56 protein-coding genes and 1 tRNA gene (1 of these 57 cut by a window edge) are annotated in these 55,327 nt (G+C 61.8%); 18 read left to right on the top strand and 39 right to left on the bottom strand.

What is annotated here, in order from left to right; genetic code table 11:
• Positions 1 to 181 carry the 3' end of a nickel-binding protein gene (locus tag OS035_RS19635; protein ID WP_097625408.1) on the top strand. Its footprint begins 647 nt before the window's first position, so 181 of the gene's 828 nt are visible here — the last part of the coding sequence; its start codon lies beyond the left edge, outside the window; the stop codon is at positions 179 to 181.
• Between the two features lie 153 nt (positions 182 to 334).
• On the opposite strand, the gene OS035_RS19630 is transcribed toward OS035_RS19635, so the two are convergent.
• Entirely contained in the window at positions 335 to 628 is a 294-nt protein-coding gene (locus tag OS035_RS19630) for a DUF982 domain-containing protein (RefSeq protein ID WP_097612589.1), read from the bottom strand.
• Between the two features lie 309 nt (positions 629 to 937).
• Between OS035_RS19630 and OS035_RS19625 the strand changes: the two genes are divergently transcribed.
• Positions 938 to 1,120 carry a hypothetical protein gene (locus OS035_RS19625; protein ID WP_097625407.1) on the top strand — a complete coding sequence of 61 codons (183 nt, stop codon included), beginning with the start codon at positions 938 to 940 and terminating at the stop codon, positions 1,118 to 1,120.
• A gap of 706 nt (positions 1,121 to 1,826) precedes the next feature.
• Here OS035_RS19625 and OS035_RS19620 read toward each other — a convergent pair.
• Both OS035_RS19620 and OS035_RS19615 read right to left on the bottom strand, forming a co-directional pair.
• Complete coding sequence (locus OS035_RS19620; protein WP_097625406.1) at positions 1,827 to 3,320, bottom strand: FAD-dependent monooxygenase; 1,494 nt, start codon at positions 3,318 to 3,320, stop codon at positions 1,827 to 1,829.
• A 116-nt stretch (positions 3,321 to 3,436) separates the two neighbouring features.
• Positions 3,437 to 4,294, bottom strand: a complete 858-nt coding sequence (locus OS035_RS19615) for a LysR family transcriptional regulator (RefSeq protein WP_183777792.1) — start codon at positions 4,292 to 4,294, stop codon at positions 3,437 to 3,439.
• A 107-nt stretch (positions 4,295 to 4,401) separates the two neighbouring features.
• On the opposite strand from OS035_RS19615, the gene OS035_RS19610 reads away from it, so the two are divergent.
• A complete protein-coding gene (locus OS035_RS19610) occupies positions 4,402 to 4,860 on the top strand; it encodes a DUF3237 domain-containing protein (RefSeq protein WP_097625405.1) in 459 nt (152 codons plus the stop codon).
• Between the two features lie 304 nt (positions 4,861 to 5,164).
• Here the strand turns inward: OS035_RS19610 and OS035_RS19605 are convergent, their stop codons facing one another.
• Together OS035_RS19605 and OS035_RS19600 are read right to left on the bottom strand one after the other, a co-directional pair.
• Positions 5,165 to 5,335 (bottom strand): hypothetical protein, encoded by a 171-nt coding sequence (locus OS035_RS19605; RefSeq protein ID WP_165503887.1) that lies wholly within the window; start codon positions 5,333 to 5,335, stop codon positions 5,165 to 5,167.
• A 178-nt stretch (positions 5,336 to 5,513) separates the two neighbouring features.
• A complete protein-coding gene (locus OS035_RS19600) occupies positions 5,514 to 5,717 on the bottom strand; it encodes a CsbD family protein (RefSeq protein ID WP_097625404.1) in 204 nt (67 codons plus the stop codon).
• 151 nt (positions 5,718 to 5,868) lie between these two features.
• Between OS035_RS19600 and OS035_RS19595 the strand changes: the two genes are divergently transcribed.
• Positions 5,869 to 6,096 (top strand): hypothetical protein, encoded by a 228-nt coding sequence (locus OS035_RS19595; RefSeq protein WP_131710885.1) that lies wholly within the window; start codon positions 5,869 to 5,871, stop codon positions 6,094 to 6,096.
• Between the two features lie 141 nt (positions 6,097 to 6,237).
• Here OS035_RS19595 and OS035_RS19590 read toward each other — a convergent pair.
• Positions 6,238 to 6,313: transfer RNA gene (locus OS035_RS19590), tRNA-Lys, on the bottom strand.
• 278 nt (positions 6,314 to 6,591) lie between these two features.
• On the opposite strand from OS035_RS19590, the gene OS035_RS19585 reads away from it, so the two are divergent.
• From OS035_RS19585 to OS035_RS19570, 4 genes are all read left to right on the top strand, one after another.
• Positions 6,592 to 7,473, top strand: coding sequence for an AraC family transcriptional regulator (locus OS035_RS19585; protein WP_097625402.1), 882 nt, complete (start codon positions 6,592 to 6,594; stop codon positions 7,471 to 7,473).
• A 158-nt stretch (positions 7,474 to 7,631) separates the two neighbouring features.
• Complete coding sequence (locus OS035_RS19580; protein WP_097625401.1) at positions 7,632 to 8,381, top strand: cytochrome c biogenesis CcdA family protein; 750 nt, start codon at positions 7,632 to 7,634, stop codon at positions 8,379 to 8,381.
• 190 nt (positions 8,382 to 8,571) lie between these two features.
• Entirely contained in the window at positions 8,572 to 9,507 is a 936-nt protein-coding gene (locus tag OS035_RS19575) for an MBL fold metallo-hydrolase (protein WP_165503886.1), read from the top strand.
• A 187-nt stretch (positions 9,508 to 9,694) separates the two neighbouring features.
• A complete protein-coding gene (locus OS035_RS19570; protein ID WP_331813987.1) occupies positions 9,695 to 10,657 on the top strand; it encodes an AEC family transporter in 963 nt (320 codons plus the stop codon).
• Here the strand turns inward: OS035_RS19570 and OS035_RS19565 are convergent.
• From OS035_RS19565 to cysG, 5 genes are read right to left on the bottom strand one after another with little or no spacing between them, the layout of a single operon-like run.
• Positions 10,625 to 11,836: a UbiH/UbiF family hydroxylase gene (locus tag OS035_RS19565; protein ID WP_097625399.1), complete on the bottom strand. Its 1,212-nt coding sequence runs from the start codon at positions 11,834 to 11,836 to the stop codon at positions 10,625 to 10,627. The genes OS035_RS19570 and OS035_RS19565 overlap by 33 nt on opposite strands.
• Positions 11,837 to 11,874: 38 nt before the next feature.
• Positions 11,875 to 12,387: a DUF934 domain-containing protein gene (locus OS035_RS19560; protein WP_097625468.1), complete on the bottom strand. Its 513-nt coding sequence runs from the start codon at positions 12,385 to 12,387 to the stop codon at positions 11,875 to 11,877.
• Positions 12,388 to 12,397: 10 nt separating this feature from the next.
• Positions 12,398 to 14,068: a nitrite/sulfite reductase gene (locus tag OS035_RS19555; RefSeq protein ID WP_183777713.1), complete on the bottom strand. Its 1,671-nt coding sequence runs from the start codon at positions 14,066 to 14,068 to the stop codon at positions 12,398 to 12,400.
• An 8-nt stretch (positions 14,069 to 14,076) separates the two neighbouring features.
• On the bottom strand, positions 14,077 to 14,391 hold the full coding sequence (locus OS035_RS19550) for a DUF2849 domain-containing protein (RefSeq protein WP_064838392.1): 315 nt from the start codon (positions 14,389 to 14,391) through the stop codon (positions 14,077 to 14,079).
• Positions 14,392 to 14,393: 2 nt separating this feature from the next.
• The gene (gene cysG / locus OS035_RS19545; protein WP_097625467.1) at positions 14,394 to 15,830 is read right to left on the bottom strand and encodes a siroheme synthase CysG; all 1,437 of its coding nucleotides are present in this window, start codon (positions 15,828 to 15,830) and stop codon (positions 14,394 to 14,396) included.
• A 267-nt stretch (positions 15,831 to 16,097) separates the two neighbouring features.
• Between cysG and OS035_RS19540 the strand changes: the two genes are divergently transcribed.
• Both OS035_RS19540 and mazG read left to right on the top strand, forming a co-directional pair.
• Entirely contained in the window at positions 16,098 to 16,685 is a 588-nt protein-coding gene (locus OS035_RS19540; RefSeq protein ID WP_097625397.1) for a deaminase, read from the top strand.
• Positions 16,686 to 16,706: 21 nt separating this feature from the next.
• Positions 16,707 to 17,552, top strand: coding sequence for a nucleoside triphosphate pyrophosphohydrolase (mazG, locus tag OS035_RS19535; RefSeq protein WP_097625396.1), 846 nt, complete (start codon positions 16,707 to 16,709; stop codon positions 17,550 to 17,552).
• Positions 17,553 to 17,746: 194 nt separating this feature from the next.
• Here the strand turns inward: mazG and hflX are convergent, their stop codons facing one another.
• The 8 genes from hflX to glyA form a co-directional block, all read right to left on the bottom strand.
• Positions 17,747 to 19,072 (bottom strand): GTPase HflX, encoded by a 1,326-nt coding sequence (gene hflX / locus OS035_RS19530; protein ID WP_097625395.1) that lies wholly within the window; start codon positions 19,070 to 19,072, stop codon positions 17,747 to 17,749.
• 77 nt (positions 19,073 to 19,149) lie between these two features.
• Positions 19,150 to 19,392: an RNA chaperone Hfq gene (gene hfq / locus OS035_RS19525; protein WP_003539403.1), complete on the bottom strand. Its 243-nt coding sequence runs from the start codon at positions 19,390 to 19,392 to the stop codon at positions 19,150 to 19,152.
• 111 nt (positions 19,393 to 19,503) lie between these two features.
• Positions 19,504 to 20,367, bottom strand: a complete 864-nt coding sequence (locus tag OS035_RS19520; protein WP_097625394.1) for a D-amino-acid transaminase — start codon at positions 20,365 to 20,367, stop codon at positions 19,504 to 19,506.
• 65 nt (positions 20,368 to 20,432) lie between these two features.
• Positions 20,433 to 21,797 (bottom strand): nitrogen assimilation response regulator NtrX, encoded by a 1,365-nt coding sequence (gene ntrX / locus OS035_RS19515; RefSeq protein ID WP_097625393.1) that lies wholly within the window; start codon positions 21,795 to 21,797, stop codon positions 20,433 to 20,435.
• A complete protein-coding gene (locus OS035_RS19510) occupies positions 21,787 to 24,054 on the bottom strand; it encodes a sensor histidine kinase NtrY-like (RefSeq protein WP_097625392.1) in 2,268 nt (755 codons plus the stop codon). Before OS035_RS19510 ends, ntrX begins: the two co-directional genes overlap by 11 nt.
• 258 nt (positions 24,055 to 24,312) lie before the next feature.
• Entirely contained in the window at positions 24,313 to 25,209 is an 897-nt protein-coding gene (purU, locus tag OS035_RS19505; RefSeq protein ID WP_097625391.1) for a formyltetrahydrofolate deformylase, read from the bottom strand.
• A 22-nt stretch (positions 25,210 to 25,231) separates the two neighbouring features.
• Positions 25,232 to 26,128 carry a bifunctional methylenetetrahydrofolate dehydrogenase/methenyltetrahydrofolate cyclohydrolase FolD gene (gene folD / locus OS035_RS19500; protein ID WP_097625390.1) on the bottom strand — a complete coding sequence of 299 codons (897 nt, stop codon included), beginning with the start codon at positions 26,126 to 26,128 and terminating at the stop codon, positions 25,232 to 25,234.
• Positions 26,129 to 26,216: 88 nt separating this feature from the next.
• Positions 26,217 to 27,494 carry a serine hydroxymethyltransferase gene (glyA, locus tag OS035_RS19495; protein WP_331813986.1) on the bottom strand — a complete coding sequence of 426 codons (1,278 nt, stop codon included), beginning with the start codon at positions 27,492 to 27,494 and terminating at the stop codon, positions 26,217 to 26,219.
• A gap of 126 nt (positions 27,495 to 27,620) precedes the next feature.
• Between glyA and OS035_RS19490 the strand changes: the two genes are divergently transcribed.
• The 6 genes from OS035_RS19490 (at position 27,621) to OS035_RS19465 (ending at position 34,393) form a co-directional block, all read left to right on the top strand.
• The gene (locus OS035_RS19490; protein WP_097625388.1) at positions 27,621 to 28,517 is read left to right on the top strand and encodes a LysR substrate-binding domain-containing protein; all 897 of its coding nucleotides are present in this window, start codon (positions 27,621 to 27,623) and stop codon (positions 28,515 to 28,517) included.
• Positions 28,518 to 28,821: 304 nt separating this feature from the next.
• Complete coding sequence (locus tag OS035_RS19485) at positions 28,822 to 29,856, top strand: transporter substrate-binding domain-containing protein (protein ID WP_097625387.1); 1,035 nt, start codon at positions 28,822 to 28,824, stop codon at positions 29,854 to 29,856.
• Between the two features lie 57 nt (positions 29,857 to 29,913).
• Entirely contained in the window at positions 29,914 to 31,128 is a 1,215-nt protein-coding gene (locus OS035_RS19480; protein ID WP_097625386.1) for an ABC transporter permease subunit, read from the top strand.
• On the top strand, positions 31,125 to 32,252 hold the full coding sequence (locus OS035_RS19475) for an amino acid ABC transporter permease (RefSeq protein ID WP_183777715.1): 1,128 nt from the start codon (positions 31,125 to 31,127) through the stop codon (positions 32,250 to 32,252). Before OS035_RS19480 ends, OS035_RS19475 begins: the two co-directional genes overlap by 4 nt.
• Positions 32,253 to 32,277: 25 nt before the next feature.
• Positions 32,278 to 33,036 (top strand): amino acid ABC transporter ATP-binding protein, encoded by a 759-nt coding sequence (locus OS035_RS19470; protein WP_097625384.1) that lies wholly within the window; start codon positions 32,278 to 32,280, stop codon positions 33,034 to 33,036.
• 34 nt (positions 33,037 to 33,070) lie between these two features.
• Entirely contained in the window at positions 33,071 to 34,393 is a 1,323-nt protein-coding gene (locus OS035_RS19465) for a D-serine ammonia-lyase (protein ID WP_097625383.1), read from the top strand.
• 125 nt (positions 34,394 to 34,518) lie between these two features.
• Here the strand turns inward: OS035_RS19465 and OS035_RS19460 are convergent, their stop codons facing one another.
• The 4 genes from OS035_RS19460 to dusB form a co-directional block, all read right to left on the bottom strand.
• Positions 34,519 to 35,508 carry a potassium channel beta subunit family protein gene (locus OS035_RS19460; protein ID WP_097625382.1) on the bottom strand — a complete coding sequence of 330 codons (990 nt, stop codon included), beginning with the start codon at positions 35,506 to 35,508 and terminating at the stop codon, positions 34,519 to 34,521.
• 538 nt (positions 35,509 to 36,046) lie between these two features.
• On the bottom strand, positions 36,047 to 37,498 hold the full coding sequence (ntrC, locus tag OS035_RS19455) for a nitrogen regulation protein NR(I) (protein WP_097625381.1): 1,452 nt from the start codon (positions 37,496 to 37,498) through the stop codon (positions 36,047 to 36,049).
• Positions 37,495 to 38,649: a two-component system sensor histidine kinase NtrB gene (locus OS035_RS19450; protein ID WP_097625380.1), complete on the bottom strand. Its 1,155-nt coding sequence runs from the start codon at positions 38,647 to 38,649 to the stop codon at positions 37,495 to 37,497. The genes ntrC and OS035_RS19450 overlap by 4 nt, the downstream gene beginning before the upstream one ends.
• Positions 38,646 to 39,662, bottom strand: coding sequence for a tRNA dihydrouridine synthase DusB (dusB, locus tag OS035_RS19445; RefSeq protein WP_179867104.1), 1,017 nt, complete (start codon positions 39,660 to 39,662; stop codon positions 38,646 to 38,648). The genes OS035_RS19450 and dusB overlap by 4 nt, the downstream gene beginning before the upstream one ends.
• A 145-nt stretch (positions 39,663 to 39,807) precedes the next feature.
• Here dusB and OS035_RS19440 point away from each other — a divergent pair, with 145 nt between their 5' ends.
• Positions 39,808 to 41,028 carry a bifunctional 2-C-methyl-D-erythritol 4-phosphate cytidylyltransferase/2-C-methyl-D-erythritol 2,4-cyclodiphosphate synthase gene (locus tag OS035_RS19440; protein ID WP_097625378.1) on the top strand — a complete coding sequence of 407 codons (1,221 nt, stop codon included), beginning with the start codon at positions 39,808 to 39,810 and terminating at the stop codon, positions 41,026 to 41,028.
• Positions 41,025 to 41,555 (top strand): CinA family protein, encoded by a 531-nt coding sequence (locus tag OS035_RS19435; RefSeq protein WP_097625377.1) that lies wholly within the window; start codon positions 41,025 to 41,027, stop codon positions 41,553 to 41,555. Before OS035_RS19440 ends, OS035_RS19435 begins: the two co-directional genes overlap by 4 nt.
• Here OS035_RS19435 and OS035_RS19430 read toward each other — a convergent pair.
• From OS035_RS19430 to OS035_RS19355, 16 genes are all read right to left on the bottom strand, one after another.
• Complete coding sequence (locus OS035_RS19430) at positions 41,540 to 41,992, bottom strand: type II toxin-antitoxin system RatA family toxin (protein WP_003586640.1); 453 nt, start codon at positions 41,990 to 41,992, stop codon at positions 41,540 to 41,542. The two genes, OS035_RS19435 and OS035_RS19430, sit on opposite strands and share 16 nt — an antisense overlap.
• A gap of 9 nt (positions 41,993 to 42,001) precedes the next feature.
• The gene (locus tag OS035_RS19425; RefSeq protein ID WP_097625376.1) at positions 42,002 to 42,595 is read right to left on the bottom strand and encodes an AAA family ATPase; all 594 of its coding nucleotides are present in this window, start codon (positions 42,593 to 42,595) and stop codon (positions 42,002 to 42,004) included.
• Between the two features lie 221 nt (positions 42,596 to 42,816).
• Positions 42,817 to 43,788, bottom strand: coding sequence for a lipoyl synthase (gene lipA / locus OS035_RS19420; RefSeq protein ID WP_054183185.1), 972 nt, complete (start codon positions 43,786 to 43,788; stop codon positions 42,817 to 42,819).
• 151 nt (positions 43,789 to 43,939) lie between these two features.
• Positions 43,940 to 44,188: a GlsB/YeaQ/YmgE family stress response membrane protein gene (locus OS035_RS19415; protein ID WP_097625375.1), complete on the bottom strand. Its 249-nt coding sequence runs from the start codon at positions 44,186 to 44,188 to the stop codon at positions 43,940 to 43,942.
• Positions 44,189 to 44,202: 14 nt separating this feature from the next.
• Positions 44,203 to 44,457, bottom strand: coding sequence for a GlsB/YeaQ/YmgE family stress response membrane protein (locus OS035_RS19410; protein WP_003539329.1), 255 nt, complete (start codon positions 44,455 to 44,457; stop codon positions 44,203 to 44,205).
• Between the two features lie 120 nt (positions 44,458 to 44,577).
• Complete coding sequence (gene lpdA / locus OS035_RS19405) at positions 44,578 to 46,023, bottom strand: dihydrolipoyl dehydrogenase (protein WP_331813985.1); 1,446 nt, start codon at positions 46,021 to 46,023, stop codon at positions 44,578 to 44,580.
• Positions 46,024 to 46,042: 19 nt separating this feature from the next.
• Positions 46,043 to 46,624, bottom strand: a complete 582-nt coding sequence (locus OS035_RS19400) for a GNAT family N-acetyltransferase (RefSeq protein WP_183777718.1) — start codon at positions 46,622 to 46,624, stop codon at positions 46,043 to 46,045.
• A 2-nt stretch (positions 46,625 to 46,626) separates the two neighbouring features.
• Positions 46,627 to 47,268, bottom strand: a complete 642-nt coding sequence (locus tag OS035_RS19395) for an SGNH/GDSL hydrolase family protein (protein ID WP_131710883.1) — start codon at positions 47,266 to 47,268, stop codon at positions 46,627 to 46,629.
• A 19-nt stretch (positions 47,269 to 47,287) separates the two neighbouring features.
• Positions 47,288 to 48,637 carry a pyruvate dehydrogenase complex dihydrolipoamide acetyltransferase gene (locus OS035_RS19390; RefSeq protein ID WP_183777719.1) on the bottom strand — a complete coding sequence of 450 codons (1,350 nt, stop codon included), beginning with the start codon at positions 48,635 to 48,637 and terminating at the stop codon, positions 47,288 to 47,290.
• A gap of 1 nt (position 48,638) precedes the next feature.
• Positions 48,639 to 48,941, bottom strand: coding sequence for a hypothetical protein (locus OS035_RS19385; protein ID WP_064838362.1), 303 nt, complete (start codon positions 48,939 to 48,941; stop codon positions 48,639 to 48,641).
• Between the two features lie 10 nt (positions 48,942 to 48,951).
• Positions 48,952 to 50,343 carry a pyruvate dehydrogenase complex E1 component subunit beta gene (locus OS035_RS19380; RefSeq protein ID WP_183777720.1) on the bottom strand — a complete coding sequence of 464 codons (1,392 nt, stop codon included), beginning with the start codon at positions 50,341 to 50,343 and terminating at the stop codon, positions 48,952 to 48,954.
• A gap of 16 nt (positions 50,344 to 50,359) precedes the next feature.
• On the bottom strand, positions 50,360 to 51,406 hold the full coding sequence (gene pdhA, locus OS035_RS19375) for a pyruvate dehydrogenase (acetyl-transferring) E1 component subunit alpha (RefSeq protein ID WP_097625368.1): 1,047 nt from the start codon (positions 51,404 to 51,406) through the stop codon (positions 50,360 to 50,362).
• A 145-nt stretch (positions 51,407 to 51,551) separates the two neighbouring features.
• Entirely contained in the window at positions 51,552 to 51,872 is a 321-nt protein-coding gene (locus OS035_RS19370) for an FtsB family cell division protein (protein WP_049735204.1), read from the bottom strand.
• A gap of 135 nt (positions 51,873 to 52,007) precedes the next feature.
• Complete coding sequence (gene eno / locus OS035_RS19365; protein WP_064838359.1) at positions 52,008 to 53,282, bottom strand: phosphopyruvate hydratase; 1,275 nt, start codon at positions 53,280 to 53,282, stop codon at positions 52,008 to 52,010.
• Between the two features lie 141 nt (positions 53,283 to 53,423).
• Positions 53,424 to 54,269, bottom strand: a complete 846-nt coding sequence (gene kdsA, locus OS035_RS19360; protein WP_097625366.1) for a 3-deoxy-8-phosphooctulonate synthase — start codon at positions 54,267 to 54,269, stop codon at positions 53,424 to 53,426.
• Entirely contained in the window at positions 54,269 to 55,162 is an 894-nt protein-coding gene (locus OS035_RS19355) for a VOC family protein (protein WP_183777723.1), read from the bottom strand. The genes kdsA and OS035_RS19355 overlap by 1 nt, the downstream gene beginning before the upstream one ends.
• Between the last annotated feature and the right edge of the window lie 165 nt (positions 55,163 to 55,327).

The following is a 55,327-nucleotide window of genomic DNA, read 5'->3' as shown; positions in this document are numbered from 1 at the left end:
ACAGCTCGCCGCACGCCTCTGTGCGGCCGCATCAAGTGACCAGATTCTCGTCTCAGAGAATATTTTTAGGGAATACGGCGCCGCCGATCTCTTCGGTCACGCCTCGCGCCGGCGGCTCAAGGGCTTTTCGAAGCCTGTGATGGTGTTCCGCTGCGACTGGGCGAATGACAGCCTTGCTTGAAATTCCGTCGAGCCTGCGACCACCGGAGGACATCTGTCTCTCGTAGTGAGTGTCATGACGCTTTCTGGCGAAGAATAGGCGGCCGCCGAGCAGCCTGAACGCAAGACGCGCCGCACATGACGTGACGGCGCGCCCCCTGCCTACTCACTATCATCAGGCATTCCCGATATTTCGATCCCCCATTAGTTGCTCGAATTTGGGGGCGCCCTCGACTTTGGCGAGCACACCCGACATCTTCAGAAAACGCCGGAAATTCTCGCGCGCAGCGCTCAGCGGGAAACGGCCGCTGGCCGTGTCCCTGCACGCCTTCAACAGCGTGTCATATGCCAGACCTCGTTTGTCCTGCGGCCATTCATCCAGAAAATCGAAGATTTCATCGAGACATGTGATCTCCGCGATGAAATGCTGACGATGAAGCAAAACCGGATCAAACCGAGTTTCCGCCATAGTATCCTCCCATTTATATTACTTTTTTATGGGATAATATTACTGAAAAACCTTGATTTATTCAAGACAAAATCACCTGCCTTTAGCCAAAAGCATCCGCAACTACTTCCATAACGGCAGAATAGCCCGATCAGCTTATCTTGAGTGAATTGGTCAGCGATCTAGGTTCAAAAGCACCAAGATCTAGATTGATTGATCCATCGCACACGTGTTCAGCCAAATATGATCAATCGCGCCGTAAGTTTGGTATAGGCTCGTGAGCGGCATGGCAGAATGCGACCAAGATCAACTCCGCAAGGGAGAGCCCAGATGAACCGATTTCTGACTTTCGTAGCCGTCGGCGCACTGCTTTGTGTGTCCGTGATCACATCTTCCTGCACCTCGCCCGGCAAGCACGATCGTGAAGATTTCCAGTATCAACGGGACACGTCGATCAACCCGGCTTGCGCAGGTGGTTTCAGACCCGGCAACGCCCGCTCGTGCAGTTATTGAAGGTCTGGGCCGCAGACCTTCGTTCAGCGCCTCGCTGCGATTGCCGGACCGCCGAAGCAAGCTGCTGCCGGGCCCCGCCTTGCGGGAGAGCAGCCGTGGCATCACTGCGTCGAGGAGAAGCGCGAGACGGCAGTAGGAATGGTTAGGGAACCGCAAGCCCCGCCGGGCAGTTAAGCCAGCGGGTCACGGTTGGCTCAATTCAAACAGGAGAGCGTTCCCAATGAACAATTTGATCTGGCTTGTCGGCGCTGTCGTCATCGTGCTCGCAATTTTGAGCTTCTTTGGCTTTCGCTGATTTAAGACCTTACCGATGTAAATTGTGGCGACGGGCCTTCTCTCCATTCAGATGGAGATGGGACCCGCTGGCGCCAACGGATCGATAAGCTTCGGAGCGACTTGTCTCTGTTGGCTTGACGTGACTGGGCCTATTTGCGCGCCTTGTCCGCCAAGGTCGATCTAAGATCCGCTGCCCTTTCATCGACAATCCACCGAATGTCTGTCGGATAGGCTACATCACCCCCGCCGGCGCGCTTCCCAGAGCCGACTATCTCGCCCATTCCTTCAGCCAGGCGCGCCCCTGGGAGGCTTTCGGCATCAGCCGCCGGACATGGGAGCGCCGCGGCAAACCCGTGCCGGGGACCGAGGCGATATCGGATTGCGGTTCGATGCCGCTGGCCGCTTAGACTAGGCCGCAGTCTTTTCGGCATTAGCCAGGTGGTCCGAACCAGGTCGTCATCGCCTCGTGGAGACCATCCGGCTTGCCCTCGCCCACCCACGCCACATAGCCGTCGGGCCGGATCAGCACTGCGGCTGGGGCAGAGACCGCGCCCAATGCCGGCAGCTCCCATGCGCCATCATAGCTGGCCTCAACCAACTGGACGCGGGCCGACCACGGCGTGATGTCAAGGCTGCTGGGTGTGCCGAAATTCAGAAGCGCTGCCCGCGCATTTCGGAGCAGCGCATTGACGCGCAACGGGCCATCGGGCGTGATGAGGTCGAGGTCGGGCATGCGGCGGCCGAGCAGCGGGTGGCCCTCGCCGAGATCGTAATGGATGGCCAGTCCGGACATTTCGGCGGCGATCTTTTTGCGCGGCTCGTCCATGGCGAGGAGTTCCAGGACGATGTCCCGCAAGGCTTCGCTGCGGTCATCGGTCCGTTGCAAGGCGACCTGCGCCATCGTCGTGCGCAGCACGCGGGCAGCCACCGGATGGCGCTCGGCGTGATAGCTGTCGAGCAAGCTTTCCGGCGATATTCCCTTCACCACCTGCGCCAGCTTCCAGCCGAGATTGACGGCATCCTGCACGCCGGTGTTGAGGCCCTGCCCGCCCACTGGAGAATGCACATGCGCGGCATCGCCGGCCAGGAAGATGCGGCCCTTGCGATAAGCCTCCGCCTGCCGCGACATGTCGGTGAACCTGGAAATCCACCTCAGGCTATGGATTCCATAATCCGTGCCGCATGTTTCGATCAGGGCTTGCCTGAAATCGCTGAGCGTCGGCTCGGCCGTGCCGCCGGCACTCTTTTCCGTCACCATGACATTGACCGGGCCTTCGCTGGCAAAGACGACCTTGCCGTCGCGAATTTCATATTCCTCGCGGCCGAAGGCGTGCAGGCCGAGCACTGTGCGATGGACGCCGAGCGGCGGCTCCACCTCCATCTCGGCCTCAGCGAGAATATTGCTGGTGGTCGCATCCCATCCCGGAAATTCAATGCCGGCGATCTTGCGAACCAGGCTGCGGCCGCCATCGCAGCCGACGAGGTAGCCTGCCCTGAGCTTGAAATCATCGGAAAGTTCGACGGTGACGCCGGTGTCGTCCTGTACGAATCCGGTCAACTCGCAGCCACGATAGATCGTCACCGGCAGTTCGCCGACCCATCCGGCCAGAATGCGCTCGATATGCTTCTGCCGCAGCGCCAGCCCGTAATTGTGCCGGGTCGGAAAATCGCTGATATCGAGCCGCGTGACCGCAAACCCGGTAACCTGGGCGATCTGCCCTTCCGCGAGGAACCGGTCGACCACGCCGCGCTGATCGAGAACCTCAAGCGTGCGCGCGCTGAGACCGCCGGCACGCGAACCGACGATTTCCTGGTTCGGCCGGCGTTCGACGATCGCGACGTCGACACCTACCAGGGCCAATTCGCCCGCCAGCATCAGCCCCGTCGGCCCTCCTCCGGCAATCACGACAGCATGTTCTCTCATCCGCAAACTCCTCGGTTTGGATGTCCAGGCGCGATATAGGAGTTCAGGTGCTACCGGGAAGCCAAACTGATCGGGCTGGCCTGTTGTCGGTTTTGCCTGTCGCAGGTTGTTCCCTATCAGGCTGGCTCGTGAGCCCGCTCACAAAGCCATGCGCAGAGTTGCCTGGGCGCGAGACGGGAGTCGTCGGCGCGCATCAACGCGAAATGCCAGGCCGGCCCGGTCAACACATATTGAAAGGGTGCGATCAGCAGTCCCTTTTCCAAAAGCGGTCGAAACAAGGACGGCGACAACAGCGCCACGCCGACACCTGCCACCGCCGCACTGGCATCCAGTTCGTGCGTGGGATAGTCGACCATCACGAACCGCAGAGCCGGCGGCGTCTCGCATTGAGCGCCCCTGAACCAGGCATCCAAATCCGGGTGCGGCAAAAGCTCGAAATCGGCCAGCTCATTCGGCCTATTCAGGGTTCTTGTTCCAAGCAGAGAGGGCGCCAGCATCGGAGTTGCCTCAACCGGCGCGAGCCGATACTCGTCAAGCCCTTCCCATCCGCCACGCCCTGTCCGTATGGCGACGTCAAATGCGCTGGGATCGCGAATATCGGCGGAGACATCGACCTCGATCGGTGATGTTCCTCCTGAGTGATATCGTGACAGCCGGGGTGCGAGCCAACGCGAGGCGAATGTCGGAGGCGCTGTCAGCCGGAGCGGCGGCATGGCCGCCTGGAACTCATCAAGCGCGCCGGCAATGCCATCCAATGCCGTCCGAATTCGGCCCGCCAGAACAGTGGCAGCAGCCGTCGGGACAACGCGGCGCCCGGCGCGCTGGAACAGCGACTGGCCAAGGTCGGCCTCCAACGTACGGATACGCAGGCTGACTGCCGCTGGGGTAAGGCATAAACGCTCTGCCGCGCGGGCAAAGCTGCCGACAGAAACGCACGCTTCCAGAATTCGCAAGGACTCCAACGGCGGCCGCATAATCTCTTCGCTTTTCATGAGTTTTTCTTGTGATGCTCACAAGCAAAGCGCGTTTTGGCGACAGAGCGCTTGCGGCTAGGGTTGAAGTCAACGATAGGCGATCTGACATGACCCTGCAATCTCGGCCCTTATTCAGACTTTTCATGACACTTCAGCCGGCCCTGGAGCTCGGCCAGACGCCGGCCGGAGGCCGCCGCATATTTTCCGTTTCCGGTGGATATTTTGAGGGCGAGCGCCTGAAGGGCGAGGTGTCGCCGCTGATTGGCTCCGATCTGCTGCTTGCGCGCGCAGACGGCACGTTTCAGCAGGATGTCAGGCTCCTGCTCGTCGCCGATGACGGCGATCTGATCTTGATGACCTATCGCGGCATCAGGCGCTCCACCGCGGCCGTTGATGAGCGTCTGGCACGCGGCGAAGCGGTCGACGCCTCCGAATATTATCTGCGGACAACTCCCTGGTTCGAGACGGCCGCGCCACGGCACGCGTGGCTCAACCAAATCGTCGCGGTTGCGCAGGGCGGACGGTGTCCGGGCGGCGTTGAGTATGACGTATTTGAAATTCTCTAGATGTGCTCCTAGGCCATCGGCGATGGGTAAACATCAAGCCGCAACGGCTTCTTTCAGCGGAGGCTGATTCCGTGTCGCAGGTAATTCTCCCTATAAATAAAGACCCTACTGGTTGGAACGACTTGCGACAGGGGTTTCTGCCCTGCTTTCCAAAGCCATGTTGCTTGCCGCTTGCTGCCTTCTTGCCGTGGAACCCGGACTTTTCAACACGACCAGACCGGGTTGGAAGCCCGTGTGGCAGGCACTCTCCCGGCCACCGTTTGTTCTCGAGGGGCGATCAATCAAATAGTTGGTGTGATGTGCCTCAATGCGGAGCCGCGGTTTTTTGCGGAATCGTCTCAGCCGCTGGTCGCTCGGACGGATCGGCGGGATGGCCATAAATCGTGTAGGCGGCGCCCGCCAGAACGCCCAAGACGAGAAGGGCGAGTACGTACAACATCATTCCGCGGATGGCTGTTTTCGGTGTCTTGTCCATTGGGATCTCCAGGATTGCTCAGTGCTCAAATTCACTGCGCGCGCTTCTGGTTCCGAGAATGGAGGTCTGTCGATGATCGCTTTTCTCACATGCCAGGTTGCGCTTCATCGAAGGCGCGACCGGCGCGCACAAGCCGCCGGCGAATGCCGGCGGCTTGAGATAGGCGATGTCTCTCTGATTACCAGGGCTGGCGGCCGTACCAGTCGTCTATGTCTCTCTTCGCACGGTCTTTTTCGTAACCGTAGCGCTCCTGGATCTTGCCTTCGAGCTGATCGCGCTTGCCAGCGATAACGTCAAGGTCATCGTCAGTGAGCTTACCCCACTGCTCCTTTACCTTGCCCTTCATCTGCTTCCAGTTACCTTCAACACGGTTCCAATCCATGGGTATTTCCTCCTATCGTTGGAATAGAAGAACGGGGATGGAGGTTAAGTGTTCCGATCCATAAATGGACAACCCGAAAGATGCAGTCACCCGGGAACAATCAGATCCAGATCCAGTTTAACGTGCACCCTTGTCCGTAGCGGAGGCGACGATGTGGGCAATCCTGATCGGTGCGGCTCTCATAATTGGAGGACTTCTTTTTCTCTTTCGGTCGACGCTCAGCCGAAGGCCGAGTGACTCGCGCCAGATGCCGCAAGGCGGCAGCACACTGGAACCGCGGCACCAGGGCCTCAGGTTCCTGGGCGTATCGCAAAATTGGCCGGCCCTGGCTGTGATTGCGGTTGGCGTGCTTCTATTGGCTTTTGGCGGATATTCATGACCACCGGCTATGTGTGTCCCACCCCGCACGGTTGAACCAGGCGACCAGCAGCGCCATGAATCGGTCGACCAATTAGACCGACCGTGCGACTTTGCGGTCGTCGCAAAAGCCGCACGCAACACCAGTATCTAATTGATTTTATGGTGAGAGCGTCGGGGTTCGAACCCGAGACCTACTGATTAAAAGTCAGTTGCTCTACCGGCTGAGCTACGCTCTCCCTCTCCGCGGGTGAAGCACCCCGGCTGGAAGTGGGCGGAACATAGGCAGGCGACCCATTGCGGTCAACCGAAAAATTCAGCTTTTTCCGGCAGTCGGCACATTTCTTGCGGACGCAAGGCACATCCTTGCGGACGCAAGGCACATGACGAGAAAATCGGCGGTGAGCTTGTCATCGAATCCTTGGCGATGCTCTGCGACCCGTGAGAAAACCGCAAGATCGGTCGAGCGCATCAGGCCGGCCTGCGCTTAGTTGATGCTGCCACGGAGAACAGACGGATGAAGGCGGCGCTTCAAAACTACCATGCCCGGATGCAGCGGGTGCTTGACTACATAGACCGCCACCTGGACGACGATCTGGACCTGGAAACGGTGAGCGGCGTTGCGGCATTCTCGAAGTTTCACCTCCACCGGCAGTTCACGGCGACCTTCGGTCTGTCTGTGCATCGCTATGTCCAGCTTGCCCGGATGAAGCGCGCTTCGCACCGGCTGGCCTACAGGGATGCGCAAAGCGTCACCGAGATAGCGATGGATGCCGGTTACGACGCACCGGATGCCTTCGCCCGCGCCTTTCGGCAACGGTTCGGGCAATCGCCTTCGTCGTTCCGGAAGTCTCCCGAATGGGAGCCGTGGCTTGCGGCCTTCGGGCCTCTCAATAACGCTAGGAGCAAGCGCATGCAGAAGAATTTTACCACTGACGACGTGACGATTCGATATGTGCCGCCGACGCCGGTGGCGATCATCGAGCATCGGGGCGACCCGACGACGCTCGGCGCCACCATCCAACGGTTCATCGTCTGGCGCACGGCCGCAGGCCTGCACCCCAGGACAAATCCGACCTTCAACGTCTGGCGTTCCGAGCGGCGTCCCGCCTCGCCTGCAGATTATAGCGTGGACCTTTGTGTCGGGACCGATCAGCCGATCGCGGCGAACGGCGATGAGATCAAGGCCGGCGAGATCCCCGGCGGACGCTGCGCCGTGCTGCGCGTCGTCGGCAACACCGATAATCTGGAGCCCGCCGCGCTCTATCTCTATCGCGACTGGCTTCCGCTGAGCGGCGAAGAAACTCGCGATTTCCCGATCTATTGCCAGCGGCTGAGCTTCTTTCCGGAGGTGCCGGAGCATGAGGCGGTTGCGGAATTGTTTCTGCCGCTGAAATAGCGCTCTCTGGTGGCGGCCTGTCGCTTCTGATCGCAAGATACGGACAGGCCGCTATCCCCCCATTTGCGGCTCAGGGCTCGCCAAACGCAAAAAGGTGATTGGCAATCCACGGCCTGCAAAGCTAGGAACATCATGCAGATTGCAGCCGGAGAGAATGCGTGTCGATTGCCGATATTTCCCTGTGGAGCGCGCTGATTGCCGGGGCGCTTTCCTTTCTGTCGCCCTGCGTGCTTCCCCTCGTCCCACCCTATCTCTGCTATATGGCCGGCATTTCAGTCGAGCAGTTCCGCGGCGGCGGTGCGGTTGCCGTCTCGCCGGACGTCCGACGCGGCGTGTTGTTTTCCGCTCTGCTCTTCACGCTCGGTTTTGCCACCGTCTTCGTGGCGCTTGGCGCCGGCGCCTCCAGCATTGGCATGGCGCTTCGCCAGCATCTCGACCTGTTGTCGAAGCTCGGCGGTCTGATCATCATCGTCATGGGGCTGAATTTCCTCGGCCTTTTCCGAATCGGCATCCTGGCCCGCGAGGCGCGCTTTCAGGGTGGCGGCAAGCCGGCGACGTTGACGGGGGCCTATATCATGGGCCTTGCCTTCGCCTTCGGCTGGACACCCTGCATCGGCCCGGTGCTCGGCGCGATCCTCGGCGTCGCCGCCTCGCGCGAGACGGTCGGCTCCGGGGCCGGGCTGCTCGCCGTCTATTCGCTCGGCCTTGCCATCCCCTTCTGGATCGCCGCCGGCTTTTCCGGTGCCTTCATGCGCTTCCTGTCGCGCTTCCGCCGCCATCTCGGCACGGTGGAAAAGGTGATGGGCGTCTTCCTCGTGCTGACCGGCCTCGCCTTCCTGTTCGGGTGGGTCAGCGATGTGGCGATCTGGTTTCAGCAGACCTTCCCGATCCTGATGCAGATCGGCTGAAGCGCGCCCGGTCGGTCGATCCGCGCCGGTTGTCCGACGCCGGTACCCTGCATGACAGGACCTATGCCGTGGTATAGGCCGCCCTCTCCCTCGACCCATCCGCCCTTACCTTCGACCCAATCGATCGAAAACACGCCTCGATGTAGCGTCGTCGATGCCGTGTTTAAGCGGCGGTCAGAAGGAGACAAACATGAGCCTCGCGACAAATATGAGCCTGGAAGACACCTCACATCCCGGTGGACCAGGGCCCGGTGAACTGGTTCCCTCGCGCTACGCAGTGCAGATCGGCGAGATCGAGGTGCTGGTGATCAGCGATGGAGTGCTGCCGCTCCCCACCACGATGTTGGCGCACAATGCCGAGCCTGCGGTGCGTGAAGCCTGGCTGAACCACATGTTCCTGCCGCAAGACTCGCTGGATTGGCCACTAAACGTGGTGGTGGCGCGCAGCGGCGGGCAGACCATACTTCTCGATGCCGGGCTCGGCCTCGACCCGGACCTGCACTTGCCGCGGGCCGGGCAGTTGATCAAGCGACTGGAGGATGCCGGCGTCGATCTTGCATCCGTGACCGATGTGGTGTTGACCCACTTGCACATGGACCACATCGGCGGGCTTCTCGTGGACGGGGTGAAGGAGCGGCTGCGCCCCGACCTCAGGATCCACCTGGCGGCGGCCGAGGTGAAGTTCTGGGAAGCGCCCGATTTCTCCCGGACCCGCATGCCGCCGGGCTTCCCGGATGCGCTTCGGGCGACCGCCAAACGGTTCGTGAACGAGTACCGCAGCCACCTGCGGCTATTCGATGACGAGTGCGAAGTGGCGCCAGGCGTCGTCGCCCGCCGCACCGGCGGCCACACCCCCGGGCACAGCGTGGTTCGCCTGGCCTCCGGCGGCGACCGGCTGACCTTCGCCGGCGACGCGGTGTTCGCCGTCGGCTTCGACCAGCCTGACTGGCATAACGGCTTCGAGCATGACCCCGAGGAAGCGGCGCGCGTCCGGGTCGCTCTCCTGCGGGAACTGGCGGCGACCGGCGAACTACTGGTGGCCACCCACCTGCCCTTCCCCTCCGTCTGCCATGTGGCGGTTGAGGGCGAAACCTTCCGCTGGGTGCCGGTCTTCTGGGATTACTGACCGCTCTCTGGTCAGGTCTGCAACAAAAGGCGCCCCGCCTGTAGAGCGTTTCCGTCTTTCCCTCGAATGACGAAAACGCTCTATCGATTTGTTTTGCACAACTCCCGAGACCAAACCGCTACACAGTTTCGCTGGAATTGCTTAAGTCAGATCCTGACCCGCCGATCCCCGCGCACTGGAAGACCTCTTGGCCGATATCCTCAGCCTGCTCCTGCCGTTCTTCGGCCTGATCCTCATCGGCTATGCCGCCGCCAAGGCGACGAAGCCGCCGGCCGAAGCGCTGGGATGGCTGAACACCTTCATCATCTATGCCGCCCTGCCCGCCTTGTTTTTCAAGCTCGTCTCGCGCACGCCGATCGAAGAGCTGACGCGCATCGATTTCATCGTCACCGATATCGCCGCGACCTATGCGGTGTTCACGCTGCTGTTCGTCATCGGCCGCCTCGTGCGCCGCAATTCGCTTGCCGACTGCACCATCCAGTCCTTTGCCGGCGCCTATGGCAACATCGGTTATATGGGGCCTGGTCTGGCGCTGCTGGCGCTCGGTGAAGGTGCCGCCGTGCCGGTGGCGCTGATCATCTGTTTCGAGAACGCGCTGCATTTCATCGTGGCGCCGGCGCTGATGGCGGCGGCCGGCGACGACAGGCGTTCCGCCGGACGGCTTGTCGCCGATATCGCCCGCAAGGTGGCGCTGCATCCCTTCATCCTGTCGACGGCGGCAGGTTTTGCGGTCGCCGCCCTGCATCTCGACCAGCCGCTGGCGTTTCAGCGCCTGGTGGATTACCTCGCCCAGGCGGCCGCGCCCTGCGCTCTGTTTGCCATGGGCGTGACGCTGGCGCTGCGGCCGCTGAAGCGCATCCCGGCCGAAATCTCATATATCGTGCCGGCTAAGCTGATCCTACATCCGATCGTGGTGTTCCTGGCGCTGACTGCCGTCGGCGGTTTCGAGCCGGTGTGGATCCAGGCCGCGGTGCTGCTCGCCTCGCTGCCGACGGCGACCAATGTCTTCGTCATCGGCCAGCAATATGGCGTGTGGCAGGAGCGCGCCTCGGCGACGATCCTGATCACGACGGTGCTTTCAGTGGCGACGGTTTCGCTGTGGCTGATCGCGATCCGCTCAGGCCTTCTTCCGCTTCAGCTTTTCCCGTAGCGCATCGGGAATATCGCGGAAGCCCCGGCCGGGCTCGATGCCTTCGCGCATCACGATGCTGCGCAGCGGCGGAATGGCCGAGAGGATATGCAGGCCGGCGGCCCGTAGCATCTGCACCGGCAGGAAATCCGAGAGCAGCGAGCGGTTGAGAAGATCGACGCTTGCCGTGCGCGTCATGATGTCGGCACGGCGCTTGTGGTCGAAACTTTCGCCGGCATCGGCTGGCACCGGCAATTCCGCCCTGTCGCAAAGGATGTCGGTCAGCGCCATGATATCGCGCAGGCTGAGGTTCAGCCCCTGCGCCCCGATCGGCGGGAAGACATGGGCGGCCTCGCCGATCAGCGCGATGCGTCCCTTGCCGAAACGATGCGCCATCATGCCCGACAGCTGCCAGAGCTGGACGCCCTCCTCCACATCGACTTTGCCGAGCATGGACTGCATCTGCGCCTCGACAAGCCGGCCGAGTTCGACAACCGGCAATTCCATGCGGGCGGCCGCCTCAGCCGGATCCTGCACCCAGACGAGGCTCGAGCGGCTCCCCGGCAGCGGCACCTGGGTGAAGGGGCCGTGTTTGGTGTGGAATTCGCTCGAGATGTTCTGGTGCGGCAGGGAATGGGCGAAATTCAGCACCATGGCCGATTGCGGATAAGACCACTTGCGCACGCCGATCCCGGCCGTCTCGCGCAGTTTCGAGCCGCGACCATCGGCGCCGACGGCAAAATCGGCGAAAAGCGTCTCGCCGCCGGCTAGTGCGATCGACACTTTCTCGGCCGAGATCTCGATCGATTCGGCCATATCGGTGAAGCGGGTGATATTGCCCTCGTCGGCCGTGGCCTGTTCGAGGATCGCGGTCAGCGCCTTGTTGGGGAAATTATAGCCGAAGGCATCGAGGCCCACTTCGGCGGCGCGGAAGGTGGTGGTCGGCGCGCGCAGCAGCCGGTCGGTGCCGTCGATGATGCGCATGCTGGCAAGAGGTGCCGTCGCCGGGCGGAGCTTGTCCCAGAGCGCCAGCCGATCGAGAAAGCGGATCGACTGATCCATCAGCGCCGTGGTGCGCCGGTCCTCCTTTGCGGCAACGGGCGCCACCAGCGCCACGCTGCGGCCGCCGCGGGCGAGCGCGATTGCCGCGATCATACCGGCGAGGCCGCCGCCGATCACCGCCACTTCGAATGTCTTCATGCTACCGTTCCGTCATCGTGAAAAGACGGAGCGGCCGCTTATGCGGCCGGCTTCGCCTGACGGCGCCAACTATAGCCCTTGCCGGCTTCGGCGTCACGCACCGCCGGCTGATAATGATGGGGAATGGCGGGAAGACGGTTTTCGGAAAGCCGCTTCAGCGCCGTGGCATTGCTGACAGCAAAACTGTCGATGCCGACGCGCTGCATCAGCGGCACCTGATCGATCAGCACGTCGCCGACGGCGCGCAGCTCGTTGGTATAGCCGAGACGCTGGCGCAGCAGCGAGGCATGGCTGAAGGCGCGGCCGTCGTTGAACGCCGGAAAGGCGACGGCAACGATGTCGAGGCGGGATAGATAGGGCTCTAGCCGGCGCACGTCGTCGGCCGGCTTGATCAGCACGCCGAGGCCGACATCATTGCTTTCGTCGGCCTTGGCGATCAGTTCGTCGAGGCCGAGCAGCGGCTTCTGCTGCCCGCTCGCCTTCACCTCATCGGTCTCGATCACCCAGGGATCGTTCTCGACAAAACCGGTCTCTCTCCAGATCTTCGTCATCATCGCCTCCTTACGCCGCTTCCGCGGCGGCGCCATAGAGCGCGGTCTTGAAAGGCTGCGGTCCGACGCGGCGATAGGCAGCAAGGAAGATTTCGGACGGATCGAGGCGCAGGCCGAGATAGGTGTCGACGATCGTCTCGATCGCGTCCGTCACCCGGTCCGGCTCGAAGCCGCGGCCGATGATTTCACCGATCGAGGTATGTTCGTCGCCGGAGCCGCCAAGCGTGATCTGGTAGAGTTCGGCGCCCTTCTTCTCCACACCGAGCAGGCCGATATGGCCGACATGGTGATGGCCGCAGGCATTGATGCAGCCGGAGATCTTGATCTTCAGCTCGCCGATCTCGGCCTGGCGTTCGGCGCTGCCGAAGCGGCGGGAGATTTCCTGCGCCAGCGGAATGGAGCGCGCATTGGCGAGCGCACAGTAGTCCAGCCCCGGACAGGCAATGATATCTGTGATCAGGCCGGCATTGGCTTCCGCCAGATCGATAGCGACGAGACCGCGATAGACGGCTTCGAGATCGGCCAGCGCCACATGCGGCAGGATCAGGTTCTGCTCGTGGCTGACGCGGATTTCGTCGAAGGCATATTCCACGGCGAGATCGGCGATCGCATCCATCTGCGCGTCGGTGGCATCGCCCGGAATACCGCCGATCGGCTTCAGCGAAATCGTCACCATGCCGTAATCGGGGTTCTTGTGCGGCTGCACATTCTGCTGGACCCAGCGGGCGAAAGCCGGATCGGCCTTCTTCCAGCGGGCGAGGTTTTCCCAGCCCTCGGCGCGCTGAGGCAGGTCAGGCAGCGCGAAATAGCTGGTGATCGCCTCGACATCCTGTTCCGGCAGTTTCAGCTCACTATCCCTGAGCGAGGCGAATTCGGCCTCCACCTGGCGCGTCAATTCCTCGGCGCCGGTTTCGTGCACCAGGATCTTGATGCGGGCCTTGTATTTGTTGTCGCGGCGGCCATGCAGATTGTACACGCGCACGATTGCCGTGGTGTAGGAGAGCAGATCCTCCTCGGGCAGGAAGTCGCGGATCAGCTTGGCGATCATCGGCGTGCGGCCCTGGCCCCCGCCCACATAGACGGCAAAGCCGATCTCGCCCTTGTCGTTCTTCTTCAGGTGCAAGCCGATATCATGGACCTGGATGGCGGCGCGATCGCGCTCGGCGCCGGTGACGGCGATCTTGAACTTGCGCGGCAGGAAGGAGAATTCAGGATGGACCGACGACCACTGGCGGAGGATTTCGGCATAAGGCCTGGGATCGGCAATCTCGTCGGCGGCTGCACCGGCGAAGTGATCGGCGGTCACGTTTCTAATGCAGTTGCCCGAGGTCTGCAGCGCATGCATCTCGACGCTGGCAAGATCGGCGAGCGCATCGGGGATTTCCGACAGCTTCGGCCAGTTGAACTGCAGGTTCTGGCGCGTGGTGAAATGGCCATAACCGCGGTCATAGGTGCGGGCGATATGGGCGAGCATACGCATCTGGCGCGCGCTCAGCGTGCCATAGGGAATGGCGATGCGCAGCATATAGGCATGAAGCTGCAGGTAGACGCCGTTCATCAGGCGCAGCGGCTTGAACGCATCCTCGGCAAGCTCGCCGGCAAGGCGGCGCTGAACCTGGTCGCGGAACTGCTCGACACGCTCGCTGACAAAGGCATGGTCAAATTCGTCGTAACGGTACATCGTCTTCCTCAGACTGCAATGAATTCGGGATCGGCCGGAGCGTAGCCCGGTGCATATTCCATGGTCGGACCTTGCGCACGGATGCGCTCACGAAGGCGAAGCGGCCAGAGAATACCGTCAGTTTCCTGAACGTCGACGACGGCGACGTCAACCACCTCGTTGTCGGCATAGGACTTCTTGCCGATCGCCTCCAGCGCTTCGACGGCTTCGTTATGACGGGCGACAAGCGCCTCCTGCAGCGAGGTGGACCATTTCCCGTTCGCATCCAGCCAGACGGCAATGCCGTCCGTCAGCCGGTTGGCCGTCAGAACCTTGTCTACCATATTCAGCTCCTTGCAAGTTCCTCGAGCCGGGCGTTCGCACGCACCAGCGGCTCGGACAGTTCGAAATTGGCGCCGGCAACCGCATCGCCGATAATGACCATGACTGGTCCCGTCAACTCGTCACGGTGCTGCAGATCGGGAAGATCGGCAAGCGTGCCATGCAGCAGACGGCGCTCCGCGCGGCTGGCATTTTCGATAACGGCGACTGTGGTCTCGGAGGGAATGCCGGCCTGCATCAGCCGCTCGGCGACCGAGGCGGCAACCGTGCGGCCCATATAGACGGCGATCGTCGCGCCCGAGACAGCAAGGCTTGCCCAATCGGGTAGCACGTCGCCGGTGAGATCATGGCCCGTGGTGAAGACGAGCGAGGAGGCAACGCCGCGTAGCGTCAGCGGCAGCTCGAAATCGGCAGCAGCGGCGAAAGCCGAGGTGATGCCGGGCACGACCTCATAGGTGATGCCGGCAGCGCGCAATGCGGCCATCTCTTCGCCTGCCCGGCCATAGACCAACGGATCGCCCGACTTGAGGCGGACGACGCGCTTTCCCTGGCGGCCGAGCTCGACCAGAAGCTCGTTGATCTCTTCCTGCGATTTCGAATGGCAGCCCTTGCGCTTGCCGACGGAAAGCCGCTCGGCGTCGCGGCGGCCCATATCGACGATCGCCTGCGGCACGAGCGCGTCAAAGACGATGACATCGGCTTCCATCATGACCCGCTGGGCGCGCAGCGTCAGCAGATCCTCGGCGCCTGGGCCGGCGCCAACCAGCCAGATATGGCCGGCGACCTTGTCGATAGACCTTAGCAGCCGGTCGGCGGCATGACGGGCCTGCGGCAGGTTGCCGTTGGCGACCGCATCGGCCACAGCGCCTGAGAAGAAGCGGCGCCAGAAGACGCGGCGGGAAACGCCGCGTGGCACCAGTTGTTCGACGACTTTGCGGTAGCTCGTTGCGAGTGCAGCAAGCCGCCCGAGCGAGGGGGAAAGAAGCTGATCGATCTGCGCCCGGATCATCTGCGCCAGAACCGGCCCTGCCCCTTCGGTGCCGATCGCTACAGCGACCGGGGCGCGATTGACCAGCGCCGGGGTGAAGAAATCGCAGTAATCGGGCTGATCGACGGCATTGGCCGGAATTCGGGCGGCGCGGGCGGCATCGACGATCTCGCGATCCTCGGCTTCATCGCCGGTGGCGGCGAAAACCAGTGCCGAATCCGCGACCTGCTCGGCGGAAAAGCCGGCGCGTACGGTCTCGATGCGGTTGGCAATCAGGAAGGCGTGATAATCGGCTTCCGGCCTGTCGGCATAGGCAACGATCCGCGCCCGCGTGTTGAGCAGCAGCCGCACCTTGGCGAAAGCCTCGTCGCCATTGCCGAAGACAGCCGTCTTCTGGCCTTCCACGCGAAAGAAGGCTGGAAATACCGAAAGCTGCTCAGTCTTGGGAGACATCATCAATCCACTTCGAAGTTGCCAGAATATGCCCGTGATCGACAAGGGATTGAAGGAACAGAAATTCGAAAGCCCCAGCAAGCGCGTATTCTTTTGCTCGCGTCGTCGGCGATTTGAGAAAAGTCACCCGTGCTGACGAAAACCACCTGATCCCACTCTCTTTGCTGCAGCGCAGTATAAAGCCTGTGACAAACGGCGTCCACCGGCGTTTGGCGCATTTCGCTCGCGCCGCCAAGACGATAGACTGAGGGAAAACCGGAGACGCCAATGCCTGACAAGACGATCGCCGCCCGCCTGCTTTCGGTCATCGAGAACGATATCCTGCCGCTGACCGAGCACGGCGTTTCCCTGGGCAACAAGGTGTTCGGCGCGGCGATCCTGCGCAAATCCGATCTGTCGCTCGTCGTCGCCGAGACCAATAACGAGTTGGAGAACCCGCTCTGGCACGGCGAGGTGCATACGCTGAAGCGCTTCTACGAACTTGGCGAGAAGCCGGCGACCAAGGATCTGATCTTCCTGTCGACGCACGAACCCTGCACCATGTGCATGTCGGCGATCACTTGGGCGGGCTTCGACAATTTCTATTATTTCTTCAGCCATGAGGATTCCCGCGATGCCTTCGCCATTCCGCACGACCTGAAGATCCTCAAGGAGGTCTTCGGACTTGAACCCGGCGGCTATCGCAGGCAAAACGGCTTCTGGAATAGCTTTGCCATCGCCGATCTCGTCGAGACCGAAGAGGCTCAGCCGAAGACCGCGCTCATGGCGCAGACCGCGCGCATCAAGGCCCGCTACGACGCGCTTTCCACGACCTACCAGTCGTCGAAGAGCGCCAACGATATTCCCCTTAACTGAGTCCCGCTCAACTGAGGCACCATGGAACCTTCCAAAGATATTTCCCGGCTGATCGAGATCATGGCGGCATTGCGCCATCCCGAGACCGGCTGCCCCTGGGACATCGAGCAGAATTTTGAGACGATCAAACCCTATACGATCGAGGAAGCCTATGAGGTCTCCGACGCGATCGAGCGCGGCGATATGGACGATCTCTGCGACGAGCTGGGCGACCTGCTGCTGCAGGTGGTATTCCATGCCCGCATGGCCGAGGAGGCCGGCGAATTCTCCTTCGGCGACGTCATCAACGCCATCACCACCAAGATGATCCGCCGCCACCCGCATGTCTTCGCCCGCTCGGCAGCCGACACGCCGGACGCGGTGAAGATTCAGTGGGACGAAATCAAGCAGGCGGAAAAACGCGATCGCGCCGAGCGCCGGGCAAGGCGCGGGATCACCGAAGATTTCAAGGGCGGCTTCCTGGGATCGGTGCAGCGCAGCTTTCCGGCTTTGACGGAAGCGCTGAAGCTGCAGGAACGCGCCGCCAAGGTCGGTTTCGACTGGTCGGCGCCCGAGCCGATCCTCGACAAGATCGAGGAAGAGATTGATGAGCTGCGGGTGGCGCTGAGAGACGGTGATCGGGCAAAAGTCAGCGACGAACTCGGCGACCTGATCTTTGCGGTGGTCAATATCGGCCGGCATGTGAAGGCCGATCCAGAACAGTCGCTGCGCGGAACGAATATGAAATTCCGGCGTCGTTTCAATCACATCGAGAATGTTCTTGATGCAGCAGGCGAGACACTGGAAGCGGCCAGCCTGGAGCGGATGGAGGAGATCTGGCAGGCGGCGAAGGCGATTGAGCGGGCTGTGATCTCGGGCACTGAGTGAGCACTCGGCGGCATCGCCTCTCGGCCCATCTGACACGGGATATTCACTTGCTTTGAAAAGAGTGATTCACCGCGCAGACGCGCGGTGGCTGGATTCCTGTGACAGGCACAGGAATGAGGGAGGGTGAGTTTGGCGCCTTCCAAGTCCTTGAGCGCGAACGATTCAGTGGCTGGAGCCCAGAGAGAATAGGTGCCTTACCGCTCCCAATCTTCCTTCGAAGCCTTCGGCCCACTGCCGATGCGGCGTTCGAGTTCGGTCGCTTCGGTTTCGGAGAGGCGCAGATCGAGCGTGATCGAGCCGTCTTCATTGTCCTCGCGGCCGTCGACGATCGCGTGGTCGTAGAGCCAGGGCAGCAGCGCCAGCTTATCGACGGGAAGGCGGACTGTGGTTTCGGTCATGACGCCGGAAAGCCGGCGGCTGATCTCGTCCATCAGCGTGTCGACGCCCTCGCCGCTGACGGCTGAGACGGCTACGACATTGCTGGCGCCTGTTGATTTCTGCACCATGGTGTCGTGCACCTCTGGCTCCAGCCGGTCGATCTTGTTCCAGACCTCGATCAGCCGCTTCGCCGCTTCGGCCTCGTCGATGCCAAGATCACCAAGGATGCGCATCACGTCGGAGCTTTGGGCCTGATTGTCGGGATCGGACATATCCCGGACATGCAGGATGAGATCGGCTTCCAGCACCTCTTCCAGCGTCGCCCGGAAGGCGGCTACCAGATGGGTCGGCAGGTCGGAGATGAAACCGACGGTGTCGGACAGGATGACGGTGCGGCCGTGCGGCAGCTTCATCCGGCGCAGCGTCGGGTCGAGCGTGGCAAAGAGCATGTCTTCGGCCAGCACGCCGGCGCCGGTGATGCGGTTGAACAGGGTCGACTTGCCGGCATTGGTATAGCCGACGAGCGCCACGATCGGGTGCGGCACCTTGCGGCGCTTGGCACGGTGGAGCTGGCGGGTGCGCACGACCTGCTCCAGCTCGCGTTCGAGCTTGATGATGCGGTCCTGAAGCAACCGCCGGTCGGCTTCGATCTGGGTTTCGCCGGGGCCGCCCATGAAGCCGCCGCCGCCGCGCTGGCGTTCAAGGTGGGTCCAGCTTCTGACCAGCCGGCCCTTCTGATAATTCAGATGGGCGAGATCAACCTGCAGCGTGCCCTCCTTGGTGGAGGCGCGGCGGCCGAAGATTTCGAGAATGAGGCCCGTCCGGTCGATGACCTTGGCGTTCCATTCCTTCTCGAGATTGCGCTGCTGCACCGGTGTCAACGGGTGATCGACGATTACGAGACCGGAATCGCGCTCATCGAGCAGCGCCTTGATTTCCTCGATCTTGCCGGTGCCGAGCAATGTCGCCGGTCGCGGGTCATTGACCGGCACGATCGAGCCGCTGACGACGTCGAGGTCGATCGCCTGGGCAAGGCCCGTCGCCTCTTCGAGGCGGCTTTCCGGCGTGCGGGTCGAGGCCGATTCGGTCTGACCGCCGCGGCTGCGCGATTTCAGAACCGGCACGACGACGGTCGCGCGCATGTCGTCCCTGTGCTTGGCGGCCTCAGGGATGATCGAATCGTTCTTGGTATCGCGTGTCGAAATGACGGCTGATCCTGTTAGGACGCTGCTTCTTCGCTCTCGAACATCTGCATGGGCTGGCCCGGCATGATCGTCGAGATCGCATGCTTATACACGAGCTGCGAATGGCCGTCACGGCGAAGAAGAACACAGAAATTGTCAAAAGACGTAACAACGCCCGTGAGTTTCACGCCGTTGATCAAAAAGATTGTCAGGGAAATCTTTTGCTTGCGAACAGTATTAAGAAATAGATCCTGAAGATTCTGAGAACGTTCCGCCATCGCGCCGCTTCTTTCTTTATTGCCGACCTGAGCTGGCCGGTGGAGTATCAATCAATCTCACCATGAAAGACCGGTGGCACCCTCATTCCACCCGTCCAGCAAATCTTGGTATCAAATCGCAATCTTTTCCGCAACGTCGAAAAAGGCTTCGCGGACTTTCTGCGAAACGCTGCCCGGATGACCGTTGGCGATCGTCTGGTCATTGACGGAAACGACCGGAAAACAAATACTTGTGGCTGCGGTGAGGAAGACCTCGCGAGCCGCGAGCATCTCGGCAACCGAGAAATTCCGCTCGGCGATTTCAAGGCCGAGCTTGGCTGCGACATCTATTAAGGTGGTGCGGGTAATGCCGCGCAGGATGCCGTGTTCGGCCGGCCGCGTCACCAGCATTCCCTCGGAATCGACGATCCAGACATTGGTCGCCGCTCCTTCCTTCACCATGCCGTGGCCATCGACATAGATGGCCTCCTGGGCGCCGACCTCCTTGGCCTGCTGGCGGGCCATGGCATTGGGCAGCAGGCCGACGGACTTGATATCGACGCGGTCCCAGCGGTTGTCGGCGAGCGTGATCGCCTTGATGCCATTGGCGTTCTTGGCGGCGATGATTTTGGGATCGGTGCTCTTGGCGGTGATGACAAGCGACGGCGGCGTCCCCTTGGCCGGGAAGACATGATCGCGCCGCGCGACGCCGCGCGTTACCTGCATATAGAAAAGCCCGTTGCGGACATGGTTGCGGCGCAGTGTCTCGCGGATGACCTGTGTCAGCGCGGCCCGGCCCATCGGCCAGGCGATGCTGAGCTCACCCAGCGACCGGTCGAGACGGTTCAGATGGCGGGTGAGATCGACGATATAGCCATGGCGGACCTCGCAGACCTCGTAGACGCCGTCGGCGAACTGGTAACCGCGATCCTCGATATGCACGCTGGCATCGGAATGCTTGACGTAACGGCCATTCACATAAGCAATTCTCGGCATGGGAAACCCGGTCTTGCAGAAAGCGATAGAGGGAATGTGGCGCGGCAATGCCCGCGCCGGAAAGATCAGACGCCGAGCGACTTCAGCTTGCGGTGCAGTGCCGACCGCTCCATGCCGACGAACTCGGCAGTGCGCGAGATATTGCCGCCGAAGCGGTTAATCTGGGCGATCAGATAGTCCTTCTCGAACATCTCGCGGGCTTCGCGCAGCGGCAGCGTCATGATGTGATAGTCGTTCTTGGCGGACACCTTCGGCAGCATGTCGCCGAGATCGGTCGGTAGCATGTCGGCGGTGATCGGCGCATCCGGTCCGTCGGTGCGGGCAAGGATCATCAGCCGCTCGATATTGTTGCGCAGCTGGCGGATATTGCCCGGCCAGTCATGGGCCTGCAGCACCGCCATGGCGTCGTCGCCGATGCGGCGCGGACGGATGCCGGCCTGCTCGGAAATCTGGCGCATCAGCTGATCGACGAGGAAGGGAATATCCTCGCGCCGTTCGGCCAGCGCCGGCACGCGCACCGGCACGACGGCGAGGCGATGATAGAGATCCTCGCGGAACCATCCCTCAGTGATGCGGCTTTCGAGATTATAGGCGGTAGAGGAGATGATGCGGACGTCGACCTTGACGCGCTTGGAGCCGCCGACGCGCTCGAACTGCTGATCGACCAGCACGCGCAGGATCTTGTTCTGCGTTTCGCGCGGCATCTCGCCGACTTCGTCGAGATAGAGGATGCCGCGATGGGCTTCCTCGAGCGCGCCGATCTTGCGGGCCTGGCCGGGTGTGCCCTCGGTGCCGAACAGCGCCACCTCCATGCGATCCGGCGTGATGTTGGCGGCGTTGATCGCCACGAAGGGGCCGTTGGCGCGCGTCGACTTCTTGTGGATCATCCGCGCCACCAGCTCCTTGCCGGAGCCGGATGCGCCGAGGATCATGATGCGGCTGTTGGTCGGCGAGACCTTCTCGATCGTCTGGCGCAGCTGCGACACGGCGACCGAGGTGCCGATCAGCTCCAATGCGTCGCCGGTGCGGCGTTTCAGCTCAGAAACCTCGCGCTTCAGCTTGGAATTCTCCAACGCCCGTTCGGCGATCAGGATCAGCCGGTCGGCCTTGAAAGGCTTCTCGATGAAATCGAAGGCGCCGCGCTTGATCGCCGAGACGGCGGTCTCGATGTTGCCATGGCCTGATATCATCACGACGGGCAATTCCGGATGGCGGGTCTTGATCTCGTCGAGTAGCGACAGACCATCGAGCTTGCTGCCCTGCATCCAGATATCGAGGAAGATCAGCCGCGGTACGCGATCGGAAATTGCCGCCAGCGCGCTGTCGCTGTCATGGGCGGTGCGCGTCTCGTGCCCTTCGTCGGAGAGAATGCCGGAAACGATCTCGCGAATATCATGCTCATCGTCGACGACGAGAATATCAGAGGCCATAAACGCTTTCCTTGTCATTGGCTGCGGGGGCAGCAGGCGTCGGATCCAGGCGTGGCAGATGCACGCGGATCATGGCCCCTCTTCCCCGGTCAAAATCGGCGGGCGCATCATGCAGCTCGAGCTGCCCGCCATGTTCCTCGATGATCTTCTTGACGATGGCGAGGCCGAGGCCGGTGCCCTTCTCGCGCATCGTCATATAGGGTTCCAGAATGCTGTGGCGGTTCTCCACCGGCAGCCCGCGGCCATTGTCGATCACGTCGACGGTGAAGCGGTCGCGGTCGGCATCGAGTGCGGCGCGCACGAGAATTTTGCGTTCGTCCCGCTCGTCGCTCGGCACCGCCTCGATCGATTCCACAGCATTCTTGATGAGATTTCCGAAGGCCTGGCCGAGCATGCGGCTGTCGAACAGGCCCTCCAGCGGCTGGTCGCCGAAATCCTGCTCGAAGGTGACGTGATGGTTGCCCATCTCACGCAAGAAGATCGCGTCGCGCAGGATATCGCGCAGGTCGCTCGGCTCCTTGGTCGGCTTCGGCATGCGGGCAAAGGCGGAGAATTCGTCGACCATGCGGCCGATATCACCGACCTGGCGGATGATCGTATCGGTGCACTGATCGAAGACGGTCCGGTCGTTCGGGTCGATCTGCTTGCCGTAACGGCGCTGGATGCGCTCGGCGGAAAGCTGGATCGGGGTCAGCGGGTTCTTGATCTCATGGGCGATGCGCCGTGCCACGTCGCCCCAGGCGGTCGAGCGCTGGGCGATGACGAGGTCGGTGATGTCGTCGAGCGTGATCACATAGGATTCGCTCATATCGCGCACTTCTTCGCGGGTGACCTGCACGCTCAGTGTGCGCACCGTGCCGCCGCGCACCAACGCGATCTGCTTGCGGAAATCGCCGCGATGACGCGACGCCGCTTCGGTCAGCACGTGATCGACCTCAGGCGCGATATCGGCCAGCTGCTTGCCGAGCATCTGATCGGCCGACAGCGACATCAGCGTCTCGGCCGAACTGTTCACAATGGCGATACGGCGGTCCTGCTCGACGCCGATGACGGCGGCGGTGACGCCGGACAGCACCGCCTCGATGAAACGGCGGCGGTCGTCGACCTCGTCCTTGGCTTCGAGGATCTCGTCGCGCTGGGTACGGATTTCCGAGATCATCTTGTTGAATGTGCGCGACAGATTGGCGACGTCGCCATCGACGGCGTGCACCGGCACGACGATGTCCATATTGCCCGATGCGACGCTATCGGCTGCGGTGATCAACAGCCGGATCGGCCGGACGATGCGGTCGGCAACGGCAATCGCGGTCCAGATCGCCGCGAGCAGCACGATCAGCGCGAAGCCGATATAAAGCACCGCGAAGGCGATCTGCAGCGAGAAGCGATTGGCTTCCATCGACCGATATTCGGTGGCGTTCTCCTCCATCATGCGCATGGCGCCCATGACCTTGGGATCAACGGCGCGCACCGTATAGAGGAAGGTGCCCGGGATGGCATCGAGCTTGATGATGGCGCCGACGAGGTTGGTGACGCCTGGCGGAATGAGCGTCGGCTGGCCGGCCGCGGCCTTCTCCAGCGCGTCCTGCGGGATTGCCGGCAACGGTTTTTCAGTGGTGATGTCGGCCTGGACGACGACCGAGCCGTCGCGCTCGACGAGGAAGGAGCCGAGCAGGCCGCGACCCCTCGCCTGGCGCGTCATCAAGTCGGCAAAGCCCGTTCTATCCAGACTGTAGAGCGCGCGGTTGCGCTCCAGGTCGTTGGCCATGGAAACCGTCTGCCCCTGCAGGTAGCTGGCGTTTTCCATCATATAGGCCTGGCCGATATTGCGCGACGAGCTGACGATCGACTGGGTGCGCAGCGCAAACCAGCGGTCGAGGCCGGCATTCAGCGTGATGCTGGCAAAGATGGCAACGAGGATCGCCGGCGTGATCGCGACGATCGAGAAGAGCACGACGATGCGGATATGCAGGCGTGCAGCCGCCCGGCCGCGGGTGCGCGCCTTGAGCAGCCTTGCCACCTCACGGGCGATCAGCGCCAGCAGCGTCAGGACGAAGAAGGAATTGACGATGACCGAGGTGATGACGACATGCGACGTCGGCGCGATCGGCGTGAGGCCGAGCAGCACGAACAGTGTCGCGGTGGCGCAGAGAAGCGCGCCGCCGGCAAGTACCAGGCCGGGCACGGCGAAAAGGGCGCGGCGATCGGTCACCGTAGTCACCGCCTCGCCCGCCGCCGGCGATACCCCATCCTGCGTCATTCGGCCTCTCTTCAGACGGCACCCGCCGCCCGCGCCATCCGATCGAAACCAAAGAACGCCGGCTCAAGAAAGCCAGCGCTGGAACGACTCGATCGGGAGCGAATGTCCAAAACCCTGCGTGACCTTTAAGCAACGCATTGTGGCGAAAATGCAACGCACTCCGTCACATTGTCAAGCCGCGGATGAACGTGGTCCGTCACTCACGAGAATGGAAGTTCGATGGGTGATCCCGCTCCTGCTGACCTGAGCATGCCGCGGTCAGCCCATGCGCTCCGACGCGTAGGAGCCGGGTGAAGCAGGAAAGACGACGGTCTGGTTGCCGTTGATGAACACCCGGCCATGGATGTGGGCGTGGATGGCCCGGGCCAGCACCTGGCTTTCGACGTCGCGGCCGAGGCTGACATAGTCCTCGCCGCTCTGCGCATGGGTGACGCGGACGATGTCCTGCTCGATGATCGGGCCTTCATCGAGGTCTGCGGTGACGTAGTGCGACGTCGCGCCGATGAGCTTCACGCCCCGTTCGAATGCCTGCTTATAAGGATTGGCGCCCTTGAAACTCGGCAAGAAGGAGTGGTGGATGTTGATGATCCTGCCGGACATCTTGCGGCACATGTCGTCGGACAGGACCTGCATGTAGCGGGCCAGCACGATGAGTTCGGCGCCTGACTCCTCGACGATCTGCATCTGCTTCGCCTCGGCCTCGGGCTTGTTTTCCCTAGTCACCTTGATGCAGTGGAACGGGATGTCGTGGTTCACGACGACCCGCTGGTAATCCGTGTGGTTGGAGATCACGCCGACGATGTCGATCGGAAGCGCCCCGATGCGCCAGCGGTAGAGGAGATCGTTCAGGCAGTGGCCGAAGCGGCTCACCATCAGGATCACCTTCTTCTTCTCGCTCTCATCGAAAAATTCGGCGCTCGCCTCGAACTTCCCGGCGATCGGTTCGAAGCCCTGACGAAGCTGGTCAAGTGTATGTCCGTCATGCGGCTGGAAACTGATCCGCATGAAATAGCGTCCGGTGTCGGCGTCGTCGAATTGCGCGCTGTCGGAGATGTTGCAGCCGTTCTGGGAGAGATAGCCGGCGATGGCGGCTGTCACGCCGCGGATCGACGGGCATGCGACACGCAGAGCGTAGCGAGGGGCCGTGATGGTCATGTCTATTTCCTTGTTCGTCGTCTCAGGCCGCGGCAATCATCGCGTGATGACGGCGGAATGCGGCGAGCGTGTTGGACAGCAGGCATGCGATCGTCATCGGGCCGACGCCGCCCGGCACCGGCGTGATGGCGCGCGCGTGGCCGGCTTCGCCATATGCCACGTCGCCGACGATCCGTGATTTTTCGCCGTCCTGGATCCGATTGATGCCGACGTCGATCACGACGGCGCCGGGTTTGATCCAGTCACCACGAACCAAGCCTGCCCGACCTGCCGCGACGACAAGAATGTCGGCTGTCCGGCAGAGCTCCGCCGCGTTCCTTGTCTGCGAGTGAACGACCGTGACGGTACAGTGGGCATTCATCAGCATCTGCGCCATCGGCTTTCCGACGATGTTGGACTTGCCGACGATGACGGCATGAAGGCCGGAGAGGCTCTCGCCGAGCGTATCCTTAATGAGCATCATGCAGCCGAGCGGCGTACAGGGAATCAAAGCCGGGTTGCCGGTGGCAAGGCGGCCGGCATTCGATACATGGAAGCCGTCGACATCCTTGTCGGGATTGATGGCCTGGATCACGGAGTTCGGATCCAAATGCGCCGGCAGCGGCAACTGAACAAGAATTCCATGTACTTCTGCATCGTTGTTAAGGTGATGCACGAGGTCAAGAAGTTCGCCCTGCGTGGTTTCCTGAGCAAGCCGATATTCGAAGGACCGCATCCCGGCGGCAACGGTCTGACGGCGCTTTGAACTCACGTAGATTGCGCTTGCCGGGTCGTGCCCCACCAGAACGACGGCCAGACCGGGAACGGTTCCAGTCGTTGCCTTGAGCGTTTCGACATCGGTCTTGATGCGCTCGAGGAGCCCTGCTGCGTACGCTTTGCCGTCGATGTTTGCGGCGCGTGTGAATCTGTCCATTCCCATGGTGTGCTCCATTGCATCCAAGCTCCAACCGGCAAAATGCCGCGCCTAGCGATGTGGGCGGGGCATTTCCGCATCGTGGGTACGTTGCCTAGTGGCCGTAGACCGGGAACTTCTCGGTTAATTCCGCGATCTTCGCCCGGGCGGTTCCGACGATCTCGTCGGTCCTGCCCTCTGTTTCGGCGTCGATGAGATCCGCGATGACATGGCCGAGGACCCGGAATTCCTCCTCCTTCAGGCCGCGCGTCGTCGCAGCGGACGAGCCAAGGCGCATGCCCACCCACTCCGGAGGACGGGGACTGTCGCCGGGGATCGGGTTCTTGTTGGATGTGATGTTCGCCTTGGCGAGCAGCGTCTCGGCCTGTTTTCCAAGCAGTCCCTTGCTCGACAGATCGAGCAGGATGATGTGGGTGTCGGTGCCGCCGGAAACGATGCGAATACCACGATCGGCAAGCGTTTCGGCGAGGACTTTCGCGTTCGCCACGACCTGGCGGGCATAGACCTTGAAATCGTCGCGGAGGGCTTCGCCCAAGCAGATCGCCTTGGCGGCCAGGACGTTGCTGTGCAGCGAGCCCTGGACGCCGGGAAACACTGCCGCTTGCAGCTTCTTGTACCATTCCTCGTTGTTCGTGAGGATCAGGCCGCCACGCGGACCGCGCAGCGTCTTGGTCGTGGTGCAGGTCACGATGTCGGCATGCGGGAACGGCGAAGGATGGACGCCGCCTGCAACAAGGCCGGCGATATGGGCCATATCCACCAGGAAGTGGGCGCCGACCTTCTTTGCGATCTTCGACATGCGCTCGAAGTCGAGTTCGCGCGGATATGCCGAACCACCGGTGATCAGCAGCTTCGGGCGGATCTCTTCGGCGATGCGCTCCATCTCATCGAGGTCGATGACCTCGTTCTGCGGGTTGACGCTGTAATTGTTGGCGTCGAACCAGCGGCCCGACAGGTTCGCCTTCATGCCGTGCGACAGGTGGCCACCGGCCGCAAGGTCCAGCGATAGCACCTTTCCGCCTGGCTTCAGCAGCAGGAAGAAGACGGCAAGGTTGGCCTGCGTCCCCGAATGCGGCTGGACGTTGGCGTAGCCGCAATTGAACAGCTGCTTGGCGCGGTCGATCGCGGCCTGTTCGGCAATGTCGACGAACTGCCCGCCACCGTGAAAACGGTTGCCCGGATAGCCTTCGAGCGTCTTATTGGTGATCTCGTGCCCCAAGGCGTCCAGAACCGCACGGCTGACGATATTCTCCGAAGCGATGAGCTCAATCTGGTTCTGCTGGCGGGCCCGCTCGGACGCGAGGGCATCGGCGACGAGTGGATCAGCCTCCTGGACGGTGGTGTTGAAATGCACCCTTGCAGCGTTGGTCATCTGAGTTCTCCAATTCCTCGAATTCGTGAGGCGGACCCTAGATCGATCGAAACACCAGAAAAAGTTAATAATATTTGCTTATACGTTCAGACATGCTAATGATTTCGGAGCTGCGAGGAGGTCGAAATGGATGTCGGACGTCTGCGGGCGCTGCGCGAACTGTCGATCCGCAAGACCATGGCCGCGGTGGCAGAAGCCTTGCATGTCTCGCCGTCGGCCGTGTCGCAACAAATTGCGCTTCTTGAAGAAGAGGTCGGCATACGGCTCGTCGAGCGACGCGGCCGGGGCGTTGTCATGACGCCCGCCGGCCAGCAGCTGGTGCTGCGGGCAGAGAAGATCCTCATCGAAATCGAATCGGCGAAAGCAGACATCGCTGAATTGAAAAGCGTCGTTTCCGGCGAACTTCGGGTGGCGGCGTTTCCTTCCGTGGCCGCCGCCCTCATTCCGAAGGTCGTCTACGATCTCGCCGAACGGCACCCTCACCTCACCGTCCAGTTCGAAGAAATGGAGCCGGGCGAAAGCGTTGCCGCGCTGCGCAGCTGGCAGACTGACGTCGCGATTATCGATGACTTGAACATACCGACCGGCGCGCTCGATCCCAACATCGAGACGATCTTCCTGATGGAGGACGTCTTCAACGTCATGGTCTCGAGGGATCACAGGCTGTCGGAGCGGCCGACCGTCGGCCTGCATGAGCTTCGGGATGAGCGGTGGGCGATCGACACCGCGTCCGACACCTATACGAGGATGCTGGTGGAAGCCTGTCAGGAAGAGGGCTTCAAGCCCAACATCGTAGCGAGATGCAAAGGTTTCGAAGTGACCATCGCGCTAATCCGGCAGAATTACGGCATCTCGATCCTGCCTGGCCTGCGCGCCAGCTACGATCTCGAAGACGTCTGGGTCTGCAGGCTCGTTCCGGAAATCCGCCGGAGGATATTTATCGCCTTCCGGACAGAGGAAAAGCGCAGTCCGGCCCTTCAGGCGTTCCTCGACCGGATGGCCGAGAAGCCGCCCCTCTCCTGACGCCGGGTGCCGGCGCACCGAGCACCACCCCGATAAACCTCACGGGGGCATCGGGGCAAAACCAACAGATTTCCTAATGTATCACCTCAGGAGAATTAAGTAGATTTGAAGAGACCCCGCTCCTACTGTCCATCTGCCAATTGATGGGACTGGGAGCGAGGATCGCACGCAGACCTTGGCCAATAATGGGAACGACGTATTCAGAAAGGCGATAACGCCTCCAGCGTCTTACCGGACTTTCGATCGAGCCATTGCTCATTGATTTGGCGTCACCGTCACTATGCGATCCGAAAGGGGAACTTCGATGAAACTACTCAAAATCCTGACTGCCGGCGTTTTCGCAGGCGTTGCGTTCACGGCGGCCAATGCTTCCGCTTCCGTTCTCGACACGGTCAAGCAGCGCGGTGTGCTCAACTGCGGCACCGATAACACCGCTCCCGGCTTCGGGTATCTCAATACCACGACCGGACAGATGGAAGGGCTCGATGTCGACTTCTGCAAGGCGGTTGCCGCCGGCGTTCTCGGCGACGCCGCCAAGGTCAAGTTCATCACGGTGACCGACAAGAGCCGCTTTGACGCAGTTCTCACCGGCCAGGTCGATGTCGTCTTCGCCCACACCACGATCAAACCGGCGCGTGAATCGTCAATCGCGATCGATTTTCTGCCGATCAACTTCTACGACGGTACCGGCCTCATGGTGAAAACTGATGCCGGGATCAAGGAATTCGCAGACCTCGATGGTGCAACAATCTGCACCACCCAGGGATCGGCCACCGAGACGGTTCTGGCTGCTGTCTTCAAGGCGCGTGGTTGGAAGGACTCCAAGGTCCTGACCTATGAAAACCTCGAGAAGCTTTTCTCCGCGCTCAACTCGGGTCGTTGCAATGCGATGAGCACCGACAAATCAGCTCTTGCCGCCTGGGCGGGGAATGCACCGAAGCCAGCCGACTATCTGATCCTCCCGGATACGCTGGACAAGTCTCCGTTCGGCGGCTTCGTGGCTGCCAACGACTCCAAGTGGCGCAATGCGCTGCGCTGGATCGAGTACGGCCTCTTCCAGGCCGAGGAGTCCGAGATCACCCAGGCCAATCTGGCCGAAAAGCTGAAGAGCGAGGATCCCTTCATTCAGAAGTTCCTCGGCAGCAATGGCGGCGGCTACGGCAAGGACTTCGGCCTCTCCGACGACTTCATGGCTCAGGCGATCAAGGCCGTCGGCAACTACGGCGAGGCCTATGATCGCAACCTCGGTCCGAAGACCAAGATGTATCTCGACCGCAGGGGCACGCCGAACGCCTTGTGGACGCAGGGTGGCGCAATCTACTCGCCGCTCTGGAACTGACGCCGGCCGGGGGTCGGAACCATGTCGTTCCGCCCCCCAAGCACTTGGAGCCTGAACATGACAATCCACGAAACGAGTGCGATCCACGGCATGCCAGACAACGATAGGCTGAGGTCGCTGCGCCTGCGCAATCGCATCCGGCACGAAGCGATCCAGCTGGGAATCGTCGCTCTGGTCGTCGTGCTGCTCGGCATCCTGGCATATGCGGTCAAGGCGGGGCTTGCCGAGAAGGGCATACGGTTCAGCTTCTCGTTTCTTGCTAACACCGCCGGCTTCGATATTAGCGAAGGATTAACGCTGACGTCTGTTGAAGGCTTCGTCCCCAACCTCGCCCAGTTCTCTTCGGAGATGTCGATCGCGTCGGCTTTCGTCACAGGCATTTTCAACACCGCCAAGATCGCACTGCTGGCGATCATCCTCAGCACGATCCTCGGAACGATGCTCGGCGTCGGCCGTCTGTCGACCAACTGGGTGGTGAGAAATCTCTGTTTCTGGATCGTCGAATTCGTTCGCAACACGCCGCTGCTCATACAGCTTGTCTTCTGGTATTTCGCGGTCGTACTGCACTTTCCGCCAATGGCGTCTGCAGCAAAGCTCTACGGTGGCCTTATCGTCAGCCAGCAAGGCATATACCTCCCCACGCTGTCCTGGACCGGCGGCGCATCCACCCTTTCGCTGATCCTGGTCACCGCCACAGGAGTGTCGGCGCTCGGCGCAATATTCGACCCCATCCGTGGAGCGCGGCGGATATGCGTCGGCGCGGCGGTCGTCTGCCTCGGGCTGCTGGTCGCGACCGGCGGGATGATCGTGAATTTCCCCGTCGCCAACAAGTTCAAGGCCAGCGGGGGAACGAGCATCAGCCCGGAGATGGCAGCCCTTCTCGTTGCCGTCGTCGTGAGCAGCGCTTCCTTCATCGCCGAAACCGTCCGCGGCGCGATCGACGCTCTTCCGAAGGCCCAATGGGAAGCCGCCGGATCGCTGGGGCTCAGCCGGCGCGACACCGTCAACGACATCATCCTTCCGCAAGTGTTCCGCGTCGTTCTCCCCTCCTTCGGCAATCAGTATATCAGCCTGACCAAAAACACCGCGCTCGGGATCGCGGTCGGATTTCCGGATCTGTTCAACATTTACGGGACGATCGCCAATCAGACCGGCCACAGCCTTGAAGGCATCATCATCGTCATGGCGTCCTACCTGGTCCTCAGCTGGATCATCAGTTCGTCGGTGTACTGGGCGAACCGCCGTCTTAACCCCATGGGAGTGTCGCAATGATCGCCACCTCAATAAAATGGACCCGCCACAACCTGTTTGGAAAGCCTTTCGACGTCGCCCTGTCGCTGCTGGTCATTCCGGGCGTTCTCTGGATTGCCTGTTCGATCCTTGACTGGGCGCTCACCACGGCAAGGTGGGATATCATCGTGCAGAGCCTGCGGGTGCTGATGATCGGCGTTTTTCCAGCCGATCAGGCGTGGCGCGCATGGACGGCGTCGGCGATCATGGCAGCGACCCTCGGCGCCGGTCTCGGCTGCGTGTTTTCGTTCAAGCCTCACCATGGGCTGGTTCTCGCTCTCGTTCCCTTGTTGATTTTGATCGTCGATCATGGCGATCCGCAGAACGCCCTGTCCGCGGCAGGCATCGTTGCCGCAACCTCGCTGGGATGGGTGCTGACGTCGTATGTGCCATTGTCCAGGAAGGCGATGCCTGCTGCGGCGTTTACGGGCTTCATCGTCGTCGTTGCGGTCATGGCCCCTCCGGGCGTGGAGCTCTGGGGCGGACTTCTTCTCAGCGTCCTGCTGACGCTGGTGACGTCGGTCCTGTCTCTGCCGATCGGCATCCTGCTCGCGTTCGGACGGCAGAGCCGGCTCTCAAGTCTCAGGATCATCTGCACCTGGTACATCGAAGTCATGCGCTCGGTGCCGCTCATCCTCGTCGTTTACTGGATCTGGATTCTCATGCCGGTCCTTGCACCGCAGTTGGGACTGGCCGACGTCGCGCGCGGCATGATCGGCTTCACGATCTTCTACTCCGCCTATGTCGCCGAATATGTCCGAAGCGGGCTTCAGGCGGTTCCGCGCGCCCAGACCGAGGCGGCAAGGTCTCTCGGCATCAGCGAATTCGACATCAACCGCTCGATCGTTCTGCCACAGGCGCTCCGGGTCGTGGTGGCGCCGCTGGTCGGCAACGTGCTCGACATCTTCAACTCCGCGCCGCTCGTCTTCATCATCGGGCTGACGGATTTTCTCCGCGCGGGGCAGATGATCCTGGCGAACCCGCAATATGGCGACCGGACTTTCGAAGTCCTCTCGTTCCTGCTCGTCACCTATTTCCTGGTCGGCTCGATGATCACCTATGCCGCCAGAAAGCTCGAAGACCATATGGCAACGAGTGCGCGCTGAGCTGTTCCAACACGGAGACATCACGATGAACGCCATCGTCGAAATGAAAAGCATGAACAAGTTCTACGGCGCCCACCATGTGCTCAAGGACATCGATCTCGCCGTCACACGCGGTGAAGTCATGGTCATCCTCGGGGCCAGTGGCTCAGGAAAGTCGACCCTCATCCGCTGCGTCAACGGCCTCGAAATGTACCAGACCGGCAGCCTCGTCGTGGACGGCTATGACATGCCGGTCGAGGCCGACCGGAAGCTCGGCGGAGAACGCGAACTCGCGGCGATCCGTAAGGGCGTCGGCATGGTATTCCAGCAATTCGGCCTGTTCCCGCACAAGACGGTGCTGGACAATATCGCCATCGCGCCGATGCGGGTCCGCAAAAAGTCGCGGGAAGAAGCCGAAGCGACCGCCATGAAGCTCCTCGACCGCGTCGGCCTCAAGGCGCATGCGCACAAATATCCGGGCCAGTTGTCCGGCGGTCAGCAGCAACGCGTGGCCATCGCCCGCTCGCTCGCCATGGAGCCGCATTTGATGCTGTTCGACGAGCCCACCAGCGCGCTCGATCCGGAAATGGTCGGCGAAGTCCTCGACGTCATGCGGGAACTGGCCGCCGAAGGCATGACCATGATGGTGGTGACGCACGAAATGGGTTTCGCCAGAGAGGTCGCCGACCGCGTCGTTTACATCGACCAAGGCTCGATCATCGAGGTCGGGAAGCCGGACGAGTTCTTCGAAAATCCGAAAAACGACCGGGCTCGCTCTTTCCTCGCCCGCGTCCTGAGACACTGACCAACCGCAGCCCGGCTCACGAATGGAAATGTCCATGAACACGATACTCCCCAGTGATCCTGCTCGCGATGATGTTCTCGCAGGCCGCCCCACCCTCTGGCTCAATCCATCCTATCGGAAACAGGCGATCGACACCTCGGACCTGCCGGTTTCACCGGCCGACGTGCAGAGCGCGCGCCAGAACTGGCAGCGCTTGGCGCCGGTTCTTGCCGAATGCTTTCCGGAACTGAAGGATACGGGCGGCGAGATCCGCTCCGAACTGGTGGAACTCAAGAAACTCCGCGAGGCGCTCGGCTACCGAACGAGAGAGTTCGGCAACGTCTTCATCAAGGCCGACAGCCACCTGCCGGTTGCCGGCTCCATCAAGGCGCGCGGCGGCGTCTACGAGGTTTTCCTCTTTGCAGAAGGCCTCGCCCGTCAGAAGGGACTGCTCGGCGCCGGCGAGGATATCCGGAAGCTGGCAACGGAAGAGGCCCGCTCGTTATTTTCAGGCCATACCGTGGCGGTGGGCAGCACCGGCAATCTCGGCTTGAGCGTCGGCATCGCCGCGCGCGCGCTTGGCTTCAAAGCCACGGTCCACATGTCGTCCGACGCCAAGGCCTGGAAGGTCGAGCGCCTGCGGAAGCTCGGCGTCGATGTCATCCAGCACGAGGCTGACTATACGACCGCCGTCGAAAACGCCCGCGACATCGCCGACACCGACCCAACGATCTATTTCGTCGACGACGAGCAGTCTCGGCACCTGTTCCTCGGCTACAGCGCGGCGGCGTCAGAGCTGGCAACGCAGCTCGACGAGCGCGGGATCACGATCGACGAGGAAAATCCGCTTTTCCTCTACTTGCCCTCCGGCATCGGCGGCGCACCGGGGGGCGTCGCCTTCGGCGCCAAGGCGATCTTCGGCGACAATGTGCACGCCTTCTTCGTCGAGCCGGTGCAGTCGCCCTGCGCCCTCGTCCACATGATGTCGGGTTCGCAGGAGCTGGTGTCGGTCTATGACGTCGGCCTGACCAACAAGACCGAAGCCGACGGCATGGCCGTCGCCCGTATGTCGGCCTTCGTGGCCAAAGTGATGCGAGAGATGCTCGCCGGCGTCTACACGACCGCCGACAATGATCTGTTCAAACTGCTTCGCATGGCGTGGATCACCCAAAGGCAGAAGCTGGAGCCTTCGGCCGCCGCCGCCTTGCTCGGGCCCGACTTCCTCTTGCGCCACAGCGAAGGCCGGCGTTTCCAGGCTGAACAGGGCGTTGCGGAGAAGATGTCGCGAGCGACGCACGTGCTCTGGACGACAGGCGGCTCGTTCGTCCCGGAGGAGCAGTTCCAGAACTTTCTCCGTCAGGCGGAAGCCCTCGCGTAGTCCCGCATGCCGAATGGTGCCACAGGCGCGGGTCGGGAACGATCCGCGCCTGTCGACCTGATGCCGCAGCCTTTAGGTCTCTATTTTCATGCAGGTCGTTAGCGCAAAGTCTCGCGCGACAGGTTCTAGAATCGACGCGGGGCTTCCGGTTTGTTTCCGACGATCCCATCGATCCGGTCCAGTACCTCAGGCGTCATCTTCTGCCTGTGGGACAGGGCCGCAAGATTGTCCTGCAGCTGGCTGGCGCGCGAGGCGCCGAGAATGACGGTGGAGACGTTGCGGTTGGCGAGGCACCACAGCAGGGCGAGATGGGTGATCGACAGGCCGATCTCGTCGGCAAGCTTGGCGAGTTCGCCAACCTGTTTGAGCTGGGCGCGGCCGGCATCGCTGGACCACTTCTCTTTCAGCCATTCGTAGCCCGGCAGGTTCATACGGCTGTCGGCCGGCACACCGTTATTGTATTTGCCGGTCAGGACGCCTGAGGCGAGCGGAGACCAGATCGTGGTGCCGAGGCCGATGAGGTCGTAGAGCGGCAGATAATCGGATTCGACCTTGTGGCGTTCGAAGATATTGTACTGCGGCTGCTCCATGGTCGGCGGCGTGATGCGCAGATCGCGGGCCACGGCATAGGCTTCCGTCAGTTGCTGCGCCGACCATTCCGAGGTGCCCCAATAGAGCACCTTGCCCTGGGCGACAAGATCGTGCATCGCCCGGACCGTTTCCTCGACCGGCGTGTCGATATCCGGGCGATGGCAGAAATAGAGGTCGAGGTAATCGACCTGAAGTCTCTTCAACGCGGCATGGCAGGCATCGGTCACGTGCTTGCGCGAAAGGCCGCGCTGCGTCGGCTTCTGGCCTCCCCAGAACACCTTGCTGGAGACGACGAAGCTGTCGCGGCTCCAGCCAAGCGATTTCAGCGCCTCGCCCATGACGATCTCGGACTTGCCGCTTTCGTATCCTTCGGCATTGTCGAAGAAGTTCACCCCATTGTCATAGGCAAGCTTCATCAGGTCGACGGCGTCGCCACCATTGACCTGCTTGCCGAATGTCACCCATGAGCCGAAGGAGAACTCGCTCACTTGCAGACCCGACTTTCCCAGACGACGATATTCCATCATGCAGCTCCTGAAAAACGTGCCGGCCGCTCGCCGGCATTGCGCGATCGATCGACGACCGACTCGCGTAATCTATGGCATGAACGTCGATATGCGAGGAGCGGAAAGCAAAAGGGCGCTCGACGACATCAGCCGGAGCGCCCGTTGCATGCAATCGACGACGTTTGCGGCGGAGGTCGACAGCAGCTGAGGCAGATGACGAGATTCGGAACGGATTGGCAACATGCAAGTGGAGTTGCGGACGTTATCGCCCGCCGATCGCCCGGGTCATCCACCTGTTATCCACAGCCTATCCACAGGCACGGCGGCTACGACCACAGCAACTTCAATGACATTCGCCGGGCGGCAATCCGCACGTCGCAAATGCTCTGTGACCGTTGAATGACACTGCGCTTTTGTTTGTCCGCCCGGATATAAACCGCGACCCGGCTCAGCTAGATTCAATTCTCTTCCCGACCGTGGCGGCGGACGCCGGGAGGAAGTGGGCGGTGGGCAACATGAGGGCCCGCCGCCCTCTTTTCATTCAGCCAGTTTTCATTCAGGCGGTGCGCGAGCTTCTATAGACCGAGACACCAAGCTCCCTGATTTTCTTGCGCAGCGTGTTGCGGTTGAGGCCGAGAAGATCGGCCGCCTTGATCTGGTTGCCGCGCGTTGCCGTCAGCGCAGCGAGGATCAGCGGATATTCCATTTCCGTCAGCACGCGGTCGTAGAGGCCGGGCGGCGGCAGGTTTTCGCCGAAGCCCGAGAAATAGGTGCGCATATTCTCCTCGACGGCCTGGGCAATCGTCATCGAGCCGCTGCGCATCGGACCCTTGTCGATCGGGCTGTCGGGCACGTCGGAGCGAAGTTCCGCGTCGATGATCTCGCGGGTGATGACATCCTGAGGATAGAGCGCCATCAGGCGGCGGATGAGGTTTTCCAGCTCGCGGACATTGCCCGGCCAGGCATAGGCCTTCATCAGTTCCAGCGCTTCCTGATCGAAGCGCTTGGAGCCGAGTCCCTCCTTCTCCGCCTGCTGGATGAAATGGCGCACGAGATCGGGAATGTCCTCGGCGCGGTCGCGCAGCGGCGGCAGGCGCAGCGGCACGACGTTGAGGCGATAATAGAGATCCTCGCGGAAGAGGCCTTGGTTGATCGCCTGTTTCAAATCTTTGTTGGTGGCGGCGACGATGCGCACGTCGGTGCGGATTGGCGTACGGCCGCCGACGGTGGTGTATTCGCCCTGCTGCAGCACGCGCAGGAGCCGGGTCTGGGCGTCCATCGGCATGTCGCCGATTTCGTCGAGGAACAGCGTGCCGCCTTCGGCCTGCTCGAAGCGGCCGGTCGATCGGGTCTGCGCGCCGGTGAAGGCGCCCTTCTCGTGGCCGAAGAGTTCGGATTCGATCAGGTCGCGCGGGATTGCCGCCATGTTGATCGCGACGAAGGGGCCGTTGCGGCGCTTGCCGTAATCATGCAGGGCGCGGGCGACGAGCTCCTTGCCGGTGCCGGATTCGCCGGTGATCATCAGCGTCAGGTCGGTCTGCATCAGCCGGGCGAGCACGCGGTAGATTTCCTGCATCGCCGCCGAGCGGCCGACGAGCGGCATGCCATCCTGCATGTCCTCTTCGAGCTTGGCGGGCTTGCGCTTCGGCTCGGCGAGCGCCCGGCCGATAATGCCGATCAGCTCGGTGAGATCGAAGGGTTTCGGCAGATAGTCGTAGGCACCCTTCTCCGAGGCCTTGATGGCGGTCATGAAGGTGTTCTGCGCGCTCATGACGAGGACGGGCAGATCGGGACGCGCCTTTTTGATACGCGGCAGCAGATCGAAGGCATTTTCGTCGGGCATCACCACGTCGGTAACGACGAGATCGCCCTCACCCGCCGAAATCCAGCGCCAGAGGGTAGCGGCGTTGGAGGTGATGCGAACGTCATAGCCGGCGCGGCTCAAAGCCTGGTTGAGCACGGTGCGGATGGCCGCATCATCATCTGCAACGAGGATCGTAGCTGTCATCGAGAAGGTCCTGTCGAGCTTGCGGAAGAGGCGTCTTCGAGCGAGGCGTCCTTCGACGCCGGCATAAGGACGCGGAATGTCGTGCGGCTATTCTGGCTGTCGCATTCGATGATGCCGCCGTGATCGCCGATGATCTTGGCGACCAACGCCAGGCCGAGGCCGCTGCCGTTAGTCTTGGTGGTGATGAACGGATCGAAAAGATGCGGCAGCAGATCGGCGGGAACGCCAGGACCGTTATCGTGGACGCAGAACTCCAGCGGCAGCGAGATCTTTTCGCGCGTGCCGGCGACCGAAAGGCGGATGCCCGGGCGATAGGCGGTCGTCAGCATGATTTCGCCGTCCGGCCGGTCACCGACCGCTTCGGCAGCATTTTTCACCAGATTGAGGAAGACCTGCACGAGCTGATCCCGATTGGCATAGACGGCCGGCAGCGACGGGTCGTAACTCTCGGTCACGCGGATGTTGCGGGCAAAACCCGCCTTGGCGACGGCCTTCACGTGATCGAGCACGGAATGGATATTGACCGGCATGCGGTCGACCGGACGCTCGTCGGAAAAGACTTCCATGCGGTCGACCAGCGAGACGATGCGGTCGGTTTCATCGCAGATCAGCCGGGTCAGCGCCCGGTCGTCGTCGATTGCAGACTGTTCGAGAAGCTGGGCGGCACCGCGGATGCCGGAGAGCGGGTTCTTAATTTCGTGCGCCAGCATCGAAGCGAGGCCGGTCACCGAACGGGCGGCGGCGCGATGCGTCAGCTGCCGGTCGATCTTGTCGGCCATCGAGCGTTCCTGAAAGACGATGACGACGGCGCCGGGTTCGCTGAGCACCGGGGCGACGTAGAGGTCGACAAGCTTGTCCTGGCCGAGACGCGGCGAACTCAGGTCGACGCGATATTCGTTGACCGGGGCCTTGCGCTCCCGCACCTGGTCGATCAGGGCGAGCAGCGGGCTGCCGAAGGGAATGAAGGTCGAGATGCGGTAACGCGCCAGATGCGAGGCGCTGGCGCCGAAGAAGGCCTCCGCCTCCCAATTGGCGAAAACGACGAAGCCGGATTCGTCGACCATGACGACGGGGTTCTGGATGGCGTTGAGCACGGCCATGGCGACGGTCCCGCCGGCCTGATCGGGCGGAGAAGTCGTATCCTTCGTCATGCCGCCTCCCGGCTGTCGACAACACCCGATGCCAATGCCTCGTAAAGGCGCGCGGCCACCTCGCGCGGATCGCGCGAGGTCATGATCACAGCCTTGTCGCCGCCGGCGAGATCAGCGGCGAAACGGTCGAGATACCAGCCGAGATGCTTGCGGGCGTGGCGGATCGCCACCGCCTCTCCGTAGAAATCCAGCATCATCGTGTAATGTTCGACGGCGATATCGGCGATCTCGTGTGGCGGAGGCTCCGCTGCACCGGCAAGCACACCGGCATGCCACGGCCTGCCTTGGCAGCCCCTGCCGATCATGACGGCATCGGCGCCGGAGCGGCGCAATATTTCCTGCGCGTCCTCGGCCGTTTCGACATCGCCATTGGCGATCAGCGGAATGGAGATTTCTTCACGGACGGGACGGATCGCATCCCAATCGGCGCGGCCTTCATAGAATTGCATGCGGGTGCGCCCATGAATGGTCACGAGCTGTATGCCGGCCGCCTCGGCGCGGCGCGCAATCTCGGGCGCGTTGATGGAGCTCTCGTCCCAGCCGAGGCGCATCTTCAGCGTCACGGGAATATCGACGGCCTTGACCGTCGCCTCGATGAGGCCGAGCGCGTGATCGGGATCGCGCATCAACGCCGAGCCGGAGTAACCGCCGATCACCTTCTTTGCCGGGCAGCCCATATTGATGTCGATGATATCGGCGCCATGATCGGCAGCGATCTTCGCCGCCTCCGCCATCCAATGCGCCTCGCGGCCGGCAAGCTGCACCATATGCGGCCGGAAGCCTGCGGCTTTGAGCCGCGACCAGGATTCGGCCGTGTCGTTGACCAGTTCGCGGCTCGCCACCATTTCGGTCACGACGAGGCCGGCGCCGAAGCGCCAGGCGAGTTCGCGGAAGGGCATGTCCGTGACGCCGGACATCGGCGCCAGAACGACGCGGTTCCGCACGGATACGGATCCGATTCGGAAAGGCGCTGCGAGGTCCTTGGAAATCAAATGATTATCTTTCGGGCACACTATAGAACTGCATGATTTTTAGCCATTGTTCCCCGGCTTGCCAAGGGGGCTAAGATCGAAATCGATATTTTTCGGGCAGATGCTGGAAAAGGCCAAAACAAGACGTTAGAGCACTCGGGTCAATTCCGCATAATTTAGGGGATTTATGCTGCAAATGCCTTCTAAGCAACCGATATCGGCTGGAATTGTCATCGTCGCCGCCGGCCGCGGCGAGCGTGCAGGCTCCTCCGAGGAAGGCCCCAAGCAGTATCGCCTGATCGGCGGCAAGCCGGTTATCGCTCATACGCTTGAAAACTTCATGACGTGGGGGCCGACGACCGAGATCGTCGTCGTTATTCATCCTGATGACGAGGCACTGTTTGCAAAGGCGTTGCGCCACATCGTCTCGGCAACCCCGATCGAAACCGTGCATGGCGGCGCGACCCGGCAGCAATCCGTGCTGGCCGGGCTGAGATACCTCAAGAGCAAGCAAATCAGCCATGTGCTGATCCATGACGCGGTGCGGCCGTTCTTCGACCATGCGCTTCTCGACCGCATCGCCGAGAACCTTGGCGACGGCGCGCAGGCAGTGCTGCCGGCGATCCCGGTCACAGACACGCTGAAACGTGCCGACAGTGCCGGCACCGTGCTGACGACGGTGTCGCGCGACCACCTCTACGCCGCGCAGACGCCGCAATCCTTCGCCTTCGAAACGATCCTCGACGCGCATGAAAAGGCGGCGGCGAGCGGGCGCAGCGATTTCACCGACGATGCCTCGATCGCGGAATGGGCGGGCATTCCGGTGACGATCGTCGAGGGCGCGGCCGATAACGTCAAACTCACGGTGAAGAAGGATATCGCCATGGCCGACGACAAACTGTCGACGTCGCTGCTTCCTGATGTGCGCACCGGCAATGGCTACGACGTGCACCAACTCGTAGCGGGTGATGGCGTCACACTCTGCGGCGTGTTTATCCCGCACGACCAGAAGCTCAAAGGCCACTCGGATGCCGACGTCGCGCTGCATGCGCTGACGGACGCGCTGCTCGCCACCTGCGGCGCCGGCGATATCGGCGATCATTTCCCACCCTCCGACCCGCAATGGAAAGGGGCGGCGTCGCGCATCTTCATCGAACATGCCGCCCGGATCGTGCGCGAGCGCGGCGGCACGATCATGAATGCCGATGTCTCGCTGATCGCCGAGGCGCCGAAGGTCGGCCCGCATCGCGAGACCATGCGGATGAGACTGTCGGAGTATCTCCGCATCGATATCGAGCGCTGCTCGGTTAAGGCGACGACCAACGAGACGATCGGCTTCGTCGGCCGGCGCGAAGGCATCGCGGCGATCGCCACGGCGACCGTCGTCTATCGCGGGGGGAATCGATGAGCCTTTTTCCCGAGGAAATTCTGTCGGCGGCGCAGACGATTATCCGGGACTTCACGGCCGCGGGACTGATGATCTCGACCGCCGAATCGTGCACCGGCGGGCTGATATCAGGCGCGCTGACCGAGATATCGGGTTCATCCGCCGTCGTCGACCGCGGCTTCGTCACCTATACCAATACCGCAAAGATGGAGCTGCTTGGCGTGCAGGAGGCAACGCTTTTGCGCTTCGGGGCGGTCTCCGAGGAAACGGCGCGGCAAATGGTGCATGGCGCCCTCTTCCGCTCGCGCGCGGCGATCGCCGTCGCCGTCACCGGCATTGCCGGCCCCGGCGGCGGATCGGCGGAAAAACCGGTCGGCCTCGTGCATCTCGCCGCCCAATCGCGCGCCGGCGCGCTCGTCCATCGGAAAATGCTCTATGGCGATATCGGCCGCAGCGAGGTTCGGCTGGCAACGGTCGGAACGGCGCTGGAGATGGTGCGCTCCCTCCTTGACGGACGCCGGCAATCGCCGCGTCAGGCCGGCGCGTAGATCCTGCTCGCCCTAGTCTCGAAGGCTTCCGTGAACATGCGGAAGGCGCGGTCGAACATCGAGCCCATCAATGCCCCGAGAATGCGGCTCTTGAACTCGTAGTCGATGAAGAAATCGACGGTGCAGCCGCCGGTCGGCGTCTCGGCGAAATGCCAGCGATTGTCGAGGTATCTGAACGGGCCGTCGATATATTTGACCTCGATGACGTGCTCGGCGCGGTTCAGCAACACCTGCGTCGTGAAGGTTTCGCGGATCGCCTTGTATCCCACCGTCATATCGGCAACGAGCAGGATCTTGCCATCGCGCTCTTTGCGGCTCCTGATGGCGAGCGCTTCACAGAGCGGCAGGAATTCCGGATAGCGCTCGACATCGGCAACGAGGTCAAACATCTGATCGGGCGTGTGCGGGACGGGACGATGGGTTTCGAATTGCGGCATAGGCGGCAATTAAGCGGGCCGGGCGAGAAGATCAAGAAGCTCACGCATCTGACGGCGGGATTTTAGCTGGAGCACGGGTACTTCAGGGCCATGTTCAGCAATGCCGGCGGTGATGCGCGGTGCGATTTTCTCCTCGAATGTCCAGATGAAGCGCAGGAATTCCAAATCGATCTTCTCGGGACAGCCCGGTGCCATTTCCGGGCGGTTGCGACCGATCCATTTCGCCCATCGGCTGATTGCGCCCCAGATACAGAGAAGTCGCGGCATTCGGACCCAGAGGACGAAATCGGTCCGCGGCATCCGAATGTCCAACGAGGACGGATTGCTGCCATCCATAATCCAGCGTTCTTCGAGGATGCGGCTGGCGATGATATTTCTCTGCTCTGCCCTTTCGCGCACCACCCAGCCGGGAAGCCAGAAAACGTCGCGATCGAGCGAAATATACGGCAGCCCGAAGCGCTTGGCGATCTTCAGCGAAATAGTTGATTTTCCACCACCCGAGCAGCCCACGACGAGGATGCGTCCGGCTCTACGGATATGCTCCGCAGCCTGTTCGATGTCGGTGATCGTCTGATGCGGCGGCAGCTCTGCTCTCTGGTCCATCGTGTCGTCCTCGGTCCGTCCGCGCCAAAGGCTGCCCCTCACCCTAACCCTCTCCCCGTAAACGGGTAGAGGGGACGTGCCAAACGCAGCGTTAAAGTTGAGGAGGCGGGTGCGGCATATCCCCTTCGCCCCGTTTACGGGGAGAAGGTGCCGGCAGGCGGATGAGGGGCATGCGGCGATCGCGAGGGCGAGGATATTCTCATGTCGCGGAGCGCGAACCCTTACTCAGCTGCCATCAGCAGCTTCTTTTCGCGCGCCGCTCTCAGCCTTGCGAAATCATCGCCGGCGTGGTGGGAGGAGCGGGTCAGCGGACTGGAGGCAACCATCAGGAAGCCCTTGCTGTAGGCGACCGTCTCGTAGGACTTGAACTCGTCCGGCGTGACGAAGCTTTCGACCTTGTGATGCTTGCGGGTCGGCTGCAGGTACTGGCCAATCGTCAGGAAATCGACGTCGGCGGTGCGCAGGTCATCCATCAGTTGCAGCACCTCGTTGCGCTCCTCGCCAAGGCCGACCATGATGCCCGATTTGGTGAACATCGTGGGATCGAGTTCCTTCACCCGCTGCAAGAGACGGATGGAGTGGAAGTAGCGGGCGCCGGGGCGAACCGTCAGATAATTGCCGGCGACCGTTTCCATATTGTGGTTGAAGACGTCGGGTTTGGCGGCGACGACCCGCTCCAAGGCACCCGGCTTCTTCAGGAAGTCCGGCGTCAGGATCTCGATCGTCGTTGCCGGCGAAGCGGCGCGGATCGCCCAGATCACCTTTTCGAAGTGTTCGGCGCCGCCGTCCTCCAGGTCGTCGCGGTCGACCGAGGTGATGACGACGTGGGATAGGCCCATTTCCTTGACCGCCTTGGCGACGTTCTCCGGCTCGGCCATATCGAGCGCGTTCGGCTTGCCGGTGGCGACATTGCAGAAGGCGCAGGCGCGCGTACAGATCTCGCCCATGATCATGAACGTCGCGTGCTTCTTGTCCCAGCACTCGCCGATATTCGGGCAGCCGGCCTCCTCGCAGACGGTGACGAGCTTGTGCTCCTTCACGATCGCGCGCGTTTCGGCATAGCCCTTGGAGGTCGGCGCCTTGACGCGGATCCAGTCCGGCTTGCGCATGACCTCGGTATCGGGCCGATGCGCCTTCTCGGGATGGCGCACGCGCTTGGCGTCAGGATTGATCGTATCGAGAATGGTCACCATTGCAGTATCAGCTTTCCGCCGCCCCTAAGCGGCATCATCTCTTGGATCTAAAGCGCATCGCGATCTTTCAGATTCGCTCCTCGCGCTTTAGCTCTTTGTTTTTCCGCACGTCGTTGCCGCAAAACCGCTGCACACTTTTGCGCGACATACTTTAGCGCCGCACCAGCCGCGCAAGGAATATCAGCAGGCAGGCGCCGAGGAAACCGGTCACGAAATAACCGAGCCGTCCGCCGGCAAGCTGGACATGGAACTCAGCGAGGATGGCAGTGGCGACGACCGAGCCGACGATGCCGAGCACAATGTTCAGGAAAATCCCATACCGCGCCTCCATCAGCTTGCCGGCAAGCCAACCCGCAAGCCCGCCGATGATGATTGCCGAAATCCAGCCCACGCCTTCCATGCCTGCCCTTACCCTTAAGCGACCGCCCTGGCGATCAGCACCACGATGATGGCGCCGACGGTGGCGTGGATGATCTGCACGACCAGCGCGTTTTCAATGCCCAGCGAAATGCCGAGCGCGCTGAACAGATAACCGCCGACGAAGGCGCCGATGATTCCGCTCAGCAGGCATCTGATCAAGCCGCCGCCACCGACGACCAGACTTGCTAGGAAGCCTGCAACCAGGCCGATCAGCAAAAACACCAACAACGCCTGCGTCTCCATAGACATGATGATTTCCTTTCGTTTTTTCCAGCCCCCGATGGATGGCCTAGGCCATCCCGTAGGATGGCTTCGCCGCCTCTGCGGGACGGCTTGCCGCCTTGGGATAGAGGGCAGCCCTGGAAATTATCAAGCGTTCAGCACGCGGCCATAGGCATCGAGCACCGCTTCCTTCATCGTTTCGGAGACTGTGGGATGCGGGAAGATGGTGTGCATCAATTCTTCCTCGGTCGTCTCCAGGTTCATCGCAACGACGAAGCCCTGGATGAGCTCGGTGACTTCGGCGCCGACCATGTGGGCACCGAGCAGTTCGCCGGTCTTCTTGTCGAAGATCACCTTCACCATGCCCTGGTCTTCACCGAGCGCGATCGCCTTGCCGTTTGCCGCGAAGGAGAAGCGACCAACGCGAATGTCGCGGCCGAGTTCCTTGGCTTTCGCTTCGGTGAGCCCGACGGAAGCGACCTGCGGATTGCAATAGGTGCAGCCGGGAACCTTACCCTTATCGGTCGGATGAACGTTCGGCAGGCCGGCGATCCTTTCGACGCAGACGACACCCTCATGCTCGGCCTTGTGCGCCAGCATCGGCGGGCCGGCAACGTCGCCGATCGCATAGATGCCGGCGACATTGGTCTTGCCGTAACCGTCGGCGACGACACAGCCGCGGTCGGTCTTGATGCCGAGCGCTTCCAATCCGAGATTTTCGATGTTGCCCTGAACGCCGACGGCGGAGATCATCCGGTCGGCGGTAATCTGCTGCACCTTGCCATCCGCAGTCTCGACATGGGCGGTGATGCTGCCGGCACCCTTCTCGACCTTCGTGACCTTGGCGCTGGTGAAGATCTTCAGGCCGCGCTTTTCAAGCTGCTTGCGGGCGATGGCGGTGATCTCGGCATCTTCGACCGGCATGATGGTCGGCATGACTTCGACAACCGTCACGTCGACGCCCATCGAGCGGTAGAAGCTGGCGAATTCGATGCCGATCGCGCCCGAGCCCATGACGATCAGCGACTTCGGCAGCGCATCCGGCTTCAGCGCCTCGAAATAGGTCCAGATCAGCTTGCCGTCGGGCTCGATGCCGGGCAGCGCGCGCGGGCGGGCGCCGGTGGCGATGATGATGTGCTTGGCGGTGTAGGTGCCCTCGCCCTTGACATTCTTCGGCAGCGGGTGCTGCGGCTCGACGACCGGCTTCGACGACTTGCCGACGACGATCTCGCCTGGTTTGGTGATCTTTCCCTCGCCCCAGATGATGTCGATCCTGTTCTTCTTCATCAGGAAGCCGACGCCGGCGTTGAGGCGGGCGGAGACGGCGCGCGAGCGGCCAACGACGGCCTTGGCATCCGGCTTGACCGTGCCTTCGAGAACGAGGCCGAAATCCTTGAAGTGATTGGCGTGATCCAGCACCTCGGCCGAGCGCAGCAGCGCCTTTGTGGGGATGCAGCCCCAGTTCAGGCAGATGCCGCCCACATGCTCGCGCTCGACTATCGCGGTCTTGAGGCCGAGCTGAGCGGCGCGGATGGCGGCGACATAGCCGCCGGGACCGGAGCCGATGATGATGACGTCGTAGGATTCAGCCATGTGTTTCCTGCCCTTTGTTTTACGCTGCGCTGCGGGTCATGAGCACCCACGCGTGGCTCTTGCTGTTTTCGAAGAGCGACACGGCATCGGCGCGCGCAGCCTCCAGGAATCCGTTTCTTCCATAAAGCGACAAAGCCGCTTCGTTATCACTTGCGGTGATCAGGCTGACGGGGCGGCGATCGGCCCTGTCGATCTGATCTTCCAGCAGCCTGCGTCCGATGCCGATGCCGCGCAGATGGCGATAGACGCCGAGACTGCCGATGAACCAGCTTCCCACAACCGTTTTCTGCAAGGCGAGCATCGGCTCGGTCGCCGGGATCGTCGCCTCGATATCACCTATGCCGTCCTCCAGCGCATGGCCGATCGCCACACCTGCGACTTCGCCATAGGCCTCGGCGATGACGGAATCCCGCCAGCTGCCGACAGCGTCCTCCTCGCTCATCTTCAGCCTGCCCCGCTCCATCGGCGTGTCGCTGACGCCATTCGCCACATCGGCGCACCAGAGCCAGGAGGCAAAACCGTGCGAAGCAATATCCGCCAGAATCGCCAGCTCCGAGGCATCCCGCCGTGAGGCCTGCCGCAGCGCGATGAAGGCGGTCATCGTCAGATCCCCAGCATCATCCGAACGATCGATTCCAGCCCGCGCCCCAGCGACCGCGTATTCTCCGCATCGAGATGGATGCCATCAATCGGCGTGGTCCTGGCGACGGAATTGCCGTCGAAAAAGCCGCAACCGAGTTCGTCGGCAAGATCACGATAAAGCGTCGCAAGCTTTGCCGATTCGTCGATGCCGCCCGGAAAGGACGCGGCGAAAGGCACATTGCCCGTCGCGCAGATCGCCGGCGGCGCCACGATCAGGATCTCCGGCCCGTCGAATTCGAAGGGCCAGGCGTGATTGCGGATCAGCCGCACGAGGCGGCTGATGCCCTGGCAGGCGGCAAAGGCCGAACCCGCCACGACCGGCTTCATATCGTTGGTGCCGAGCAGGAGGATGACGAGATCGAGCGGCGCATGCGTCTGCAGGATCGTCGGCAGAACGCGCGCACCATTGCGGTCGCAATCGGCGAGATGATCGTCGAAAGCGGTCGTGCGGCCGTTCAGCCCTTCGGCGATGATGCGCGCCTCGCTGCCGAGCGCTGCCTGAAGCACGCTCGGCCAGCGGTTTTTGTAGTCATGACGGCCGATCGTATCGGCGTCATAACCCCAGGTCAGCGAGTCGCCATAGCAAAGAACGGTCTTGGTCATTTCCGCCTCCGCCCAGCTATCAGACAAGCATGCCCATCGGGTTCTCGATGTAGCCCTTGAAGGCCTGGAGCAGCTCGGCGCCGAGCGCACCATCGACGCAGCGATGGTCGGTCGACAGCGTAACCGACATCACCGTGGCGATCGCCATTTCGCCGTTCTTGACGACGACCCGCTGTTCGCCGGCGCCGACCGCGAGGATCGTCGCATGCGGCGGGTTGACGACGGCTGCGAAGTTCTTGACGCCCATCATGCCCATGTTCGACACCGAGCTAGTGCCGCCCTGATATTCCTCGGGCTTCAGCTTGCGGTCCTTGGCCCGCTTACCGAGATCGCGCATCTCGTTGGAGATGACAGACAGCGTCTTCTGCTCGGCCTTGCGGATGATCGGGGTGATCAGGCCGCCGGGGATCGAGACGGCGACGCCGACATCGGCGTGCTTGTGCTTGATCAAGTTGGTCTCGGTCCAGGAGACGTTGGCATCCGGCACGTCACGCAGCGCCAGCGCCATGGCCTTGATGACCATGTCGTTGACCGAGAGCTTGTAGGCTGGAGCGTTATCCTTGCGCGGCGCCGCATCGTTCAACTGCGCGCGCAGCGCCATCAGAGCGTCGAGCTCGCAATCGACGCTGACATAGAAATGCGGGATCGTCTGCTTGGATTCGACCAGACGCCGGGCGATCGTCTTGCGCATGCCGTCATGCGGCACGAGCTCGTAGGAGCCCGGCTCGAAGAGCTTGAGCACGGCATCCTCGGAAGCGGCCTTCGGCGCTGCGGCCGGAGCCGGAGCGGCGGCAGCCTGCGGGGCAGCAGCGGACGGCGCGGCGGCAGGTTTGGCGCCACCACCGGCAACGGCGGCTTCGACGTCGCTCTTAACGACGCGGCCATGCGGTCCAGAGCCGGCGACAGCCGAAAGATCGATACCGGCTTCCTTGGCAAGCCTGCGGGCAAGCGGCGAAGAGAAGGTGCGGTTGCCGTTTGAGGAAACCGCCGCGGGTGCGGCGGCGGGCGCCGGCGCTACAGCCGCCTCAGCCTTCGCCGGTGCAGCCTCGGCCTTCGGCGCGGGGGCGGCGTCAGCCTTCGCCGGAGCGGCAGAGCCTGCACCGCTTGCCGCAGTGGCGACATCCTCGCCATCAGCGGCGAGAACGGCGATCAGCGCATTGACCTTGACACCTTCGGTGCCGGCGGCAACGACGAGCTTGGCGACCGTGCCTTCATCGACGGCTTCGACTTCCATCGTCGCCTTGTCGGTCTCGATCTCGGCGATCACATCGCCAGACTTGACCGTGTCGCCTTCCTTGACCAGCCATTTGGAAAGATTGCCTTCCTCCATGGTCGGAGAGAGGGCGGGCATCGTGATATTGATCGGCATATTAGTGGCCCTCCCTGAGCGAACCGGCAACGGCGAGTTCAAGCTGCCGCCCGCCAATCGACTTTCCAATTGTGCGTGCCAAAATAAAGTTGAACACAAAAAAACTTGCGATCAGACCGCTAATAGCACCACCCCATTGCAGAAACGGAGTTATCGTCTCCCGAGGTATGCCGGCAATCCCACCAGCAACCCCTAAAACGAACCCAAAAGCTGCACCGGCAACAAAACCGCAGATGGCGCTGAGTAAAACCAACTTCCAATAGATCGACCAAGCAATGCGCCTGACATCTTTCATCACGGCCATCACCCGCCCCTTATTTGTAGCAAACAGCCTTCACCGCATCGACGACTTCACCGACGTTCGGAAGCGCCAGCTTTTCGAGATTGGCGGCGTAAGGCATCGGTACGTCCTTGCCCGCAATCGTCAGGATCGGCGCATCGAGATAGTCGAAGGCCTGCTGCATGACGCGGGTGGCGATTTCGGTGCCGACTGAAGACTGCGGATAACCTTCCTCGACGGTGACCAGACGGCCGGTCTTCTTGACCGATTCGATGACCGTCGGAAGGTCCATCGGCCGGATGGTGCGAAGATCGATAAGCTCGACGTCGATGCCGATCTTTTCGAGTTCGGCAACCGCCTTCGTCGCATAGGTCATACCGATGCCGAAGGAGACGACTGTGACGTCCTTGCCCGAACGGTGAATACGGGCCTTGCCGATCGGCAGCACGAAATTGTCGAGCTTCGGCACGTCGAAGTGCTGGCCGTAGAGAATTTCGTTTTCGAGGAAGATGACCGGGTTCGGATCGCGGATCGCTGCCTTCAGCAGGCCCTTTGCGTCGGACGCCGTATAAGGCATGACGACCTTCAGGCCGGGGATCGCGCTGTACCAGGCCGCATAATCCTGGCTGTGCTGGGCGCCGACACGGGCGGCCGCACCGTTCGGGCCGCGGAAGACGATCGGAGCACCCATCTGGCCGCCGGACATATAGAGCGTCTTGGCGGCGGAGTTGATGATGTGGTCGATCGCCTGCATGGCGAAGTTGAAGGTCATGAACTCGACGATCGGGCGCAGGCCGGCCATGGCGGCACCGACGCCGACGCCGGCAAAGCCGTGCTCGGTGATCGGCGTATCGATGACGCGGCGGGGGCCGAATTCCTGCAGCAGGCCTTGGGTGACCTTGTAGGCGCCCTGATATTCGGCGACTTCCTCGCCCATGACGAAGACGTCGTCGCTGGCGCGCATTTCTTCGGCCATGGCGTCGCGGAGCGCTTCGCGCACGGTCATCGACACCATTTCGGTGCCGGCCGGGATTTCCGGATCGTTCGGAACGGCAGCCTTCGGCTCGGCCGGAACGGGAGCAGCAGCCGAACCGGTGTTGGTCGGCTTTTCTTCCTGGGCAACCTGCGGAGCAGCGACTGGCTGAGCAGCAGCAGGCGCAGTGGAAATCGCGTCGGCCGATTCGCCGTCCTGCAGCAGCACAGCGATCTTGGTGTTGACCTTGACGCCTTCGGTGCCGGCATCGACCAGCAGCTTGCCGATGACGCCTTCGTCGACGGCTTCGACTTCCATCGTCGCCTTGTCGGTTTCGATTTCGGCAATCACGTCGCCTGAGGTGACCTTGTCACCTTCCTGCTTCAGCCATTTGGACAGCGTGCCTTCTTCCATCGTCGGAGAGAGGGCGGGCATGAGGATATCGATAGGCATGGGTTCCCTCCCCCGATTAGAGCAGAATGTCGGTGTAGAGCTCGGATGCATCCGGCTCCGGATCGGCCTGGGCGAAATCGGCGCTGTCGGCGACGATGTCGCGGACATCCTTGTCGATCGCCTTCAGATCGTCTTCGGAGGCCCAGCCCTTTTCGATGAGGCGCGCCTTGACCTGCTCGATCGGATCCTGCTCGGAGCGCATCTTCTGCACTTCTTCCTTCGAGCGATATTTCGCCGGATCCGACATGGAGTGGCCGCGGTAACGATAGGTCAGCATTTCGAGAATGATCGGGCCCTTGCCGGAGCGGCAATGTTCGAGCGCCTCGTCGGCGGCCGCCTTGACGGCGCGAACGTCCATGCCGTCAACCTGGATGCCGGGGATGCCGAAGCCGGAGCCGCGCAGCGAGTAGTTCGACTGCGCAGTGGCGCGGGCCGTCGAGGTGCCCATGGCGTAGCGGTTGTTCTCGACGATATAGACGATCGGCAGCTTCCAGAGGGCCGCCATGTTGAAGCTCTCGTAGACCTGGCCCTGGTTGGCGGCGCCATCGCCGAAATAGGCGATCGAGACATTGCCGTTGCCGCGGTAATGGTTGGCAAAGGCAAGACCGGTTCCGAGCGAAACCTGGGCGCCGACGATGCCGTGGCCGCCGTAGAAATGCTTCTCTTTCGAGAACATGTGCATCGAGCCGCCCTTCCCGTGGGAATAGCCGCTGCGGCGGCCGGTCAGCTCGGCCATGACGCCGCGCGCTTCCATGCCGGTTGCCAGCATGTGGCCGTGGTCGCGATAGGCGGTGATGACCTGGTCGCCTTCCTTCTGCGCCATCTGCATGCCGACGACGACAGCTTCCTGACCGATATAGAGGTGGCAAAAGCCGCCGATGAAGCCCATGCCGTAAAGCTGGCCAGCCTTCTCCTCGAAGCGGCGGATCAGCAGCATCTCGCGATAGGCCTTGAACTCCTCATCGCGATCGAAGTCGGCTACCGGGCCTCCATTCGATGCTTTGGCTGCCGGTTTTGCTGCAGTTTTGCGGCTGGAAACGGTCGCGGTCTTTCGCGGCGCCATTCAACCCTCCCTATGGGTTTGTCGTTTCTCGATGGCGCGTACCATAGGGAAGAAATATGACCACAGCAATGCCATAATTGCATGGCTCGTATTCAGCACTAAACTATTGGAAATACAAAGAAAATTCCAATTAACCGAATTCCGGTTAATTGGAATAATGGTTGAATATGACGATCTCGTCCGCGCGCGACATATTGAGCTGATAGCGCGCTTTTTCGTCCAACATATCCTTGTCGAGCGAGCCATCACTCAGAAGCGCGACCTGATTTTCCAGATGTTCGCGCTTCGCCTTCAAGATCGCAAGCTCTTTTTCACGCGCGACGCGCTGGTGCTCGAACGTCTCCGTTGCGCGCAGGCCGTAATCGCCGTGAATGCAATGATAGCCGAAATAGGAGAGGAAGGCGACCGTCATGGCCGGAATGACGAAGCGGCCGAATTTTCTCTTCTTATGATGCTTTGTCCACATACACGCATGCTCTTGAACGCATTACCAATTCGTTCAGCATAACGCCCAGAGATTAACCGTTCGTTGACCGTAAAAACGGCCAACAAAAAACCCGCGCCGGGAGGGCGCGGGTCAAATTATCGAAAGCAGATTCGATCAGCCGCGAATGATCGAGCGGCCGGCATACTGGGCCTGGGGGCCGAGGCCTTCCTCGATGCGGATCAGTTGGTTGTACTTGGCAAGACGGTCCGAACGGGACAGCGAGCCGGTCTTGATCTGGCCGCAGTTGGTGGCGACAGCGAGATCGGCGATGGTCGAATCTTCGGTTTCGCCGGAGCGGTGCGACATGACGGCTGTGTAGGCAGCCTTATGCGCCGTGTTGACGGCGTCGAGCGTTTCCGTCAGCGAACCGATCTGGTTGACCTTGACGAGGATCGAGTTGGCGACACCCATGCGGATGCCGTCGCGAAGACGGGCGGAGTTGGTGACGAAGAGATCGTCGCCGACGAGCTGGGTCTTCTTGCCTGTGAGGTCGGTCAGCGTCTTCCAGCCGTCCCAGTCGTCTTCAGCCATGCCGTCCTCGATCGAGATGATCGGGTACTTGGCGGCAAGTTCGGCCAGATATTCGGCCATGGCGCCCGATTCGAGCGTGCGGCCTTCACCTTCGAGGACGTATTTGCCGTCCTTGAAGAACTCCGTCGAGGCGCAATCGAGACCGAGGTAGATGTCCTCACCCGGCCTGTAGCCGGCTTTCTCGACCGACTTGACGATGAAGTCGAGGGCTTCCGAAGCGCTCTTCAGGCCCGGTGCGAAACCGCCTTCATCGCCGACATTGGTGTTGTGGCCCTGGGCGGCCAGTTCCTTGCGGAGCGTGTGGAAGACTTCCGAACCCATACGCACGGCTTCGGCGATCGTATCGGCGCCGACCGGCAGGATCATGAATTCCTGGAAATCGATCGGATTGTCGGCATGGGCGCCGCCGTTGATGATGTTCATCATCGGCACCGGAAGCAGGCTCGCGGAAGCGCCGCCGACGTAGCGATAGAGCGGCAGGCCGGAGGCTTGGGCAGCAGCCTTAGCGACGGCCAGCGACACACCGAGGATAGCGTTGGCGCCGAGGCGCGACTTGTTCGGCGTGCCGTCGAGCTCGATCATGATGTTGTCGATCTGGATCTGGTTTTCGGCATCGATGCCGCCGATCGCGTCGAAGATCTCGGTATTGGCCGCATCGACCGCTTTCTGCACGCCCTTGCCGAGGTAGCGCTTGCCGCCGTCGCGCAGCTCGACCGCCTCATGGGCGCCGGTCGAAGCGCCCGAGGGAACGGCCGCGCGGCCCATGCTGCCGTCTTCGAGATAGACATCGACTTCGACGGTGGGGTTGCCACGGCTATCGAGAATCTCGCGGGCGATGATATCGGTGATTGCAGTCATGGGTTCTTCCTGCTCGGTGGGTGATCAATCGTTCGAAGCCTGTCATAATCGAAGGCGTGCAAATTACAATGGCACATTGCGGCACCCTCGACCTGCATGTCCGATCGTCGCTATAGCACGAACATGTCAGGCTTTTGACTGTCAGCCCTTGGCGACAGCGTCAAAGGCCAGCAGCTTTTCCAGAAGCCGCGGCATGTCCTTCAAATAGACCATGTTCGGGCCGTCGGACGGTGCGTTGTCGGGGTCCTGGTGGGTTTCGACGAAGACGCCGGCAATGCCGGTCGCCACCGCTGCGCGCGCCAGCGTTTCCACGAATTCCCGCTGACCGCCGGAGGAATCGCCCTGCCCGCCCGGCTGCGCCACGGAATGGGTCGCATCGAAGATAACGGGCGCGCCCATCGAAGCCATGATAGGCAGCGAGCGCATGTCGGAAACCAGCGTGTTGTAGCCGAAGGAGGCGCCGCGTTCGCAGAGCAGCACGTTAGGATTGCCGCTGGCGTTGAGCTTCTTCAGGACGTTCTTCATGTCCCAGGGGGCGAGGAACTGGCCCTTCTTGACATTGACGGCACGGCCGGTCTCGGCGGCGGCGATCAGAAGGTCGGTCTGACGGCAGAGGAAGGCCGGGATCTGCAGGACATCGACCACCCTTGCCACTTCGGCGCATTGCTCGGCGGTATGAACGTCGGTGAGAACCGGAAAGCCGAATTCCTTCTTGAGATCGGCGAAGACCTGCATGCCTTTTTCAAGCCCGATGCCGCGCTCGGCCGACAGCGAGGTGCGGTTCGCCTTGTCGAAGGAGCTCTTGTAGACGAGGCCGATGCCGAGCTTGGCGCAGAGCTCCTTGAGCGTGCCGGCAACCATGAAAGCGTGGTCGCGGCTCTCCATCTGGCAGGGGCCGGCAATCAGCGACAGGCGGCCGGTATTGGAAAAGGTGACCTGGCCTGCGCCCTCGCCGATCCTGACTTCCGAATTCGTATCAGTGCTCATCATCTTTCCTCGAAGGCGAAAAGCGTGCCCTGCCCGGGCGCCGGCTTCACCAGAATGCGATTGTTCTTGCGCGTGTAGGTCACTCCGTTAGCAGCCAAATGCGCTTCTGTCACGGCAAGATCGGCGACGGTGAAGAGGATGGCCCGGCCGCGCAGGCCGCGGTCGGCGGATAAGACGGCAACCTCGAAATAGGCCTCCAGCCCCTCCGGCGTCATCAGGCTGATTTTCGCATTCGGCGCCGCGATATTGACGCCGAAACCGGTTTTCTCGACCGCCGACTGCGCCATGGCAAGGCTGACGAAACCGGCGTAGGCGGCGGCATCAGGCGCGCACAGCGCGATCTCGGCGATGCCGGTCACGCCATTGGCATGTGTCTCCAGCGCGCCGCGGTCGGCGGGCAATGGATTGATGCGCTGGCAGGTAAAGAGAAAGAAGTCCGGCGCACGCAGATCCGCTGCAAAGGCCAGTTTGAAGCTGCCGACGCTTTCGGAACCGTCCGGCATCTTCATTGGCCGGCTGAACTCCAGCATCTCGCCGGCGCTCGATCCGCCGGCAGCGAAGTGCCGATGATCGTGGCCGGCATCCTCGGTGCCGAAAACCACCGCCGAAAGCCCCTCATCGCCGCAACGGAAGCGGAAGGCCCGGTTGCGGGCGGTGAAGACATTCCCTTGCCGCGCCGAGGCCTCGCTCTCCTCGACGCTGGCGATACCGAGCGGCTCCAGATAGGTCTTGTCGGCGAAGAAGACACAGGCATTCTCCGTTCCGAAGGGATGGCGGGCATCGGCGGCAACCGTGAAGCCGAGCTTGCCGAGCCGCTCGCGGGCCAGATCGATATTGACGACGGGCAGCACGACATGATCCAGCGGGTGCGGTTTGGCGGAACGCTCGTTCATCATATCCCTCCCTCAAACGATAAGAGATGTGCGACAGCACCACCCCCAATGCAAGACATGTGTGCCAATCCGGCGAATGAAAATAAAAATCTCAAAGAGTTGGCGGCAAGTTTTACGGAAATTTAGCTACTTGCAGAACACATATGGAACATATAGTGTCTGTTC

The organism is Rhizobium sp. 268, from assembly GCF_036571585.1.
GTDB lineage: Bacteria > Pseudomonadota > Alphaproteobacteria > Rhizobiales > Rhizobiaceae > Rhizobium > Rhizobium redzepovicii.
The sequence above is the reverse complement of the archived record's forward strand: the minus strand, read 5'-3'. Positions and strand labels throughout refer to the sequence as shown.

What these genes read in the sequence shown, in the direction of transcription:
- OS035_RS19630 (WP_097612589.1), bottom strand. Translation starts at nt 628, where the DNA reads ATGGCGGAAACTCGGTTTGATCCGGTTTTGCTTCATCGTCAGCATTTC.
- OS035_RS19625 (WP_097625407.1), top strand. Translation starts at nt 938, where the DNA reads ATGAACCGATTTCTGACTTTCGTAGCCGTCGGCGCACTGCTTTGTGTG.
- OS035_RS19620 (WP_097625406.1), bottom strand. Translation starts at nt 3,320, where the DNA reads ATGAGAGAACATGCTGTCGTGATTGCCGGAGGAGGGCCGACGGGGCTG.
- OS035_RS19615 (WP_183777792.1), bottom strand. Translation starts at nt 4,294, where the DNA reads ATGCGGCCGCCGTTGGAGTCCTTGCGAATTCTGGAAGCGTGCGTTTCT.
- OS035_RS19610 (WP_097625405.1), top strand. Translation starts at nt 4,402, where the DNA reads ATGACCCTGCAATCTCGGCCCTTATTCAGACTTTTCATGACACTTCAG.
- OS035_RS19605 (WP_165503887.1), bottom strand. Translation starts at nt 5,335, where the DNA reads ATGGACAAGACACCGAAAACAGCCATCCGCGGAATGATGTTGTACGTA.
- OS035_RS19600 (WP_097625404.1), bottom strand. Translation starts at nt 5,717, where the DNA reads ATGGATTGGAACCGTGTTGAAGGTAACTGGAAGCAGATGAAGGGCAAG.
- OS035_RS19595 (WP_131710885.1), top strand. Translation starts at nt 5,869, where the DNA reads ATGTGGGCAATCCTGATCGGTGCGGCTCTCATAATTGGAGGACTTCTT.
- OS035_RS19585 (WP_097625402.1), top strand. Translation starts at nt 6,592, where the DNA reads ATGAAGGCGGCGCTTCAAAACTACCATGCCCGGATGCAGCGGGTGCTT.
- OS035_RS19575 (WP_165503886.1), top strand. Translation starts at nt 8,572, where the DNA reads ATGAGCCTCGCGACAAATATGAGCCTGGAAGACACCTCACATCCCGGT.
- OS035_RS19565 (WP_097625399.1), bottom strand. Translation starts at nt 11,836, where the DNA reads ATGAAGACATTCGAAGTGGCGGTGATCGGCGGCGGCCTCGCCGGTATG.
- OS035_RS19560 (WP_097625468.1), bottom strand. Translation starts at nt 12,387, where the DNA reads ATGACGAAGATCTGGAGAGAGACCGGTTTTGTCGAGAACGATCCCTGG.
- OS035_RS19555 (WP_183777713.1), bottom strand. Translation starts at nt 14,068, where the DNA reads ATGTACCGTTACGACGAATTTGACCATGCCTTTGTCAGCGAGCGTGTC.
- OS035_RS19550 (WP_064838392.1), bottom strand. Translation starts at nt 14,391, where the DNA reads ATGGTAGACAAGGTTCTGACGGCCAACCGGCTGACGGACGGCATTGCC.
- cysG (WP_097625467.1), bottom strand. Translation starts at nt 15,830, where the DNA reads ATGTCTCCCAAGACTGAGCAGCTTTCGGTATTTCCAGCCTTCTTTCGC.
- OS035_RS19540 (WP_097625397.1), top strand. Translation starts at nt 16,098, where the DNA reads ATGCCTGACAAGACGATCGCCGCCCGCCTGCTTTCGGTCATCGAGAAC.
- mazG (WP_097625396.1), top strand. Translation starts at nt 16,707, where the DNA reads ATGGAACCTTCCAAAGATATTTCCCGGCTGATCGAGATCATGGCGGCA.
- hflX (WP_097625395.1), bottom strand. Translation starts at nt 19,072, where the DNA reads ATGCGCGCGACCGTCGTCGTGCCGGTTCTGAAATCGCGCAGCCGCGGC.
- hfq (WP_003539403.1), bottom strand. Translation starts at nt 19,392, where the DNA reads ATGGCGGAACGTTCTCAGAATCTTCAGGATCTATTTCTTAATACTGTT.
- OS035_RS19520 (WP_097625394.1), bottom strand. Translation starts at nt 20,367, where the DNA reads ATGCCGAGAATTGCTTATGTGAATGGCCGTTACGTCAAGCATTCCGAT.
- ntrX (WP_097625393.1), bottom strand. Translation starts at nt 21,797, where the DNA reads ATGGCCTCTGATATTCTCGTCGTCGACGATGAGCATGATATTCGCGAG.
- OS035_RS19510 (WP_097625392.1), bottom strand. Translation starts at nt 24,054, where the DNA reads ATGACGCAGGATGGGGTATCGCCGGCGGCGGGCGAGGCGGTGACTACG.
- purU (WP_097625391.1), bottom strand. Translation starts at nt 25,209, where the DNA reads ATGACCATCACGGCCCCTCGCTACGCTCTGCGTGTCGCATGCCCGTCG.
- folD (WP_097625390.1), bottom strand. Translation starts at nt 26,128, where the DNA reads ATGGGAATGGACAGATTCACACGCGCCGCAAACATCGACGGCAAAGCG.
- glyA (WP_331813986.1), bottom strand. Translation starts at nt 27,494, where the DNA reads ATGACCAACGCTGCAAGGGTGCATTTCAACACCACCGTCCAGGAGGCT.
- OS035_RS19490 (WP_097625388.1), top strand. Translation starts at nt 27,621, where the DNA reads ATGGATGTCGGACGTCTGCGGGCGCTGCGCGAACTGTCGATCCGCAAG.
- OS035_RS19485 (WP_097625387.1), top strand. Translation starts at nt 28,822, where the DNA reads ATGAAACTACTCAAAATCCTGACTGCCGGCGTTTTCGCAGGCGTTGCG.
- OS035_RS19480 (WP_097625386.1), top strand. Translation starts at nt 29,914, where the DNA reads ATGACAATCCACGAAACGAGTGCGATCCACGGCATGCCAGACAACGAT.
- OS035_RS19475 (WP_183777715.1), top strand. Translation starts at nt 31,125, where the DNA reads ATGATCGCCACCTCAATAAAATGGACCCGCCACAACCTGTTTGGAAAG.
- OS035_RS19470 (WP_097625384.1), top strand. Translation starts at nt 32,278, where the DNA reads ATGAACGCCATCGTCGAAATGAAAAGCATGAACAAGTTCTACGGCGCC.
- OS035_RS19465 (WP_097625383.1), top strand. Translation starts at nt 33,071, where the DNA reads ATGAACACGATACTCCCCAGTGATCCTGCTCGCGATGATGTTCTCGCA.
- OS035_RS19460 (WP_097625382.1), bottom strand. Translation starts at nt 35,508, where the DNA reads ATGGAATATCGTCGTCTGGGAAAGTCGGGTCTGCAAGTGAGCGAGTTC.
- ntrC (WP_097625381.1), bottom strand. Translation starts at nt 37,498, where the DNA reads ATGACAGCTACGATCCTCGTTGCAGATGATGATGCGGCCATCCGCACC.
- OS035_RS19450 (WP_097625380.1), bottom strand. Translation starts at nt 38,649, where the DNA reads ATGACGAAGGATACGACTTCTCCGCCCGATCAGGCCGGCGGGACCGTC.
- OS035_RS19440 (WP_097625378.1), top strand. Translation starts at nt 39,808, where the DNA reads ATGCTGCAAATGCCTTCTAAGCAACCGATATCGGCTGGAATTGTCATC.
- OS035_RS19435 (WP_097625377.1), top strand. Translation starts at nt 41,025, where the DNA reads ATGAGCCTTTTTCCCGAGGAAATTCTGTCGGCGGCGCAGACGATTATC.
- OS035_RS19430 (WP_003586640.1), bottom strand. Translation starts at nt 41,992, where the DNA reads ATGCCGCAATTCGAAACCCATCGTCCCGTCCCGCACACGCCCGATCAG.
- OS035_RS19425 (WP_097625376.1), bottom strand. Translation starts at nt 42,595, where the DNA reads ATGGACCAGAGAGCAGAGCTGCCGCCGCATCAGACGATCACCGACATC.
- lipA (WP_054183185.1), bottom strand. Translation starts at nt 43,788, where the DNA reads ATGGTGACCATTCTCGATACGATCAATCCTGACGCCAAGCGCGTGCGC.
- OS035_RS19415 (WP_097625375.1), bottom strand. Translation starts at nt 44,188, where the DNA reads ATGGAAGGCGTGGGCTGGATTTCGGCAATCATCATCGGCGGGCTTGCG.
- OS035_RS19410 (WP_003539329.1), bottom strand. Translation starts at nt 44,457, where the DNA reads ATGTCTATGGAGACGCAGGCGTTGTTGGTGTTTTTGCTGATCGGCCTG.
- lpdA (WP_331813985.1), bottom strand. Translation starts at nt 46,023, where the DNA reads ATGGCTGAATCCTACGACGTCATCATCATCGGCTCCGGTCCCGGCGGC.
- OS035_RS19400 (WP_183777718.1), bottom strand. Translation starts at nt 46,624, where the DNA reads ATGACCGCCTTCATCGCGCTGCGGCAGGCCTCACGGCGGGATGCCTCG.
- OS035_RS19395 (WP_131710883.1), bottom strand. Translation starts at nt 47,268, where the DNA reads ATGACCAAGACCGTTCTTTGCTATGGCGACTCGCTGACCTGGGGTTAT.
- OS035_RS19390 (WP_183777719.1), bottom strand. Translation starts at nt 48,637, where the DNA reads ATGCCGATCAATATCACGATGCCCGCCCTCTCTCCGACCATGGAGGAA.
- OS035_RS19385 (WP_064838362.1), bottom strand. Translation starts at nt 48,941, where the DNA reads ATGGCCGTGATGAAAGATGTCAGGCGCATTGCTTGGTCGATCTATTGG.
- OS035_RS19380 (WP_183777720.1), bottom strand. Translation starts at nt 50,343, where the DNA reads ATGCCTATCGATATCCTCATGCCCGCCCTCTCTCCGACGATGGAAGAA.
- pdhA (WP_097625368.1), bottom strand. Translation starts at nt 51,406, where the DNA reads ATGGCGCCGCGAAAGACCGCGACCGTTTCCAGCCGCAAAACTGCAGCA.
- OS035_RS19370 (WP_049735204.1), bottom strand. Translation starts at nt 51,872, where the DNA reads ATGTGGACAAAGCATCATAAGAAGAGAAAATTCGGCCGCTTCGTCATT.
- eno (WP_064838359.1), bottom strand. Translation starts at nt 53,282, where the DNA reads ATGACTGCAATCACCGATATCATCGCCCGCGAGATTCTCGATAGCCGT.
- kdsA (WP_097625366.1), bottom strand. Translation starts at nt 54,269, where the DNA reads ATGAGCACTGATACGAATTCGGAAGTCAGGATCGGCGAGGGCGCAGGC.
- OS035_RS19355 (WP_183777723.1), bottom strand. Translation starts at nt 55,162, where the DNA reads ATGAACGAGCGTTCCGCCAAACCGCACCCGCTGGATCATGTCGTGCTG.